The organism is Microbacterium sp. 69-7, assembly GCF_001897985.1.
Classification (GTDB): Bacteria; Actinomycetota; Actinomycetes; order Actinomycetales; family Microbacteriaceae; genus Microbacterium; species Microbacterium laevaniformans.
This window is the reverse complement of sequence record NZ_MKRU01000101.1, coordinates 1-41,185: the sequence shown is the minus strand read 5'-3', so window position 1 is coordinate 41,185 and position 41,185 is coordinate 1. Positions and strand designations below refer to the sequence as shown.

Here is a 41,185-nt window from a genome sequence, read left to right as displayed (position 1 = left end):
GCCCGGGAGACACGCAGGCATCGCCGCGGCACCGGGCGCTGAGTCTGTGTCGGGGCAGGCGTCCGGCGACCGAAATCACCAAAACCTGCGGAGTTCATCGCGCCGCACTACCCTGGAGGGATGCGTTTCGCCCACGTCGTGCTGCCCGAGACGGACGATCCGCAGCTGGTCGTCGTCGTCGCCCCCGGACACGTCGCCCCCGTGGCGTCGCTTTTCGATGCGGCCCCGCGCACGCTGCAGGCCCTGATCGAGGGGGGCGACGAACTCCTTTCTCGTGTGCGAGACGCCGCCCGAGATGTCGACGGCATCCCCCTGGACGGCCTGACCTTCGGCCCCGCGGTGAACGAGCCGCCCATCGTCCTCGCCGTCGGCTTGAACTACGCAGCGCACTCCAGCGAGCTGGGCCTGAAGGCCGACACCGCGCCGACGGTCTTCGTGCTCTGGCCGAACTCGCTGTCCGGACATGAAGCCACCACGTCGTGGCCTCGGACGCTCAGCGAATCGGTGGACTACGAGTCCGAGCTCGGCGTCGTCATCAGCACGCCCGCGAAGGATGTCACCGCCGACAACGCCCTCGAACATGTCTGGGGCTATACGGTCGTCAACGACATCACCGCGCGCGACATCCAGTTCTCGGAGGCGCAGTGGTCACGGTGCAAGTCCTTCGACGGCTTCACGCCCAACGGGCCCTTCGTCGTGACGGCGGATGAGATCGCCGACCCGCAGGACCTGCACATCTGGGCCGTCGTGGACGGGCAGACGGTGCAGGACGCCTCCACCGGGCAGATGATCCGGTCGGTGGCGACGCTGATCGCACACCTGTCGCAGTCGGCGACGCTGCTGCCCGGCACCCTGATCTCCACCGGCAGCCCGGGAGGAGCGGGATATTCTCGCGACCCGCAGATCTTCCTGCGTGACCGCTCCGTCGTGACCGTGGGCATCGACGGCATCGGGGAACTCACCACCCACTGCCGCATCCTGGACTGAACGCACGACGCCCCGGTGATCCGCGTCGGCGGACACCGGGGCGTCGTCTGAGGGCGACTCAGCCTCCGTTGCAGGTGATCATCTGGCCGTTGAGCTCGTAGACGCCGCTCGGGTTGTTGGCGCAGAACTGGATCAGGTCGCCGGCTGCGTTGGCGAACACGACCGCGACGACGCTGCCGATGATGATGCCGATCACGATCAGCACCGAGCTGACGATGATGGCGGCGACCGCCATGCCGTTCTTGACGCCCGCCTTCTTGGACTGCACCAGGGCGACGATGCCGAGGATGAGGCCGATCGGCTGCAGCCCCACCGGGACGATGGCCAGAACGAGCGCGACGATGCCGAGCGTGCGTCCGGGAACAGTGCCGGTGGCGGCAGGGCCGCCATTGTAGGCGGGAGCTGCGGGGTAGCCGGGCTGCTGATACGCCGGGGGTGCGACCGGCGGTGCGGCCGGCGGCGGAGTCTGCGGATTCACAGGGGGCTGGGTGGGGTCGGTCATGCGTCTCTCCTCGGTCGGCCGGTGCGGCGCGTTGCTGACAGCGACGCTATCGGCCCGCACGCTTCTCGCGCAAAGGGTTGCGCCCCTCAACTCTCGACGAGATTCTCGGCAGGCTGCACGACGGGAATGGCCTGCGTGATCGATTCGAGGCCCGACAGACGCGCCGGGGAGAGCTGCTTGTCGACCTCATCACGGGTCATGAGCCCCGCTTCGACGACGAGGTCGCCGACGTTGCGGTGGGTCAGCAGCGCGGTCTTGGCGAGAGCCGCCGACGCCGCATAGCCGATGAACGGAGTGAGGGCCGTGACGACTCCGACCGAGGAGCCGACCATGGCGCCGAGACGCTCGCGGTTCGCGGTGATGCCGTCGACGCAGTTGATGCGGAAGGTGCGCATGGCGCGTCGCATCCATGTGATCGACTGGAAGATCGAGTGGGCGATGATCGGCTCGAAGGCGTTCAGCTGCAGCTGCCCCCCTTCGACGGCCATCGTGACGGTGAGGTCGGCACCGGCGACGGAGAACGCGACCTGATTGACGACCTCGGGGATGACCGGATTCACCTTGCCGGGCATGATGCTGGATCCGGCTTGACGGGCCGGAAGGTTGATCTCGCCGAGGCCCGCCTGCGGTCCGCTCGAGAGGAGCCGCAGGTCGTTGGCGATCTTCGAGAGCTTGATCGCGTTGTGCTTGAGGGTCGAGGAGAACGACATGAACGAGCCGGTGTCGCTCGTCGCTTCGACCAGGTCGTCTGCGGTGGCAAGGTCCAAGCCCGTGATCTCGCGGAGGTGTCGCAGGACGGCGGGCGCATAACCGGGGTGGGTCGTGATGCCGGTGCCGATCGCCGTGGCGCCCATGTTGATCTCGAACAGCAGGTACGCGTTCTCGGTGAGGCGCTGGTGGTCGTAGCCGAGGGTCGTCGCGAAACCGTGGAACTCCTGGCCGAGGGTCATCGGCACGGCATCCTGCAGCTGGGTGCGACCGATCTTGAGGATGTCGTGGAACTCGACCGCCTTCGAAAGGAACGATTGGCGCAGGAGGTCCAGCTCCTCCAGAAGGGTCTTCAGATCGAGACTGAGCCCCACCTTCACCGCGGTCGGGTAGACGTCGTTGGTCGACTGCGAGCGGTTGGTGTGATCGATCGGCGAGAGGTACGCGTAGTCACCCTTGGGACGACCCGCGAGCTCGAGCGCGATGTTGGTGATCACCTCGTTCGCGTTCATGTTGGTGGAGGTGCCGGCGCCGCCCTGCACGACGCCGACGACGAACTGGTCGTGGAAATCCCCGTCGATGACGCGCTGGGCAGCGCGGTCGATGAGGTCGGTGCGTTCGGCGTCGAGCACCCCGATCTCGAGGTTCGCGCGGGCGGATGCCTGCTTGACCATCGCGAGCGCGGTCACGAGGTCCTTGTAGACGGAGATGGGCCGCATGGAGATCGGGAAGTTCTCCAGGGCCCGGGCGGTGTGGATGCCCCAGTATGCATCGGCGGGGATCTCCATCGATCCCAGGGAGTCGGTCTCGGTGCGCGTCGTTGCGGCAGGTGCCATGAGTGCAGTCCTTTTGGGTCGTCGCCTCGGGTGGTCGGGGTCGAGCCTACCCGCGGCGTCGATACGTTCCGGGTGTACACGGCGTACACCCGGACAGACGGGTGCCCTCCGCCGCGGCCGAGGCCGCGACGAAGGGCACCTCGACGGTCAGCGGTTGACGGTCGACATGTCGGCGTAGCGGTCGCCGACCGGAGAGCCGACGGCGGCCAGCGCGGCCAGCTGGTCCTGCGTCAGCACCAGGTCGACCGCTGCGATGTTCTCCTCGACGCGGGTGAGCTTTCGCGTGCCAGGGATCGGCGCGATGTGCTCCCCCTGGGCCAGCAGCCACGCCAGCGCCACCTGAGCGGGGGTGGCGCCGGCATCCGCGGCGACCTTCTCGACGGCGTCGACGATCGCGAGGTTGGCCTGGAACGCGCCGTCGGCGAAACGCGGGTTGCTCTTGCGGAAGTCATCCTCGTCGAGCGCGTCCAGCGAGCGGATCGCGCCGGTGAGGAACCCCCGCCCGAGGGGAGAGTACGGAACGAACCCGATGCCGAGCTCGGCGAGCGCCGGCAGCAGCTCCGCCTCGGGGTCGCGCGTCCACAGTGAGTACTCGGTCTGAATCGCGGTCACGGGATGGACCGCGTGCGCGCGACGGATCGTCGCGACCGAGGCCTCCGAGAGGCCGTAGCCGCGGATCTTGCCTTCGGCGACGAGCTCGGCCAGCGCGCCGACCGTGTCCTCGATGGGCGTCGCAGGGTCCATCCGGTGCTGGTAGTAGATGTCGATGCGATCGGTGCGCAGCCGACGCAGCGACCCCTCGACGGCCAGCCGCGCGTTGGCCGGTGTGCCGTCCAGCCCGCGCTCGCCGGTCGTCGTGTGGCGGATCGTGCCGAACTTCGTCGCGATGACGGCGTCGTCCCGGCGGCCCGCCTCGGCCAGCGTCTTGCCGAGGAGTTCCTCGTTCGTGTACGGCCCGTACATCTCCGCAGTGTCGAGGAAGGTGACGCCGCGGTCGAGGGCGCCGAGGATCGTGCGCGCCCCGTCGGCGTCGTCCTGGCCCGCGCCGGTGTAGAAGGCGCTGATGCCCATCAGTCCGAGGCCGATGCGGCTGACCTCGATGGGCGTGGAGGTTCCCAGAGTGGTGGTCTTCATGAGAGTGAGATCTCCTTGTCGTAGATGTCGATCTTGTGGTCGATGGCCCGCAGGCTCGCGGTGATCTCGTCGAGCTGTGCGCGCACACGTTCGCGATGGGCGACGAGCAGCTCCCGGCGCTCGGGCACGGTGGACTCCCCCACGCGCACCAGCTCGGTGTAGCGGCGGATGCCGGCGATCGGCATGCCCGTGAGGCGCAGCCGCGTCAGGAACCGCACCCAGGAGATGTCGGCATCCGAGTAGCGGCGGTGCGAGGAGGAGTCGCGGTCGATCGGCGTCAGCATGAGCCCCTCGCGCTCGTAGTAGCGCAGGGTGTGCGTCGAGACGTCGGTGGCGGCGGCGGCCTCGGCGATCGAGACGCCCTCGCGCGCGGGGACGGGGAGCAGGGTCATGTGCCCACGGTAGAACTTCGAGCGCACTCGAAGTCAAGCCGCATGAGCGCATCTGCCGCGCCCGGGACACCTCGCGATCTCAGCGCTTTCGGGAGAAGGCCTCGAGCCGCTCCTCCGGGTCGAGTGCGGCCATCGCCCGTGTCCATTCCTCGCTGAAGACCTCGGCCGTCTCGGCCTCACCGACCGGGACGACGCTGTGCGTGATGGTGTCGTCGTAGACGTGCACGAGATGGAAGGACTGTCCGCCGTCCATGCCGTTGACCTCCTGGGGCGGACGCTGGAGGTTCATCGTGTAACAGGTCGCCGATGCGACGCTGACCGGGATGCCGGCGAAGGTGCCCGCCGTGGCGTAGTGGAGGTGTCCGGCGAGGATGGCGCGGACGTCGCTGCCGGCGAGCGCCGCCGCGAACTCGCTCTGATGACGGAGTTCGAGGATATCGAAGAACGGGATGTGGCTCGGCAGCGGCGGATGATGCAGAGCCAGCACGGTGCCCAGCGGCGCCGGTTCGGCGAGGATGCCGCGGAGCCAGTCCAGCTGTGCGGCATCCAGGTCACCGTGATGCCACCCCGGCACGGAGGAATCGAGAGCGATCAGGCGCAACCCGCCGAGATCCCACACACCGGTGACGGGTTCGAGGCTCGGCGGCTCATCGAGCAACCCCTCCCGGAGCGCCGGACGCTCATCGTGATTGCCCGCGACCCACACGATCGGTGCACCCAGACGCGCGGCGACCGGCTCGACCTGCGCACGCAGGGCGGCATAGGCCTCCGGCTCACCCAGGTCGGTCAGGTCTCCCGTGAAGACGATGGCGTCCGGTCGGACACCCGTACGCTCGAGGGCCGCCAGCGTCGCGGTGAGGTTCGCGGCGGTGTCGTAGCGGCCGCCGAGGGGCCGGTTTCCGGCCAACAGATGCGTGTCGCTGAGATGGACGATCACGCGCTGGGCGGGCGGATGGATGCCGAACGAGAACGAGGCGGGGGCCATGAAGTCAGCCTAGGCGCCGCCGCCGACGCGGCACAGGCAGCGCACACGGGCGTTGCGGGTGCAGCGCGGGACGATCAGCGCAGGACGATCAGCGAGAGCCCAGCGAGCACCGCGAGACCACACAGCGCGAACGACAGGTACGCGCCGATCCGCGCGAGACGCTTCTGCCCGTCGGCCAGGGGGCTCTTCTTCGCCGCCTTCGCCGCGGCTTTGGCCGCGCGGCGCGCCTCCTTCTCGCTGATCACGGTGATCGCGTCGGTGAACTCGACGGGAGCGACGATGGGCGCCCGCCCTCCGCGCACCAGCAGCCGAAGACCGACCGCGTAGAAGCCGACGACGAGCAGCGCACCGATCAACGCGGCGGCGAAGACTTGGACGAAGGCGAACCAGTCGATGCTGATACCCATCAGCGCTCCCCCGTCTTCTCAGCACCGGACTTCTCGGCAGTGGATCTGTCCGTCGGCTTCTCGGGCGAAGGCTTCGCGGTGGCCGAGTTCTTTCCACGGGGTGCCGTGTTCTTCGCCCGCTCCTTCGCCCGGTCCGCCTTCTGCTGCGCGCGCTCGGCGCGCAGGAGCGCCCGCTGACGACGCGTGGGCGGCGGGTTGCGCTTGACCTTGACCGCGAGCCCCGAGTCCGCGACCTCGCTCATCGCATTCGACGAGTCGACGTGCGTGCGGCGCGAGCGCAGGAACAGAGCCACGATGATCGCGACGGCGAGCACCGCGTCGATGACGATGCCGGCGCCTCCGAACCAGACGACCAGCAGTGCGGCGAAGGCACCGACGGCGGCCGAGGCGGGCAGCGTCAGCACCCATCCCACGGCGATGCGGCCGACGGTGCGCCAGCGCACTTTCGAGCCGCGACGGCCGAGTCCGGAGCCGATGACCGACCCCGAGGCGACCTGCGTCGTCGACAGCGCGAAGCCGAGCGCGCTGGAGGCGAGAATGGTCGCCGCCGTGGAGGTCTCTGCGGAGAAACCCTGCGCGGGCTTCACGTCGGTCAGGCCCTTGCCGAGCGTACGGATGATGCGCCAGCCGCCCATGTAGGTGCCGAGTGCGATCGTGAGCGCACAGGCGAGGATCACCCACAGCTGCGGATCGGCGTGGGCACCGCTCTGCCAGCCGGCCATGATCAGCGCGAGGGTGATGACGCCCATCGTCTTCTGCGCGTCGTTCGTGCCGTGAGCGAGGGCGACGAGGGAGGACGTGAAGATCTGACCCCAGCGGAATCCGTCGCGGCCATCGGGCTTGTTGTCGTAGCGACGTGTCATCGCGTAGGCGAGCCGCGTCGCCAGGAAGGCGATGACGCCGGCCGTGAAGGGCGCGATCAGAGCCGGCAGGACGACCTTGCTCAGCACCATGCCGAAATCGATGGCGGACGCGGTGGCACCGACGAGGGTCGCTCCGATGAGGCCGCCGAAGAGGGCATGCGAGGAGCTCGAGGGCAGGCCCAGCAGCCACGTCAGCATGTTCCAGGTGATCGCCCCGATCAGGCCGGCGAAGATGATCGGCAGGAACGCGAGCGGTTCGATCTGGTCCTCGCGGATGATGCCGTGCGAGATCGTCTTCGACACCTCGGTCGACAGGAACGCGCCGACGAGATTGAGACTCGCGGCGAGGAGGACGGCGACCTTGGGCTTGAGCGCCCCGGTCGCGATCGGGGTGGCCATCGCGTTCGCGGTGTCGTGGAAGCCGTTCGTGAAGTCGAAGAACAGCGCCAGCGCGATCACCAGCACGACGATGAGGGCAGCGGTTTCCACAGTTCGCTTTCGTCGGGATTCACAGGAAGGGAGCCGACGGAATCGGCGATGCGAACGAAGAGTTCACCGTGGGTTCATACTCCGGCAACCGGACCACAGAAATACTCCCACATCCGCGCCCCCTCACAGAACGGGGAGCCCACCCCGACACGCCGAGCGTGGATTAGCGTGGAACGGTGACCCGAGAGCCGTCCTCCACGCCGCTGTCCGCCCCCGTCGCCCCCGCGCGTCCGACGCTGCGTCGTCATCATGGCGACGAGGTGCGCGACGACTACGAGTGGCTCCGGGCGAAGGAGGATGCCGAGGTCATCGCGCACCTCGAGGCCGAGAACGCCTTCACCGAGCAGCGGACGGCACACCTGGCGGGCCTGCGTCAGCGGATCTTCGACGAGATCAAGGCCCGCACCCTCGAGACCGATCTGTCCGTGCCGACGCGCCAGGGCGCGTGGTGGTACTACGGGCGCACCGTCGAGGGCAAGCAGTACGGCATCCAGTGCCGTGCGCCGCTTGCCGGCCCGGACGATTGGACGCCGCCCGTCCTGACCCCGGGTGTCGACGTGGAGGGCGAGAGCGTGCTGCTCGACGGCAACGTCGAAGCCGACGGTCACGAGTTCTTCTCCCTGGGCAGCTTCGACGTCTCCACGGACGGCTCTCGACTGCTCTACGGCGTCGACGTGGAGGGCGACGAGCGCTACACGCTGCGTGTGCGCGACCTCACCACCGGGGAGGATCTCTCCGACGTCATCGAGAACACCTCCGCGGGGGCGTCGTTCTCTCCCGACGGCCGGTACGTGATCTATACGACGGTCGACGACGCGTGGCGACCCGACACCGTGTGGCTGCACGAGGTCGGCACCGACGCCGCTGCCGACGCGCGCCTGTTCCACGAGCCGGACGAGCGGTACTGGGTGGGCGCCGGCTTCACCCGCAGCGAGAAGTACCTGGTGATCGAGGTGGGCTCCTCGATCACGACCGAGGAGTACCTCGTCGAGGCGACCGATCTTCGCTCAGAGCCGCGATCGATCTGGCCGCGTCGGGAGGGAGTCGAGTACTCCGCCACGCATGCCGTCGTCGGCGGCGAGGACGTGCTCTACATCGTGCACAACGACGGCGCGCTCGATTTCGAGCTGGTGCGCGTCGCGGCATCCGATCCGCAGGGTGAACGCGACGTCGTGCTGGCCCACACTCCCGGGCGCCGCGTGCTGGATATGTCCGCCTTCCGCGACTGGGGGGTCGTGTCGTACCGACGCGACGGGCTGTCGCGCATGGGGATCCTGGACTACGCCACCGGCAGCATCGACGAGCTCGCCTTCGAGGAGGAGCTCTACACCGCCGGAGCCGGCGGCAATCCCGAATGGGCCCCACCCGTGGTGCGGCTCGGTTACGGCTCGTTCCTCACCCCCGGGACCGTCTACGACTACGACGTGGCGGCGCGTGAGTTGCACCTGCGCAAGCGCCAGCCCGTGCTCGGCGGATACGATCCGTCGGCCTACGGGCAGCGGCGCGAGTGGGTCACGGCATCCGACGGCACCCACGTGCCCGTCTCGATCGTGTGGAAGCGGTCGTTCGGCGAGCCGGGGAACGCGCCGCGTCCGCTGCACCTCTACGGGTACGGGTCCTACGAGCACTCCATCGAACCCGGTTTCTCGGTGGCGCGTCTGTCGATGCTCGATCGCGGCGTCGTCTTCGCCGTCGCGCACGTTCGCGGCGGCGGCGAACTCGGACGGCAGTGGTACGAGGACGGCAAGCTGCAGCACAAGCGCAACACCTTCACCGACTTCGTCGCGGTCGCGCGTCATCTGATCGACACGGGCGTCACCGCACCCGACCGCCTCGTCGCCGAAGGCGGTTCTGCGGGCGGTCTGCTGATGGGCGCGGTCGCGAACCTCGCCCCCGAGCTGTTCGCCGGCATCCTCGCCGACGTCCCCTTCGTCGACGCCCTGACGACCATCCTCGATCCTTCGCTCCCGCTGACGGTGATCGAGTGGGACGAGTGGGGCGATCCGCTGCACGACGCGGAGGTCTACGCGTACATGAAGTCGTACACGCCGTACGAGAACGTGCGCGAGGGAGTGACGTATCCGCGGATCCTCGCGACCACCTCGCTCAACGACACCCGCGTCTACTACGTGGAACCCGCCAAGTGGGTGGCGCGATTGCGCGAGGTCGGTGCTGACGCACTGCTGAAGTGCGAGATGGTCGCGGGCCACGGCGGTGTCTCCGGGCGCTACAACTCCTGGCAGCAGCGCGCCTTCGAGCTCGCCTGGTTACTGGACGTGCTGGGCCTCGCCGAGGACTGATTCCCCCCTCCCCGTACCTGCCCCCGGACCTGTCCCCCGCACGCCGCGGCATGTCCCACTTATGCCGAGGCGTGTCCCACTTATGCCGAGGCGTGTCCCACTTATGCCGAGGCGTGTCCCACTATCTGTGCTTGACAGCGCTCCCAGGCAGCAGGATGTGGGACACACAGCTCCGGCGCCGCGCCTCTGTGCCCCGGCGTCAGCGCCCGGGCGTCCACCCCGCACGCTGCGGGGCGTCTCGTACCATCGCGACCGCGAGCCGGCCATCGCCGACGAGGTGATGAGCCAGCACGCGCTCGTGCTGCCAACCCAGGCCGCGAATGGCCGCCCACCGGTCGGCGTCGCGCGCGAACTGACGCGCATCGTCAGCGTGGACGCGGCCGTCGTACTCGACCGCGAGACGGTAGCGGGGAAAGGCCAGATCGAGCTCCGCGACGAACGTCCCCCGATCGTCGAACAGGTTCCAGGCCACCTCGGCCTCCGGCAGGCCCGCGCGACTCAGCAGCAGTCGCAAGCGCGTTTCGCGAGGAGAGCGCACGCCACCGCGAGCGAGCGCCAGCGCCCTGCGGAGAATTCCGCCGCGCACGTCGCCCATCACCTCGATCTCACCGCGAAGCTCGGCCGCACTCGCCAGCGGGCTCCGGCCTGAGATCAGGTGATCTGCCGCGGCAACGAGGTCGTCGAGCCGCCAGAGCGTGCCCGTTTGACGCCAGGCACGCGCCGGGTGCTCGACCGGCATCCCGCCCACCGTCGTCTGGGCCGGCGTTCGCAGCTGCAGCCGATGACCCACCACGGCGTGAGTACGGGGTTCGCGCGCAGGACGGTGGGTGGACACGTGGATGGTCGGCTCATACGGCCACTCCGGCTGAGGCACTCCGAGAAGATACAGGGCGGTCTCGTGGCTGAAGAACTGCCCGATGCGCAGCCTCGGCAGCAGCGCCCGACACGATGCCTCGAGCGAGCCAGGAGTGGGCTCCGCTCGCGCGCGGACGCCGTGGAAGGGACGCGACAGATCGCGTCCCCGCAGCCGCCCGGGGCTCACGCCCGCATCTCGCGCCTGCGCGACGGTGAACGCGTCCGGCAGACTCAGCGGCAGGTCGCTCGAGGTCGTCATCGCGCAAGCGTCACCCGTGCGCAGCGATGCTCTGGTGGCTGAGCACCGAACGGTGGAAACCTCGGAGCCCGACGCGGCCGGGGAGGAACCTGCGTAGGGCGTGGTCAGTGAGAGTGACCCTCGCAGGACGTGTCCCACTTCCTGCTGTCCGGTGGCCTCCTGCACAGCAGAAAGCGGGACACGGCACGGCGGAAGTGGGACAACGCCAGCGAAAAGTGGGACACGGAATCTGCGGTGTCCCGGTGGCGGGCTCAGCCGAAGAGCGCGGCGGCCTCTTCGTAGCGGTAGATCGGCACCGTGTTCAGCTCACCGAGAGCCTCCGCAAACGGCACCCGCACGATGTCGGTGCCCTTCAGCGAGACCATCTGGCCCCAGGCCTGCTCGTAGACGGAGTCTGCGGCATGCAGACCCAGGCGCGTCGCCAGCACCCGGTCGAAACCGGAGGGCGAGCCGCCGCGCTGGATGTGACCGAGCACGGTCGCACGCGTCTCGATGCCGGTCAGACGCTCGATCTCGGGCGCCAGGACCTCGCTGATGCCGCCCAGGCGAGGGCGGTTGAAGGCGTCGAGCCCCTTGTCGCTGAAGGCTTCGTCCATGCCCGTGAGCGTGAAGCCCTCCGAGACGACGACGAGCGGCGCGCGACCGCGGTCATGCGCCTTCTGCACCTGCGCGGCGATCTCGGTGATCGACATGGGCACCTCGGGGATGCAGATCACGTGCGCACCGGCCGCGATGCCGGAGTGCAGGGCGATCCACCCCACGTGCCGGCCCATGACCTCGGCGACCATGCAGCGCTGGTGCGAGTCTCCGGTGGTGCGCAGGCGATCCATGGCGTCGGTGGCGATGTTGACGGCGGTGTCGAAGCCGAACGAGTAGTCGGTGGCGCGGAGGTCGTTGTCGATCGTCTTGGGCACGCCCATGACATTGATGCCGTCGTTCCACAGCCGGTTGGCCGCGGCGAGCGTGCCCTCGCCACCGATGGCGATGATCCCGTCGATGTGGTGGCCGTAGAGTGTCTTCGCGATGTTCTCCGCGCCGCCGCGGGGACCCTCGTAGGGGTTGGTGCGGCTCGTGCCGAGAATCGTGCCGCCGACCTTCGAGAGGCCCTTGACCTCGTGCCGGGTCAGCGGGAAGAAGTCGCCGTCGACGACGCCACGCCAGCCGTCACGGATGCCGACGAACTCGATGTTGTAGTTCGTGGTGCCCTTGAGGACCACACCGCGGATGACCGCGTTCAGTCCGGGGCAGTCTCCGCCGCTGGTGAGGATACCGATCTTCATGTGGAGATCCTTTGGTGATTCGGGATGTGATTCGGCGACGCTGCCTCCTCGACACTATCGCCGTATCGACGGCGGATGCCACCGCATCCGCCGTCGATAATCCCGGCCCGCCTCAGGCGGCGCCGAGCGCCTGGCGCAGCAGGTGCATGAGCGCCGACAGCTGCACGGAATCGCTCGAGGTGGGGTCCAGCTGGGCGCCGTCCAGGGCGCGCTGGGCGAGCCCCTGCTTCGAGTCGATCAGCTCCGCGATCTTCGTGTCGATCGTGTGCGCGGCGATGATCCGCCATGCCGTGACGGGCTCGTCCTGACCGATGCGGTGCACCCGATCGATCGCCTGGGTCTGCTCGGCGGCGGTCCAGGAGAGCTCGGCGAGAACGACGTTGGATGCCGCCTGCATGTTCAGTCCGACGCCGGCCGCCGTCAGCGAACAGACGGCGATCGCCACACCGGGGTCGGTGTTGAAGGCGTCGATGGCCTGCTGGCGGGCGGTCGTCGTCTGATCACCGCGGATCGAGATCGTCCGCAGGCCGGATGCCGCGAAGTGCGCCTCTGCGGCATCCATCACGTCGATGTGCTTCGCGAAGAACACCACCTTGCCGACCGAGCGCTGCAGCTGCACGGCATAGTCGGCGGCGAGGTGCGCCTTGGCCTGACCGATCTTGCGGACCATCGTGAAGACGTTGTCCGCGCCGGCGGCCGACGCCTTCGCCTCTTCGAGCTCGCCGTGCGCGACGAGGCGGACGATGTCCTCGTCGACCTCGCCGATGAGCACCTTGTCGCCGCGCGCTTCGATGATGCGGCGGTACTTGGCCGCCAGGCGCGACCCGAGCTCACGCTCGGCTTCGCGGATGGAGCGTCCGAACTCGTCGTCGAGCTCCACCGGCAGGTCGGCGACGAGCTTGTCGGGAAGGTCGGCTGCGACGTCCTTCTTCTTGCGACGGACGATGCCCATCGAGATCACGGCGTCGCGCGCCTCGGGGTAGAAAGCCTTGTCCGCCGGCGTGAATCCCGTCGCGTCGAGCTTCTCCATGAGCTCGGGGCCCGGCTTCTCGCCGTTGGTCCAGCCGAGGAAGCGCCAGATCGCGTCGAAGTCCTCGACGTCGTTGATCAGCGGCGTTCCCGTGAGGGCGAGCATCAGCGGGTTGCGCACCTGCTCGCGGATGCGCCCGCCCAGGGCGAGCACGTTCTGGGAACGCTGCGAGCTGAGGTTCTTGATGAAGTGGGCCTCGTCGACGACCATGCCCTTCAGGCCGAGCGAGCCGAGCCAGGACAGGTGCCGATCGAGCACCTCGTAATTGACGATGAAGACGTCGGCGAACGCGTCGACGGTGTCGCCGTCGCCGTGGATGACGGTCGCACGTCGCTGCGGCGTCCACCGCTCGACCTCACGCGCCCAGTTCATCTTGACGACATTGGGCACGACCGCCAGCAGCGGATACGCATCGGCGACGGAGGCGGCCAGCACCGACTGTGCGGTCTTGCCGAGGCCCGGCTCGTCGGCCAGCAGGAACGACCGGTGACCGGCGCGCACGGCCTCCAGGAAGCGCGACTGGTGCGGCATGATCTCGAGCCCCTTGGGCGAGATCCGATCGAACTCGGGAACGGGCGGAAGCTCCATGGAGGCGCTCGCGCCGCCGGCCCCGATCTCGAACGCCTTGTACAGCGGCCCCATCAGCTCCCAGCCGTCCAGCCGGCGGCGGGCGGTGGATGCCGGTGCGCGCAGTGCCACGTCGGGAGCCAGGAACGGGTTCGCCTCACGGCGCGCCTCGATCTGCGGCGGCACGACCTGGCGCTCGGCGAGCGCCGCGGGCACGACGGGAGTCTGTCCCCACCCCTGAGCGGCGGGCGCGGCGTCGGTGATGATGAGCTCGTCATCGGGCAGCTCCGCCCCCGACTCGAGCAGCCAGTCGCGGCGCATGCGCTTGGCGACCGGCGAGGTGGCCTGGTCGACCTCGAGCAGCTGGATCAGCGAGGTGTCGCGGGCCGCGGTCTTGGCGAGGATCGTCGCAACGCCGTCGAGGCGCTTGAGCAGCTCGGCACGCGCTGCGGTGGGCACGGTCTCGTCGGCCTTGACGCGCGCGCGCTCCTCGCGGACGAGGAAGGCGATGACCTGGAACTTGACACGGTTGGTCGGACCGAGTTTGCCCTTCTGGGCCTTCGCCTCGACCTCGCGCACTTTGCGGGCGAGGATCGGGATCAGCGGGGCGTCGTCGTCGCGACGGGCGGACGAGCCGCGATGGGACGAGCCGCGTCGGCGTGACGAGGTGGCAGTGGATGCCGTGGTCGGCATGCTCCTCCTGAGCGTGAAGCGCCGGAAGACCGGCGTGGGTCCGGTCGGATGACCGGTCAGTCATTCCGCAGCGGTCGCCGCGGGGTAGGGCGAGGCGCGGATCCTTCGGCTGCGGGTACTCGCTTCTGCGAGCTGCGGCGACGAACGGCGCGGACCTCCCCCTCAGTCTAGCGCGCCCTCCCCCATCGCCGCGAGCGGCGGCCGGGTCACCGGCGCAGCCGCAGGCTGTTGAGGACGACGAAGACGCTCGAGAAGGCCATGGCCGCTCCGGCGATCATCGGATTGAGCACGCCGAGCGCTGCCAACGGCAGGGCGGCGACGTTGTAGGCGAAGGCCCAGAAGAGGTTGCCGCGGATGATGCGCATGGTGCGCCGGCTGAGGCGGATCGCGGTGAGCACCGGTGACAAGCCGCTGCCGGTGACCGCGATGTCGCTCGCATGCATCGCGGCATCCGTCCCCGACCCCATCGCGATGCCGAGATCGGCGGTCGCCAGCGCGGCCGCGTCGTTGACACCGTCGCCCACCATGGCGACCCGGTGTCCGACGGCACGCAGCCGCTCGACCTCGGCGACCTTGCCCTCCGGGAGCACGCCGGCGATGACCTCGCGGATGCCGACGGCACCGGCGACCGCCCGCGCGGCGCCCGCATTGTCGCCGGTCAACAGCACGACCTCGAGGCCCATCTCCCGCAGCGCCGTGACCGTCTGAGCACTGTCGTGACGAACGGTGTCGGCGACGGCGATGACAGCGTTGATACGGCCGTCCCACCCGGCGACGATCGCGGTCGCACCGCCTCGCTGCGCGCGATCGACGGCGTCCTCCACCGCAGCGGCCCGCTCCGGGTCGGACGCGGCGGCCTGATCGAGGGCGAACGCCGGTCGACCCGCGAACACGCGGTGACCGTCGACGACACCGGTCACGCCGAGCCCGGCACGCCCGGCGAAGTCGCTGACCTCCCGAGGGTTCTCGGCGAGCGCTGCGACGGCGCGCGCGACGGGATGCTCGGACGCCCTCTCCAGCGAGCCGACAAGCAGTCGCACCATGGCGATGTCGGCTCCGCCGATCGGCGTGACGGCGGCGACCGTCATCGCCCCCTCGGTGACGGTACCGGTCTTGTCGAGGATCACCGTGTCGATCCTGTCGGCGGCCTCGAGCGCTTCGGGGCCTGTGATCAAGACGCCCAGTTGCGCGCCGCGTCCGGTGCCGACGAGGATCGCGATGGGCGTCGCCAGCCCGAGCGCGCAGGGGCAGGCGATGATGAGCACCGCGACGGCGGCGGTGAAGCCCGAGGCGAGCGCTTGGCCGGTGAATCCTCCCACCAGCAGCCACACGAGCAGCGTGAGGAGGGAGAGGCCGATGACCACGGGAACGAAGATCCCCGAGATGCGATCGGCCAGGCGCTGGACGCGACTCTTTCCGGCTTGCGCGTCTTCGATGAGCCGAGCCATCCGGGCGAGGCGGGTGTCGTCACCGATCGAGGTCGCCTCCACGACGAGGCGGCCGTCGGCGGCGATGGTGCCGCCGGTGACGGCGGAACCGGCCTCCACATCGATGGGAACGGACTCCCCCGTGATCATGCTCTCGTCGATCGACGCCTGTCCGCTGCGGACGACGCCATCGGTCGCGACCTTCTCCCCCGGGCGCACGACGAAGGCGTCGCCGACACGGAGCATCTCGATCGGCACGCGGCGGCCGTCCTCGAGCTCGACGTCGCGAGCGGACAGTTCCATGAGCGCGCGCACGGCTGCGCCGGCGGTGCGCTTCGAACGCTGCTCGATGACACGTCCGAGCAGGAGGAACACCGTCACCACCGCGGCGACCTCGAAGTACACCAACGAGGAGGGGTCGTGGACAGGAGCGAACGTGCCTCCCTCGTGGCGCATGTCGAGCCGTCCGGCGGTTCCGAACAACAGCGCCCAGATGCTCCACAGTGTCGCCGCTCCCGTGCCGAGTGTGATGAGCGTGTCCATCGTCATCGCGCCGTGACGCGCGTTCGCGATCGTCGCGCGGTGGAAAGGCCACCCGCCCCACACCACGACCGGCACCGCCAGGACGAATGAAACCCACTGCCAGCCCGGGAACTGCCACGCCGGGATCATGCCCAGCACGACGACCGGAACGGCCAGCGCGGCGCTCACCCACAGTCGGGTCATCAGCGGTGTCGCGCCCGGCCGGTCCTCCACATCATGGACATGGCCCCCCTGCGAGCCGTGCTCGTCGTGCGCTCCCGTCGCGGAGGCGTGCACCGCCTCGTGTGCGTGCCCGCCGCGCTGGCGCACGCGGGCGTCATACCCCGCCTCGCGCACCGCGGCGATGAGAGCCGCGACATCGACACCGCTCGGGTAATCCACCCGCGCGGACTCGGTCGCGAGATTCACGGATGCCGAGACGCCGTCGATCCGCTCCAGCCGTTTCTCGGCGCGCGACACAGCTCGCGCAGGTCATGCCCTCGATCTCCAGCACCGCCTCTGCCCGCGGCTCGGCGTGCGACGTGATCGCCTCCATGATCGTCCCCTCGCGTCAGCGTGCGACGACGGCGTAACCGGCCTCGTCGACGGCGGCGGCGATCTCGTCATCGGGCGCGGCGCCCTCGACGGTGACGGTGAGCGTGCCCTCGGTGACGTCGACGGCGACATCGGTCACGCCGTCGACCTTCCGGACCTCACGGGTGACCGCCCCGGCGCAGTGGGCGCAGGTCATCCCCTCGACGGCGTACGTGTGCGTGGACATGGGAACTCCTTTCGCCGACGGCGCGGATCGGCGTCGGCTGTCGATGACAACCATGATACCCCCCTGGGGTATTCCCGCACAGCGCTGGCGTAGGCTGGGAACATGTTCAGCATCACCGAACGCGACCTTGCCGCGACGATCGATCACGCCATCCTGAAGCCCGAAATGACGCGCGCCGATGTCGACGCCGAACTCGACATCGCCGCCGAATGGCGCGTGTTCAGCGTGTGCGTCCGCCCGAGCGACATCGCGCACGCCGTCGAGCGTCTGGCGGGCACCGGCGTCACCGTCGGCACCGTCATCGGCTTTCCGCACGGCACCACCTCCAGCGCCGCGAAGGTCGCCGAGGTCCGCCAGGCCCTCGCCGACGGTGCGGTCGAGTTCGACATGGTGATCAACATCGGCGCCCTGCGCTCGGGCTTCGACGACGCCGTCGTCGCCGACATCCAGGCGGTGGTCGCGGCCGCGGCCGGCAAGGTGACGAAGGTCATCCTCGAGACCTCACTCCTGGACGACGAGCAGATCGCCCGCGGCAGCCGACTGACCGAAGCCGGTGGCGCCGACTTCGTCAAGACCTCCACGGGCTTCGCCGGCGGCGGGGCGACCGTCCCCCATGTCGAGCTCATGCGCTCCAGCGTCGGCCCGGACGTGCAGGTGAAGGCCTCCGGCGGGGTGCGCAGCTACGCCGACGCCCTCGCGATGCTCGCCGCCGGGGCGACCCGGCTCGGCACCAGCGGCAGCGCCGTCATCCTCGGCGAGGCGCGCCGTGTGGATGCCGGCGAGCAGGCGTCGGGCACCGTCGACACCTCGTCGTACTGACCCCGCCCGGGTGCGCGCGGCTCAGCCGAGCGCGGCACGCACCCGGGTGACGTCGTCGTCCATCTGGGCGATGAGCGCCTCGATCCCCTCGAAGGCGACCATGCCGCGGATGCGGTTCGTGAACCGGATCTGCACGCGATGCCCGTAGAGGTCGAGCCCCGTCTCATCCAGCACGTACGCCTCGACCTGGCGCGTCGGAACATCATCGAACGTCGGGTTGGTCCCCACCGAGATCGCCGCCGGGTAGCGGGTCGTCACCGTCGCACCGTCGGTGCCGAGGTCGACGAGCCACCCGGCATACACGCCATCGGCCGGGATGAAACCCTGTGCATCGGGTGACAGGTTCGCGGTCGGGTAGCCGAGCTCGCGGCCGCGCTTGAGGCCGTGCACGACCTCGCCCTGCACCGCGTGGGGACGTCCCAGCAGGCGCGCGGCGCCCTCGACGTCGCCCGCTGCGAGCAGATCCCGCACCCACGTGGACGACACACGGCGGCCTCCGCCCTGCACGTCCCCGACGACATCGACGTGGAAGCCGTACTCCGCCCCCAGGCGCACCAGGGTGTCGGGATCGCCCGCTCCCCCGTTGCCGAAGCGGAAGTCGTCGCCGACCATCACGTTGACCACTCCCAGGCCGACGAGCACATGCTCGACGAAGGCACGGGGATCGAGAGAGGCCAGCGCCTCGTCGAAGCGGAGCACGAGGGTGGCGTCGACCCCGGCGGCGGCGAGCAGGTCGAGCTTCTGCGGGAGGCTGCACACGGGCTGCGGGCACCGTTCGGGGCGCAGCAGGCTCAAGGGGTTGCGATCGAATGTGACGGCCACCACCCGCGCCCCGGCATCCTCCGCGGCGACACGCGCACGGTCGATCACCGCACGATGTCCGGAGTGCACGCCGTCGAACTTGCCGATCGCGACGACGCTGGGGCCGAACCCGGCCGGCACCTCCGCGGGGTCGTGAAAGACGATCACCAGCTGGAGCTCCCCTCGGTGCGCGCGGCGCCAAGGCCCGCCTCGTCGGACGCGGCTGCCGCGGCATCCACCTCTTCGGCGCGCTCGCGGCCTCCGCTGCGCAGCCACCACAGACCGACGAACGGCAGCACGAGCGGCACCCAGAAGTAGCCGAAGCCATAGCCGGACCAGACGGTCGCGTCGTGGAGGAAGAGCTCGGGATGCGTGAGGCTGAGCGTTCCGACGATGAGCACGCCTGCCAGCTCGAAGCAGATCGCCACCCAGGCCACGAGGTACCACCGGCGGCTGTCCGACTTGACGAGGGCAACGGTAGCGAGCACGTAGACGACGGCCGCCGCCGCCGACAGGGTGTACGCCAGCGGCGCGGCGGCGAAGTCCTGCACGATCTGAACGAACGAGCGTCCGGTCGCCGCCAGCGCCATGACCGCGTAGACGACGACGAGCACGCGCCCGATTCCCGTCATCCGGGTCGGGGCGGCGGCGTCGGTGTGTGGCGCAGTCATGACCTGTCAATGATAGGCGCCCGCCTCCGCCGCAGCGGCGGCCTCACATGCCCGCGGTGGCCCAGATGACCTGCATGCGCCACACCATGACCGCGACCGACAACGCAGCGATGCCCATGATCACCGTGCTCCAGCGGCTGCGTTCGATGAGCGCCCAGATGACGGATGCCGGGGGGATGAGCACGGCCGAGACGAGGTAGACCCAGAACTCCAGCGCACTGCCGGCCGGCGGGTTGCCGACGAGGGGGGCGACGATCACGATGACCACCTGGGCGAGCAGGAGCAGCAGGATCAGCGCCATCGCGCCGACAGTGAGATCGCTCGGTCGACGGCCGGCGAGTCCGAGGATGATCGCGACGAGTCCCGCCACGACGGCGACGGCGACCTGCACGATGGCGAACCACTCGATCATGCGTCCTCCGCCATGTTCATCGTGCTCTTGATGTCGGCACCGCGTCGCTCGACGATCCCGACGAGCCGGCCGTCGGGATCGATCGCCGCCGGCGTCGGTGACATCGCCCCCTCCAGCCGCGGTGCCGCGCCGACCAGACGCTTGCCGTGGCGGAGGTCGCGCGCTTCGTCCGCAGTGACGGGGAGGGCACCGAGCACGGATGCCGCGACCTGCGCCGGCGACAGCAGCGGCGCGTCCGCAGCGATCTCGGAGACGGCGTCGCGCACCTCGAACGCGCCGATGCGCGTGCGCCGCAGCGCCGTCAGGTGGCCGCCGACTCCCAGAGCGGCGCCGAGATCGCGCGCCAGGGCGCGGATGTACGTGCCGCTGGAACAATCGACGACGACGTCGAGTTCGATGCGCCCCTCGGCGGTGTCGCGGCGGCGGACGATGTCGAAACGATCGACCGTCACCCGGCGGGCTGCCAGCTCGACGCTCTCTCCCGCTCGGGCGAGGTCGTAGGCGCGTCTGCCGGCGACCTTGATCGCCGACACGGTGCTCGGAACCTGATCGATCTCGCCCGTGAGCGCCGCGATGCCGGCGGCGATGCGCTCGTCGGTCACGGCCGCGAGGACCTCGGCATCCGCCCACGCGGTCTCGATGCCGTCCGCGTCGTCGGAGTCGGTCGCAACGCCCAGCAGCACGGTGGCCTCGTACGTCTTGCCGAGCCCGACGATGAAGGTGAGCAGCCGGGTCGCCGGTCCGACCCCCAGGATGAGCAGCCCGGTGGCCATCGGGTCGAGCGTGCCGGCGTGTCCGATCTTGCGGGTGTTCAGGGCGCGGCGCGCCCGTGCGACCACGTCGTGGCTCGTGATCGCCTGCGGCTTGTCCACGAGGAGGACGCCGTTGGGGGCAGCAAGCAGAGAAGCGGGCATTGCTCCAGCCTAGGCGCGGCGCCACATCTCGCCGTGTCTGCGCGCACCGCAACGGCCCACATCACAGGGTGGCCCCGCGTCACGCTGTGGCCCCGTCTGCCTCGCCTCTTCTCCCCTGCCGTCCGGCCTGTTCCGTGTTCAGTCCGCGCTGCCGCGGCAGAGTGCGGATCGTCGAGAAGTCGCGGGAGCGCGGATGCCGCGATCGTGCGGAGACTGAATACGCAACGCGTCGGCGACCGTAGGCTGGTGCGATGCCCGACCTCGCGACGCCGCTCATCGCCTGGTACCGCGACAACGCCCGCGATCTGCCCTGGCGCGCGGAGGGGTTCGGGGCCTGGGGTGTGCTGGTGAGCGAGTTCATGTTGCAGCAGACGCCGGTGGCACGCGTCATCCCGCTGCTGGAAGCCTGGCTGACGCGCTGGCCGACACCCACGGCTCTGGCCGCCGATCCGCCCGCCGCGGCCGTCGCACAGTGGGCGAACCTCGGCTACCCGCGGCGGGCGCTGTGGCTGCACCGCGCCGCGGTGGAGATCCGCGACCGTCACGACGGGGTCGTGCCGCGTGAGGTCGAGGCCCTTCTCGCCCTGACGGGCATCGGCGACTACACGGCGCGTGCCGTGGCCGTGTTCGCCTACGGCGAGCGTCACCCGGTGGTCGACACGAACACCCGGCGCGTCATCGCGCGGGCCGTCGACGGACGCTCTCAGCCGGGACCGCCGGCTCGCGGTGATCTGGCGGCGATGACGGCGCTGCTTCCGCGCGACGATCAGGATGCCGCGATCGTGAACGCCGCCATGATGGAGCTCGGCGCGCTCGTGTGCACCGCGCGTGCAGCGCGATGCGACGTGTGTCCGATCTCCGCGCTCTGCGCCTGGCGCGCCGCGGGCTACCCCGACACCGGCGATCTGCGCCGCAAGCAGGCTGCCTACGAGGGCAGCGACCGTCAGGCGCGCGGAGCGGTGCTGCACGCCCTGCGGGCGGCGCCGTCACATGCGCTGCCCGCCGACGACGTCGCCGCCGACTGGCCGACTCCCGCGCAGCGTGATCGTGCGATCGACTCGCTCATCGTCGACGGACTCGTCGAGGTCGTCGACGGCAACCTGCGCCTGCCGCAGTGAGCGATGAGGCTCAGTCCTCGTCGTCGTCCTCACGCGGCTTGACGTACGGGTCGGCGTCGCCCGCGTACGCGGCCCCGGCCGCAAGCCCTGCCACGGCCGCATCGCGCTCCTGCGCTTCGCGCAGCAGCTGCGCGATGTGTCCCGCGTTCTCGGGAAGCGCGTCGGGGATGAACTCCAGCGACGGGGTGAGACGGATGCCGAGACGCTTGCCCACCTCGCTGCGCAGCATGCCGGTCGCGGCCTTGAGCGCAGCGGCGGAGTCCTCGCGCGCCTGGTCGTCGCCGTACACCGTGTAGAACACCGAAGCGTGCTGCAGGTCACCGGTGACGCGCACGTCGGTGATCGTCACGAAGCCGAGGCGCGGGTCTCGCAGCCCCTTCTCGAGTCGTTCGGCGATGAGCACGCGGATGCGGTCGGCGAGTCTCGCCTGCCGTTCGTTCGACATCTCTTTACCTCTTTCTGCGCCCGGCGAAGCCGGGAGGTCGGCGGAGGCGGAGCCGGTCGCGCCGCGGAGACAATCGGGGTAGGGGCCCCGCTCTTGTCTCCGCGGCGCGACCGGCGCAGCCGCAGCCGAACAGGAAGGATCAGCCGCGCGGCTTCTCCACCATCTCGGTCGTCTCGATCTCGTCGCCGACCTGGATGTCGTTGTACTTGCCCAGTCCGATACCGGCCTCGAAGTCGGTACGGACCTCGGTGACGTCGTCCTTGAAGCGGCGCAGCGACTCGATGGCCAGGCCGTCGGCCAGCACGACGCCGTCGCGGATGACGCGAGCCTTGGCATTGCGCGTGATCGTTCCCGAGCGCACGATGACACCGGCGATGTTGCCGAACTTCGAGGAGCGGAACACCTCGCGGATCTCGGCGACACCCGACTGCACCTCTTCGAACTCCGGCTTGAGCAGGCCCTTGAGCGACTGCTCGACGTCGTCGATCGCGTTGTAGATGACCGAGTAGAAGCGCACGTCCACGCCCTCGCGGGCGGCACGCTCGCGGGCCTTGGTGTCGGGACGGACGTTGAAGCCGATCACGATCGCGTTGTCGATCGTGGCGAGGTTGATGTCCGACTCGGTGATCGCGCCGACGCCGCGGTGGATGATGCGCAGCTGGACGCTGTCGTCGACCTCGATCTTCAGCAGCGACTCTTCCAGCGCCTCGACGGCACCGGAGACGTCGCCCTTGATGATGAGGTTGAGCGACTCGACCTTGCCCTCTTCGAGAGCACGGGTGAAGTCCTCGAGCGAGATGCGCTTGCGGGCCTTGGCCAGCTGGGCGTTGCGCTCGGCGGCCTCGCGCTTCTCGGCGATCTGGCGAGCCAGGCGGTCTTCCTCGGTGACGATGAAGACGTCGCCGGCGCGGGGCACCGAGTTCAGACCCTGCACCTGGACGGGACGCGAGGGGTAGGCCTCGTCGACCGCGTCGCCGTTCTCGTCGATCATGGCGCGGACGCGGCCGTAGGCCGTTCCCGCCACGATCGCATCGCCGACGCGGAGCGTTCCGGACTGGATGAGCACCGTCGCCACCGAACCGCGGCCCTTGTCGAGCTTCGCTTCGATCGCGACACCGCGGGCGGCCTTGTTCGGGTTCGCCGTGAGGTCGAGCCCGGCGTCGGCCGTCAGCAGGACGGCATCCAGAAGCGCCTGGATGTTCGTGCCCTGACGCGCCGACACGTCGACGAACATGACGTCCCCGCCGTACTCCTCGGCGACCAGCCCGTACTCGGTGAGCTGCTGGCGCACCTTCGCGGGGTTCGCGTCGGGCTTGTCGACCTTGTTCACCGCGACCACGATCGGCACGCCTGCGGCCTGCGCGTGGTTGAGGGCTTCCACCGTCTGCGGCATGATGCCGTCGTCGGCGGCGACCACGAGGATCGCGATGTCGGTGACCTGCGCACCACGGGCACGCATGGCGGTGAACGCCTCGTGTCCGGGGGTGTCGATGAAGGTGATGGCGCGCTCGATGCCTTCGTGCTCGGTCCACACCTGGTAGGCACCGATGTGCTGGGTGATGCCACCGGCTTCGCCCGCGACCACGTTGGTCTGGCGGATCGCGTCGAGCAGTCGCGTCTTACCGTGGTCGACGTGGCCCATGACGGTCACCACCGGAGGACGGATCTCGAGGTCGTCCTCGCTCTCCGCCGCCAGTTCGGCCTCCAGGTCGAGACCGAAGCCCTCCAGGAGCTCCTTGTCCTCGTCCTCGGGCGAGACCATCTGGATCTTGTAACCGAGCTCGGCACCGAGCACCTCGAAGGTGGCCTCATCGAGCGACTCCGTCGCCGTGGCCATCTCGCCCAGGTTGAAGAGGATCGTCACGAGCGTGCCGGGCTGCACGGTGTAACCGCGCAGGGCCTCGAGCTTGTCCGCGAAGTCGGCGATGGATGCACCGCGGCGCAGGCGAATGATCTCGCCGTTGCCCTTCTGGACGTTGACGCCGCCGACGACGGGCGCCGACCGCATCTCGAATTCCTGCCGCTTCGCACGACGCGACTTACGCTGCTTGCTCTTGCCGCCACCCTTACCGAAGGCACCAGCGGTGCCGCCGCCGGGACCACGGCCACGACCGCCGCCACCGGCCGGACGACCCGCGAAACCGCCGGGAGCTCCCGGTCCGCCCGTGCCGCCGGGGCGCTGGAATCCACCGGCACCACCGGGACGACCCGGACCACCGGGACGCTGCTGGAACGGTGCACCCGGACGGCCACCGCCGCCGGGCCGACCGGCGCCACCGGGACGCGGGGCACCCGGACGCGGCGCGCCGGGGCGAGGGGCCTGAGGACGCGGGATGTTGCCCGGCGTCGGGCGCTGGCCCATGCCCTGCGCGGACGCGAAGGGGTTGTTGCCGGGACGCGGGCCGGCGGGGCGCTGCCCCATGCCCTGCGCGGACGAGAAGGGGTTGTTGCCCGGTCGCGGTGCACCGCCCGGACGCGGTGCCTGCGGGGTGCTGGCACCAGGGGTCGCCGGTGCGGCGGGTGCCGCCTCAGCGGCGGCGGGAGCAGCCGGAGCGGCGGGAGCCGCCGGCGTCGCGGGAGCCGGCGTGGCGGCCGCGGCGGGCGTGGCCGGTGCGGCGGGCTTCGCCGGTCCGGGACGCGCCGCCGGGCGAGCGCCCGGCGTGGGGGCCTTGGGAGCCGCGCCCGCCGCCGGGGCGGCAGCGGAGTCCGCCGGCTTCTTCGCTGCACCCTCGGCCTCGAGGGCCGCGCGGAGCTTGCGCGCCACCGGGGGCGCAATGGTCGATGAGGGGCTCTTGACGTATTCGCCGAGCTCCTTCAGCTTCGCGAGGGCGACTTTACTGTCGACGCCGATCTCCGAAGCGATCTCGTGCACGCGTGGGTTTGCCACAATTCTCCTGTCTGAGGTCTCCCCCGGACAGGGCAGACCGTTACTTGCGGACGGGTCTCATTTCGAGCCGTTCACTTTGTGTCCATAGCCGTTCAGCCGTTTCGCTGGTGGGTGTGTTGAAAGGTCTGCGTGTCGAGTGGTCCCGACACACGCAGTGCTCGTCCGAAGGCGCGGCGCCGGATCGCGGCATCCACACACGCATCCGTGTCATGCACCCACGCACCTCGCCCGGGGAGGACGGCTTTCTCGTCGGCGACGAGGACACCGCCCCTGTCCACCACCCTCAGGAGGCTGGACCGGGAGACGCGCGCGCGGCATCCCACGCACGTTCGAACAGGATCCATCTTACCCCCACTCGCCACGCGGAGATTGCGATGCGGGGCGAGAGCGAGCAGCCGGGCCGGATCTCTCGGTCACGACTCGAGGATCGAGTCGGGCTGGATGTCGATCTTGGCGCCGGTGAGCTTCGCGGCCAGGCGGGCGTTCTGACCCTCCTTGCCGATGGCGAGCGACAGCTGATAATCGGGAACGAGCGCGCGCACCGCCTTGGTGCCGGCGTCCAGCACGAAGCTGGACGTGACCTTGGCGGGCGACAGGGCGTTGGCGACGAACTTCGCGAGCTCCGGGTCGTAGTCGACGATGTCGATCTTCTCGCCGCCCAGCTCTTCGGTGACGGCGCGCACGCGTCGTCCGAGCTCGCCGATGCAGGCGCCCTTGGCGTTGATCGCCGGATCCTTGGCCGTGACCGCGATCTTGGTGCGATGGCCGGCCTCACGTGCGAGAGAGGTGATCTCCACGAGCCCCGACGCGATCTCCGGCACCTCGAGGGCGAAGAGCTTGCGGACAAGGCCGGGGTGGGTGCGCGAGACGGTGATCTGCGGACCCTTGGTGCCCTTCGACACCGACGTCACGTAGACGCGCAGACGTGAGCCATGGGCGTACTGCTCACCGGCGACCTGCTCCTCGGGCGGAAGGATGGCCTCGACGGTGCCGAGGTCGACGTGGACCATGCGGGGGTTGGGCCCCTGCTGGATCACACCGGCGACGATGTCGCCCTCCTTGCCCCGGAACTCGCCCAGGATGGCGTCATCGGCGATGTCACGCAGACGCTGGCCGATCACCTGCTTGGCGGCGTAGGCGGCGATGCGGCCGAAGTCCTCGGGCGTCGACTCCTCCTCGCCGATGATCGCGCCGTCCTCGTCGCGCAGGGGAATGTAGACGGCGACGTGACCGGTCTTGCGGTCCAGGAGCGCACGTGCGCCCTCGGGAAGCTCCCCGTCGGGAGAGGTGTGCTTGGCGTAGGCGGTGAGAATCGCCTGCTCGATGATCCCGACCAGTTCGTCGAACGGGATCTCCTTCTCGCGCTCGACCGTCCGTAGCAGTCCCAGATCGATGTCCACAGGTGCCTCCCTATTCAGCTCTCGACGCGAGGTCACCCTCGGTCACCCGGCCGATTTTACCCGATGGCCTCCGCTGGCGGACTCCGCGGCCGTGCATACTGACGGAATGGATGCCGCAGTCCCCCCACCCGCACACGTGATTGCAGAGCCGCGGCGCGCGGATCCCGGTTTGATCGGCCTGCTCGGGTTCGTGATCGCGACCCTCACCGCTCAGCTGGCGCATCTGGGTGTGCAGAACGAGAGCGCGGTGTTCTGGGTGGGCGCGGTGTTCGGGGGCCTCGTCCAGGTGATCGCGGGGATGCTCTCCTACTTCGTCGGCGACGACTTCCACTTCGTCGTCTACAACGCCTTCGGGTGGTACTGGATCTGCATGCCCGGATTCCTCCTCGGCGGAGAGCTCGGCTTCTTCGAGGTGTCGGGCCCGGCGCGCCCGTTGTTCTCGATGATGTTCGCGGTGCTCGCGCTCGGATTCATGTTCGCCGGCGCCACCCACAACTCGGCGCTACCGCTGACCCTGCTGCTCGTGGCGGCGGGGCTGGCCCTCGAAGCCGTCGCCGCCTTCGCCGGTGCGGCGACGCTGGGTACCGTCGGCGCATGGCTGCTGATCGGCGCGTCGGCGCTGGCGTTCTACATGCTCGTGGACAAGTTCGCGTGGCGCACGACGGGTCGCCACGTGGTGCCCCTCGGGCCCCCGTGGATCCGCCGCGGCGACGCGCCCGCCGGACGCCCGTGACAGAGGCTCACCCCGCGGCCGCCGCGACGCGGCGCCACCCGCTGGTGCAGGCACTCGCGCGGGCCGGCTTCGCCGCCAACGGCCTCGTCCATGCGTTGATCGGCACCCTGGTCGTCGCCATCGCGGCCGGCGGTCGGGGCGAGGCCGATCAGGTCGGCGCGCTCCGGACGGTCGCCGCGGTACCGTGGGGCGCCGTTCTGGTGTGGGCGATCGCGATCGGCCTCTGGGGCCTGGCGCTGTGGCATCTGGCCGCGGGCATCACGGCTCGCGGCGACGGGCGCTGGGGGCGGCGGGCCTCGGAGTGGAGCCAGGGCATCGTCTTCGCCGCCGTCGGCACGCTCGCCGCCTCGATCGCCCTGGGCGCGGCGCTCGATGCCGATGGGAGCGCGCGGGCGGCCAGTCGCGGCATCCTCGCGATGACGGGTGGGCCATTCGTCCTGGCCGCCGTCGGAGTGGGCATCGCGGTGGCCGGTGTGGTCTTCGTCGTGATGGGCGTGCGTCGCTCGTTCGAAAAGCGCATGTCCATCCCGCGATCCGCGCTCGGCACGCTGGTCCGCTCGCTGGGGGTCGCGGGCTTCATCGCCAAGGGGGCCGCGCTCGGCATCCTCGGCGTCCTGCTGCTCGTGGCCGCCGCCCATGCGGATGCCGCACGTGCGGGCGGCCTGGACAGCGCCGTCGACGGACTGCTCACACTGCCGGCCGGGCGCGCCATCGCCGTGACCCTCGGGATCGGGCTGGTGGCCTACGGCGTCTTCTGCGGCTTTCGGGCGCGCTACGCGCGGCTCTGAGGCCTGCGGGACCGGCTGTCAAGGCCCTGGGGCGGCCGTGGGCGGGCGGGCAGGCTCGGGGCATGAGCGAAATCACTGGAACCGAGGCCCGCGACCGCGTGAAGGCACTCGTCGAGGACATCGACATCACCATGCTCACCACCGTGGATGCCGCGGGACGCCTCGCCAGCCGGCCGATGAGCACGCGACTCGACACGCCCGACATCGCACTGCTGAAAGTCACACCGGTCGAGACGGAGTTCTGGGAACCCGCCCACGGCAGGCTCGTCATGGCGGCCGGCATGCTCAAGGCTCTGGTCACTCGCGACGCCCCCGACGACACGATGAACCACGGCAAGCTGATGTGCTGAGGACCGCATCGGGCCGGCTCCCGTCGGCCTGATCAGGCGGGACGCGCTTCGGCAGGCGCGCTCGGCAGGGCGTTGACGGCGCGGATCAGGTGATGCAGATCACCGACGCGGCGCTGTGCGAACGTCATGACGAGGCGCGGTGCCGCGAGGTCGTCCTCGTCCTCGCGCTCTGCTTTCAGCGGGCCGCGGCGCTCGATCGCACCGTCGGCGAGCAGATCCGCGAACCTGTCGTTGAGTGCCGACACCTCGGCATCCGTCGGTTCGGAGCGCAGCCGCAGCACGAGGCGTCGCCCGACCCATCGCAACGAGACGTAATTGCGATAGAAGCCCGTGATCTCCTCGACGGCGGCATCGACCGAGTCCGTCATCACGACGCGATCGAGATCGTCGGCGGAGATCACGCCGTCGGGAATGAGCTGTTCATCGGCGAAGCGGCGCAGCCCCGCCCAGAAGGCGCCTCCCGGGCGATCGAGCAGCACGATCGGCGTGGGAACGGCTTTTCCCGTCTGCTGCAGCGTCAGCAGCTCGAACATCTCGTCGAGCGTGCCGAAGCCTCCCGGCAAGCAGACGAAGCCACTGGATTCCTTCACGAGCATGAGCTTGCGGGTGAAGAAGTACTTCATCGCGACGTTGCGCTCGTGCGCGGCGATGATCGCGTTCGGTTTCTCCTCGAACGGCAGGCGGATCGAGACGCCGAGAGAGTGTGTGGGCCCGGCGCCCTCGGCGGCGGCTTGCATGATTCCCGGGCCTGCTCCGGTCACGGTCATCCAGCCGCGAGCGGCGAGGGCTGCAGTCAGTTCCACCGTGAGCCGGTACAACGGCGAGTCCGGGGCCGTGCGCGCCGAGCCGAACACCGTCACCTTCGGGACACCTCGAAACGGCGCGAACAGTTGAAACGCGGCGCGCATCTCTGTGAGAGCAGCCGATGTGATCTTGAGGTCGAGGCGATCGGCGCGGTCGAGACCCATGCCGACGCCCGTCGCGAGGATGCGTGCGATGAGATCTGCATCCTCGACGACGCCGGCCTCGTCCAGCAGGCGTCGGATGCCGTCGGTCACCGCGGGAGGGAGCGTGGAGCGTTCTGCCATGTCCCCACCCTCGCATCCTCGACGGTCATCGGGTGAACGATCACCGAACGCGGGTCTCTTTCCCCGCCACCGTCAGGCGCGGACTCACCGGCGCGGAAGCCGCGGCGACCTGCAGGCCGACGCGCACGCTCTGACCGGCGGCGAGCGCGCCGGCCCAGTCCTTTCCGGTACAGGCGATGGAGCCGGAGGCGACCGTACACGACATGCCCCAGGCGTTGACCACCTGCGTCGCTCCCGGGCTGGACCAGGAGATCGTCCAGCCGGCGACCGCGCGAGAAGCGCTGACGGAGAACTCCGCCACATAGCCGTCCTGCCACGCGCTCTGCAGCATCCAGGTGGCGGAAACCGGTGCGGAGCCCGGGGACGGGAGGGACGTGGGCGTGGGCGACGACGTGGGCGTGGGCGACGGCGTAGGCGTGGGCGTGGGCGACGTCCTGGGCGTGGGCGACGGCGTAGGCGTGGGCGACGGTGTCCGGGTGGCGGACGCGGTCGGCGATGGCATCGGGGTGGCGGACCCGCCGGCGAGCACCGGCGCGAGCGCGGCGAGCTTTGCTGTCTGCGGCGTCTTCCAGTCGTCCGCGACGAGCCCGCCGGTATCGCCGCTGTTCGGGTTGAACGACCAGTAGCCGAAGCTCAGGCCGTTCGTCCCCAGGTAGGACACCAGAGCCCTCAACCATTGGGCGTCACTCGTCGTCTCGAGCTTCGTGCCGAACTCCCCGACGAAGATCGGCGCGGAGCCGGTGCGGGCCAGATATCCCCAGTTCGCGTCCCAGACCGACGGCAGGTTGGCGGGGTAGTTCGGCGCCGAGAACCACGACTGCCCGTACACCGAGGCGGGATACTCGTGCGGCGAATAGACGACCCGGTTCGATGTCGCGAACACCACGGGCTTGGCGCCGGCATCCTTCAGGCCGCCTCCCCACCAGGTCGTGCTGGCATCGTTCTGGCGCTCCACGCCTTCGACGATGATCAGCAGTCGGGGGTTGGCGGCGAGCACGGCATTGCCGGCGCGCGTCGCCGCCGCCCACCAGTCGCGGGAGGTATCGCCGCACCCCCAGCAGGCGGAACCGTGCGGCTCGTTGTGGAGGTCGGCGCCGACCACCGTCGGGTCATCGCGGTAGCGGTTCGCGAGCATGACCCAGTCGTCGATCCAGCGCTTCTCGCTGTAGGTCGAGGTGTACCAGAGCTCGGACTGGCCCGACGACTCGATGCGGTGACGGTCGAGGATGACGCGCAGCCCGTGGGCGCGCGCCTTGGCGATGACCGCATCCATCAGCTGCAACGGCGTCAGCGCGACCAGGTCGGGATTACGCGAGGCGTCGATGGACGATGTCGTGGATGCCGCGAGGCACTGGTTCGAGTACGGCAGTCGCACCGTGTTGAACCCCATGGCCGCGATCTGCGCGAGGCCCTCGTCGAGGGTGATCGACCACAGCCCGTGCGGCGCGCAGTTGGGAGTCTCCAGCCCGAACCAGTTCGCCGCTTTGATGGTGACGGTGCTTCCGTCCGCGGCGACGATGCGCGAGCCCGAGGTGTGCCACCACCCGTCCGCAGCGGCGTGCGCCGACAGCGGGGCCACGGCGCCGACGGCCAGCACCGCGCTGACGGCGAGCGCCGCGATGCTCATGAGGCGGCGGATGCCGAGGGGACGACGACGATCGCGCATGCGCATTCCTTTCGATGCCAACTGCGGGGGTGGTCGGCGTCTCGCGACAGGTGGCATCGTCGACGATCTCGCCGCCCCCAGAGTAGCGACCCGGCGCTCGCCGCGTCGCCGCTGGTCCCCAAACGCTTGCTCGACCATGGCCCAACACGCTTCCCATATTAGAACATATGTTCTATACTCGGATCATGAACATCGACACCGACCTCGAGCCGGACCCCGGCTTCTGGGCGGACATCGTGGCGATCGAGTCGTCACTGCCGCCGCGCGATCCCGTCGCGCAGGTCACCGATATCGCCGCGGTGGTCGCCGTCCACACGGCGGAGCAGTACGCCTGCGTCGCCGCCGCGCGAAGCGATGCGATGGCCGCCGCGGCACCGCACGCGTGCACCGACGACATGATCGACCGGTCGCTGCGACTCGAGCTGGCGGCGGCGCTTCGGATCACCGAGTACGCGGCCGGCGATCTGATGGCCCGCGCGACGGCGTTGGTCGAGCGCTACCCGGCGGCATGGGATGCACTTCACGGGGCACGCATCACCGACCAGCACGCACGTTTCCTCGTGGACGTGCTCGACAGCGTCGATCCCGCGATCGGGTCGCGGCTGATCGATGACGCGGTGTCGCTGGCCGAACGCCTCCCCGCGGGAACCTTCCGCCGCCGGCTGCGCGATCTGGCCACCGCGGCGACCGCAGAGGCCCTTGCCGACAAGCATGCGCGCGCCGTCGACGAGCGGCGGGTGTCCGTCGCCCCCGCGGGCGACGGCATGTCCCTCCTGACCGCGTATCTGCCGAGCGTCGAGGCCCACGCCATCTTCGACCGCCTCACCCGCATGGGAAAGGCCATCGCGGGCCATCGAACCGGTCGTGGCGGGGCGGATGCCGCGCTGGCGACCCCCGGCGCCGCGCCCGCAGACGAGGTTCCGCCCGACGAGCGAACGCTCGACCAGGTACGCGCGGACATTCTGGGCGATCTGCTCATCGACGGTCGCTGCGACGGCCACGCTCCGGCTGTGGCGGGCATCCGTCCGACAGTCGTCGTGACAGTGCCGGTGCTGTCGCTGCTCGACGATTCCCGCGCGGCGTCCGAGCCGGCCACCGTCGAAGGTGTGGGTCCCGTTCCGATCGACCAGGCACGACGACTCAGCGGCGGCGCCACGAGCTGGCTGCGCGTTCTGACCCACCCCGAGACGGGCGCGGTGCTGTCGGTCGGGCGCCACCGCTACGACCCGCCGCCTGAGTTGCGTCGGCTCGTCAGGTGGCGGGCGGAACGGTGCATGGCTCCGGGCTGCGTCATGCCCGCCTCGCGATGCGACATCGACCACACCGTGGCCTGGTTCGACGGCGGGAACACCTCCGCCGACAATCTCGCACCCCTGTGCGCCGGGCACCACACGGTGAAGCATCACGGCGGCTGGACGGTGGTGCAGCTCCCCGACAGCGGCGGTGTCGTGGAGTGGACGTCGCCGTACGGCCGGCGCTATCTCGTGGAGCCCGAACGACGCATGCCGGTGTTCCGAGCGGCGGAACCCTCAGAGCGCGCAGCGCCGTCGGACGACCGCGCGGCACCGTTCTGACCCGCACACGCCACACGCACGTGTGCGCACGTGCGCCACGCGGGCGGCTCGCGCGGGCCCCTCGAAGAGCGGTGCGAGCGGTGCGAGCGACGGTCAGCGCGCGGCGAGGCGGGTGACGGCCTCGGCGGCCGAGACGAGCGTGCGTTCGCCGGAGCGACGATCCCAGAGCTCCACCTCACCCTCGGCGGCGCCCCGGCCGGCGATCACGATCTGCGGCACTCCCACGAGCTCGGCGTCGCCGAACTTGACGCCGGGCGAGACCTTCGGTCGATCGTCGTAGAGCACGTCGAGACCGACCGCATCGAGATCCGCCGACAGCTTCTCGGCGAGTTCGAAGGCCGCGGCATCCCGCCCCGTCGCCACGACCTGCACGTCGAACGGCGCGACGGCTGCGGGCCAGATGAGGCCCTTGTCGTCGTTGTTCAGCTCGGCGATGATCGCGAGGATCCGCGTGACGCCGATGCCGTAGGAGCCCATCGTGACGGTGACGAGCTTGCCGTTCTCGTCGAGCACCTTCAGCCCCAGCGCCTCGGCGTACTTGCGCCCCAGCTGGAAGACGTGACCGATCTCCATGCCGCGCGCAAGCTCGACAGGTCCCGAACCATCGGGCGCCGGATCGCCCGGCCGCACCGTTGCGACCTCGACGTAGCCGTCGGCGGCGAAGTCGCGTCCGGCGACGAGCGAGTGCACGTGCTTCTGATCGATGTTCGCACCGGTGATCCAGCGCGTGCCGTCCACGACGCGGGGGTCGAGGACGTAGCGGATGCCGGTGGCTGACTCCTCGCCCAGGATCGCGCCCTGGGGAGACCACGGCCCGATGTACCCCTTGACCAGCAGCGGGTGCTTCTCGAAGTCCTCGGGCGTGGCGGGCTCGACCTCGGCGGGCGCGAACGCCACCTCGACGCGCTTCTCGTCGACGTCGCGATCGCCGGGGAGACCGACGACGACGAGCTCGCGGCTGCCGTCGAGGTGTGTGAGCGCGAGGACGACGTTCTTGAGGGTGTCGGCGGCGGTGTACTCGCCGTCGAGCACGGCGTTGGTGTGCGCCACGAGCGTCTCGATCGTGGGCGTGTTCGGGGAGTCGAAGATCACCGGCTCGCCGAACCCGTCGAACGCGATGGGCTCGGGCGCCAGGGTCTCGAACGCCTCCACGTTGGCCGCGTAGCCGCCGGCCGAACGCACGAACGTGTCCTCGCCGATCGCCGTCGGGTGCAGGAACTCCTCGCTGCGCGAGCCGCCCATCGCCCCGGCATCCGCCTGGACGATGACGTACTCCAGCCCCAGCCGCTGGAAGATGCGCTCGTAGGCGTCGCGCTGCGCCATGTAGCTGGTGTCGAGCCCGGCGTCGGTGTAGTCGAAGGAGTACGCGTCCTTCATCGTGAACTCGCGGCCGCGCAGGAGTCCCGCGCGCGGACGTGCCTCGTCGCGGTACTTGTCCTGAATCTGGTAGATCGTTAGGGGCAGATCCTTGTACGAGCCGTACAGGTCCTTGACCAGCAGCGTGAACGCCTCTTCGTGCGTCGGGGCGAGCAGGTAATCGGCGCCCTTGCGGTCCTTCAGACGGAAGATGCCGTCGCCGTACTCCTCCCAGCGTCCGGTCGCCTCATAGGGGTCGCGCGGCATCAGTGCCGGGAAGTGCACTTCCTGTGCGCCGGCGGCCGCCATCTCCTCGCGGATGATGTTCTCGATCCGCGACTTGACCCGCAGCCCCAGCGGCAGCCACGCGAAGATTCCCGGTGCCTGGCGGCGGATGTAGCCGGCGCGCACGAGCAGGCGATGGCTCGTGACCTCGGCATCCGAAGGGTCTTCGCGAAGCGTGCGGAGGAAGAAGTTCGACAGACGGGTGACCACGAGCGTCAAGCCTAGTCCGCAGCCACCTCACCCGACCGCCCTACACTGGCCGGGTGCCGCACCGCCGCTCCCGCTTCGTCGCTCGATCTCTGCGCGGTGAACTGGCCGCGTCGCTGTCTGCGCTGCGACATCAGCTCGCTCTGCCGGACGGATACCCCCGTGACGCACTTGCCGAGGCGATGGCCGCCGCGGCACGCGTCTCGACGGATCCGACCGCGACCGGCCTCGCCGATCTCCGCGATGTCGCCTTCCTCACGGTCGACCCGGCCGGATCGACCGACCTCGACCAGGCGCTGCACCTGGAGCGCACCTCGACGGGCGCCGTCCTGCACTACGCGATCGCGGACGTTCCGGCATTCGTGGCACCCGACGGCGCGCTGGATGCCGAGACCCGCCGTCGCGGGCAGACGCTGTACGCGCCGGACGGACGGATCCCCCTGCACCCGGCGGTGATCAGCGAGGACCACGCGTCCCTGCTGCCGGGCGTGGACCGACGCGCGTACGTGTGGCGGTTCGTGCTGGACGAGGGCGCCCGCCCGACGGAGACGACCATCACCCGCGCGATCGTGCGGTCGCGGCGCCAATGGTCCTACTCCGAGGCGCAGGCGGCGATCGACGCCGGCACTGCCCCCGCCACCCTCGCCGCGCTGCCATGGTTCGGCGCCGCCCGGGCCGAACGGGAGCGCGAGCGCGGGGGCGCGAGCCTGAACCTGCCGGAGACGCGTATCGTCACGGCGGCGGAGGACGACGCCTACGGTCTCGAGCGCGCCGACGGTGTGGCGTTGGAGGATTGGAACGCCGATGTCTCGTTGCTCACCGGCATGGCGGCGGCGCAGATCATGATCGACGGTCGCGTCGGCATCCTGCGGACCATGCCTCCGGCCGCGTCGACCGACGTGGAGGAGTTCCGGTCACAGACGGTGGCTTTGGGACTGCCGTGGACCACCGACGTCGCCTACGGCGACTATCTGCGCAGCCTCGACCGTTCGCCCGCCGCTCTCGCTGTTCGCGAATACGCGGCGGGCCTGTTCCGCGGAGCGGGCTACGCGACCTTCGACGGCGAGCTGCCTGAACAGCGATCGCAGGCTGCGATCGGCGCCCCGTACGCTCACACGACTGCTCCCCTGCGACGCGTGGTCGACAGATGGTCGCTGGTGATCTGCCATGCTCTCGTGAACGGTGAAGAGGTTCCCGGGTGGGCGCGCGCATCACTTCCCATCCTCCCCGCGATCATGGCGCGCAGTTCGTCGATCGCCGCCCAGCTCAGCTCCGGGGCGATCGATCGCGTCGAGGCGGCGCTGCTGGCCGGACACGTCGGGGACGAGTTCGACGCACTCGTGCTCAGCAGACGCGGGGACGAGGCACGCATCCAGCTCATGCAACCGGCCGTCGAGGCGCGCGTGGCGCGCGTGGCGGCTGCGCCCGGCACCCTCGTACGTCTGCGGCTGGATGCGGCGTCCGTTGACGAGGGAACCGTCCGGTTCAGCGTCGTCTGACGGCCTCCGCCCGAGACGGATGTGCGACGGGCGTCGCGTCCAACCTGAGATATATTGCATACCGTGCCACTCGCTGCCGTCCCCGTGCCCCGCGCACTTCTTCGCGACGACGTGCACGCGCGCCTGCAGGAGGCGATCGTCGACGGCAGCCTCGCCCCCGGTGAGCAACTGCGCGACGCAGAACTGGCCGAGCGACTCGGCGTCAGTCGCACGCCCGTGCGAGAGGCGCTGCTCGAACTCGCTCAGGCCGGGCTCGTGCAGGCGACACCCGGGCGCTCCACCGTCGTCGCCCCGATCGACCCCGGCGCCCTCCGCGACGCGCAGGCCGTCGTTGGCGCCCTGCATGCCCTTGCCGTCCGCACGGCGACACCGCGCATGACGACGCGCGACCTCGATGCGATGCGCGCGGCGAACGCGGCGTTTCGTGCCGCACTGAGCGCCGGCGACATCGACGGCGCCCTCGAGGCGGATGCGCGCTTTCACCGCGTCGCCCTCGAGGTGTGCGCGAATGCGGCAGCCGCGGCCGTCATCGCCCGCTATGAGCCGGTCCTGCGCCGCGTGGAGCGACTGAGGTTCGCCTCCGACGAAGCGGCCGCCTCCGCTGAGCGGCATGACCGCCTGGTGGCGCTGTGCGCGGCCGGCGCCGCCGACGACGCCGCACGCCTCGCCGAGAGCGCCTGGCAGTCCCTCACCATCTCCCCCGCCCCCACTGAACAGGATCCCTCATGAAGCTGCACGAGTTCGCTCGCCACCCGCTCACCTTCGGGCCGAGCCCGTTGCAGCACCTGGCGCGGCTCAGCGACCACCTCGGGGGCGCGCAGATCTGGGCGAAACGCGAGGATGTGAACAGCGGCCTCGCGTTCGGCGGCAACAAGGTGCGCAAGCTCGAGTACATCGTCCCCGACATCCTCGCGTCCGGTGCCGACACGATCGTGTCGATCGGCGGCTACCAGTCCAACCACACGCGCCAGGTCGCGGCCGTCGCGGCGCACCTCGGGCTGAAAGCGCGACTCGTCCAGGAGAAGTGGGTTCCGTGGGACGACCCCACCAACGACAAGGTCGGCAACATCCTGCTCTCGCGCATGATGGGCGCGGATTCGCGCCTCGACGATGCCGGCTTCGACATCGGCATCCGCGACTCCTGGAAGCAGGCGCTGGCCGAGGTCGAAGCCGGCGGCGGTACGCCCTACCCCATCCCCGCCGGAGCGAGCGAGCACCCGCTCGGAGGTCTGGGCTTCGCCAACTGGGCGTTCGAAGTCGCCGAGCAGGAGAAGCAGCTCGGCGTCTTCTTCGACACGATCATCGTCTGCACCGTCACCGGATCGACCCATGCCGGAATGATCGCGGGATTCGCCGCGCTCGAAGAGGCGACCGGCGTCCGACGTCGCGTGCTGGGAATCGACGCTTCCGCGACCCTCCGGAAGACTCGCGATCAGGTCGCGCGCATCGCTCGGCATACGGCGCAGCTCATCGAGCTCGGCCGCGATCTGCGCGATGACGAGATCCAGGTTCTGGAGGGGTGGGCGGGTGAGCTGTACGGCATCCCCGTCGACTCCACGATGGAGGCCATCGAACTCGGCGCACGGCTGGAAGCGATGATCACGGACCCCGTCTACGAGGGGAAGTCCCTGGCCGGGCTGATCGACCTCGTCGGCTCCCGCGACATTCCGGCATCGTCCACCGTGTTGTACGCGCACCTCGGTGGGCAGCCGGCGATCAACGCGTATCACTCGCTCTGGGACCCGAGCGCCTCCCGGTGACGCGGGCGAGCGGCCCCACTCCCTCGCGCCGCTCGAAGACGAGGTGGGTTTCGGTGGTGAGTACCGCCTCGTGCACCGTGATGTGCTGGAGGACGATGTCGCGCAGCGCCGCGGCATCCTCCACGGCCACATGCACGAGGAAGTCGTCCTCGCCTGCCACGTGAAAGGCCTCGATCACGCCGGGCGTCGCCACGATCGCGTCGAACAGCTGCCCGACCCCCTCGCGAGTGTGTCGACCGAGACGCACGCGGATGACAGCTTGCAGCGGAAGACCGAGGGATGCCGGGTCGACGAGGACGCGGACGCCGGCCAGCACCCCGCGAACGCGGAGGGAGCGAATGCGGTATGCGCAGGTCGACTCCGCGACGCCGAGTTCTTCGGCGAGCGCTTTGTTGGACCGGCCGGGCGCGCGGACCACGGCCGCGAGAATCCGCAGGTCGAGCTCATCGAGGGCGGATGCCGTGCTTTGCTGTTCAGCCAAGTGCGCCTCCTGAACGGTCGTCTCGGATTGCTCAGTTCGGCACAATTCGATCAGGTGATTGCGGATTTCACAATCGCACCGAACCCCTGCCGCACTTTCCTCCATACTCGCGGCATGGACCATCTCGACACGCTCGCCGTGCACGCCGGGCGCGCGGACTTCGCCTCCCTCGGCGTGCACACCCCGCCGCTCGATCTGTCGTCGACCTACCCGTTGCCCGACGTGGAGCGCGGCGGGGACTCGTACGAGGCGCTCGCGACCGGCGGAACGCCGATCCCCGGGGGCAGCCACGTGTACGCCCGCCTGTGGAACCCGACGGTGTCCCGCTTCGAGGAGGCCCTGGCCACGCTCGAAGCGGCAGAGGCCTCCGTGGCGTTCGCCTCCGGAATGGCGGCGCTGACGGCGGCGATCGTCTCGCACACGGTCTCGATCGGGCATCCGCACGTCGTGGCGGTCCGACCGCTCTACGGCGGCAGCGATCACATGCTGGCTAGCGGCCTGCTGGGTACGCAGGCGACCTTCTGCGGTCCGGACGAGGTCGGCGCAGCACTGCGCCCGGAGACCGGACTGGTCATCGTGGAGACGCCGGCGAACCCGACACTCGAACTCGTCGACATCGCCGCCGTCGTCGCGCAGGCGAACGACGTTCCGGTCCTCGTCGACAACACGTTCGCCACGCCGGTCCTCCAGCAACCGCTCGCCCACGGCGCGACGATGTCGCTGCACAGCGCGACGAAATACCTCGGCGGCCACGGCGACGTCGTCGGCGGCGTCATCGCTTGTGGCGCGGAATCCGCCGCTGCTCTTCGCCGCGTCCGGGCGATCACCGGCGGCATCCTTCACCCTCTCGGCGCGTATCTGCTGCATCGTGGCCTCCCGACCCTGCCCCTGCGGATGCGCGCGCAGCAGGAGACGGCCGCGAAGATCGCCCGGCGCCTGCTCGAGCACGATGCGATCGCGGAGGTGTTCTACCCGGGACTGCACGGCGACCCGACGGGGCTGCTCGCCCGCCAGCAGCACGGCACCGGCGCGATGGTGTCGCTCCGCCTGCGCGGAGGCTACGATGCCGCGGCGCGCGTCGCGGCATCCACGCGCCTGTTCACCCATGCCGTCTCGCTGGGCGGCGTGGACTCGCTGATCCAGCATCCGGCCGCCCTCACGCACCGCCCGGTCGCGCCCGAGGCCCGGCCCGACGCCGACATCCTGCGCCTGTCGATCGGTCTCGAACACGTCGACGATCTGTTCGACGACCTCAGGCAGGCTCTGGCGCTCACCCGCGACGGGAAGTCGACGGCGACCACGGTGCACTGACGCGCCGGAGGCGATCGGCGATACTCACTCCTGGGCGAGAGCAGCGATCGCTCGCTCTGCGACGTCCGGTGCGATCTGACCCGCGTTGACGTGCACGCGGATCAGGTTCGTCCCGTCGCTGGCGAGAACGTCATCGCCCATCGGGGATGCCGTGGCGAGGAACCAGAGGTCGCCGGCGGTCACGTGTCAGCGCGCGGCGGGACGGCGCACGCTGCGGGACAACGATCTGATCACGCCCATGCCGCCGACGGCATACGAGGCCGTCCACGAAGAACGTGGCTCAGGCGGTGACGACCTGCGCCGTGCCGATCGGGGCGTCGGGGCCCATCTCGTCGGCGATGCGGTTGGCTTCTTCGATCAGAGTGGCGACGATCTCGGCCTCGGGAACGGTCTTGATCACCTCGCCCTTGACGAAGATCTGGCCCTTGCCGTTGCCCGAGGCGACGCCCAGATCGGCTTCCCGCGCCTCACCCGGTCCGTTGACGACGCATCCCATCACAGCGACGCGCAGGGGCACCGTCATGTCCTTGAGACCCTCGGTGACGTCGTTGGCGAGCGTGTACACGTCCACCTGCGCACGGCCGCACGACGGGCACGACACGATCTCGAGCTTGCGCTCGCGGAGGTTCAGCGACTGCACGATCTGGTGGCCGACCTTGACCTCTTCCGCCGGCGGCGCCGACAGCGAGACGCGGATCGTGTCACCGATGCCCTCGCCCAGAAGGATGCCGAAGGCGGTGGCGCTCTTGATCGTGCCCTGGAACGCAGGACCTGCCTCGGTCACACCGAGGTGCAGGGGCCAGTCGCCCCGCTCGGCGAGCATGCGGTACGCCTTCACCATCACGACCGGGTCGTTGTGCTTCACCGAGATCTTGAAGTCGTGGAAGTCATGCTCTTCGAACAGCGACGCCTCCCAGACCGCACTCTCCACGAGCGCCTCCGGGGTCGCCTTGCCGTACTTCTCGAGCAGCCGCTTGTCGAGCGAGCCGGCGTTCACCCCGATGCGCAGCGACACACCGGCATCCTTCGCCGCCTTCGCGATGGCGCCGACCTGGTCGTCGAACTTGCGGATGTTGCCCGGGTTCACCCGCACCGCGCCGCACCCGGCGTCGATCGCCTGGAAGACGTACTTGGGCTGGAAGTGGATGTCCGCGATGACGGGGATCTGACTCTTCTTCGCGATGATGTGCAGCACATCGGCGTCGTCCTGGCTGGGCACGGCCACGCGCACGATCTCGCAGCCGGATGCCGTCAGCTCGGCGATCTGCTGGAGGGTCGCGTTGATGTTCGTCGTCGGCGTCGTGGTCATCGACTGCACGCTCACGGGGGCGTCGCCACCGACGAGCACCTTCCCGACCTTGATCTGACGGCTCTTGCGGCGGGGGGCGAGGACGTCCGGCACGCGCGGCATCCCGATGTTCACTGCTGGCACTGCACCAGACTACGCCGCGCACACTGCGCGGGGGCTGCGCGGTGATCGTCATCGCTCGTTCTGATATCGTGACCGCATGTTCGCGAACACCTCCTGGTGGCCCACCCGCTGAGGCGGTGTGCTCGCGACCCACGACACAGACCGCCCTCGAGGCGGTCTTTTCGTTCCCGG

Annotated in this window: 37 protein-coding genes and 1 pseudogene; 12 read left to right on the top strand and 26 right to left on the bottom strand. The window is 69.8% G+C overall.

Features of this window, described 5'->3' with window-relative positions; genetic code table 11:
• Positions 1 to 120: 120 nt before the first annotated feature.
• Complete coding sequence (locus BGN98_RS13025) at positions 121 to 987, top strand: fumarylacetoacetate hydrolase family protein (RefSeq protein ID WP_005048765.1); 867 nt, start codon at positions 121 to 123, stop codon at positions 985 to 987.
• 58 nt (positions 988 to 1,045) lie between these two features.
• Here the strand turns inward: BGN98_RS13025 and BGN98_RS13020 are convergent, their stop codons facing one another.
• The 7 genes from BGN98_RS13020 to BGN98_RS12990 all read right to left on the bottom strand — a co-directional run bounded on the left by BGN98_RS13020 (position 1,046) and on the right by BGN98_RS12990 (position 7,303).
• Positions 1,046 to 1,489, bottom strand: a complete 444-nt coding sequence (locus BGN98_RS13020) for a DUF4190 domain-containing protein (protein ID WP_288121631.1) — start codon at positions 1,487 to 1,489, stop codon at positions 1,046 to 1,048.
• 86 nt (positions 1,490 to 1,575) lie between these two features.
• Positions 1,576 to 3,033: an aspartate ammonia-lyase gene (locus BGN98_RS13015; protein ID WP_288121630.1), complete on the bottom strand. Its 1,458-nt coding sequence runs from the start codon at positions 3,031 to 3,033 to the stop codon at positions 1,576 to 1,578.
• A gap of 147 nt (positions 3,034 to 3,180) precedes the next feature.
• Positions 3,181 to 4,167 (bottom strand): aldo/keto reductase, encoded by a 987-nt coding sequence (locus BGN98_RS13010; protein ID WP_288121629.1) that lies wholly within the window; start codon positions 4,165 to 4,167, stop codon positions 3,181 to 3,183.
• Complete coding sequence (locus tag BGN98_RS13005; protein WP_288121628.1) at positions 4,164 to 4,559, bottom strand: MerR family transcriptional regulator; 396 nt, start codon at positions 4,557 to 4,559, stop codon at positions 4,164 to 4,166. The genes BGN98_RS13010 and BGN98_RS13005 overlap by 4 nt, the downstream gene beginning before the upstream one ends.
• A 79-nt stretch (positions 4,560 to 4,638) precedes the next feature.
• On the bottom strand, positions 4,639 to 5,544 hold the full coding sequence (locus tag BGN98_RS13000) for a phosphodiesterase (protein ID WP_288121627.1): 906 nt from the start codon (positions 5,542 to 5,544) through the stop codon (positions 4,639 to 4,641).
• Positions 5,545 to 5,618: 74 nt separating this feature from the next.
• Positions 5,619 to 5,951 carry a peptidase gene (locus BGN98_RS12995; protein WP_288121626.1) on the bottom strand — a complete coding sequence of 111 codons (333 nt, stop codon included), beginning with the start codon at positions 5,949 to 5,951 and terminating at the stop codon, positions 5,619 to 5,621.
• Complete coding sequence (locus BGN98_RS12990; RefSeq protein ID WP_005048751.1) at positions 5,951 to 7,303, bottom strand: inorganic phosphate transporter; 1,353 nt, start codon at positions 7,301 to 7,303, stop codon at positions 5,951 to 5,953. Before BGN98_RS12990 ends, BGN98_RS12995 begins: the two co-directional genes overlap by 1 nt.
• Before the next feature lie 176 nt (positions 7,304 to 7,479).
• On the opposite strand from BGN98_RS12990, the gene BGN98_RS12985 reads away from it, so the two are divergent.
• On the top strand, positions 7,480 to 9,603 hold the full coding sequence (locus tag BGN98_RS12985) for a S9 family peptidase (RefSeq protein ID WP_288121625.1): 2,124 nt from the start codon (positions 7,480 to 7,482) through the stop codon (positions 9,601 to 9,603).
• 199 nt (positions 9,604 to 9,802) lie between these two features.
• On the opposite strand, the gene BGN98_RS12980 is transcribed toward BGN98_RS12985, so the two are convergent.
• From BGN98_RS12980 to BGN98_RS12960, 5 genes and pseudogenes are all read right to left on the bottom strand, one after another.
• Positions 9,803 to 10,717 (bottom strand): putative endonuclease domain-containing protein, encoded by a 915-nt coding sequence (locus tag BGN98_RS12980; protein ID WP_288121624.1) that lies wholly within the window; start codon positions 10,715 to 10,717, stop codon positions 9,803 to 9,805.
• A gap of 251 nt (positions 10,718 to 10,968) precedes the next feature.
• The gene (locus tag BGN98_RS12975) at positions 10,969 to 11,997 is read right to left on the bottom strand and encodes a 6-phosphofructokinase (protein ID WP_005048745.1); all 1,029 of its coding nucleotides are present in this window, start codon (positions 11,995 to 11,997) and stop codon (positions 10,969 to 10,971) included.
• 112 nt (positions 11,998 to 12,109) lie between these two features.
• Positions 12,110 to 14,287, bottom strand: a complete 2,178-nt coding sequence (locus tag BGN98_RS12970; protein ID WP_061682193.1) for a DEAD/DEAH box helicase — start codon at positions 14,285 to 14,287, stop codon at positions 12,110 to 12,112.
• A gap of 206 nt (positions 14,288 to 14,493) precedes the next feature.
• Positions 14,494 to 16,792, bottom strand: a pseudogene (locus BGN98_RS12965) (heavy metal translocating P-type ATPase).
• Between the two features lie 15 nt (positions 16,793 to 16,807).
• Complete coding sequence (locus BGN98_RS12960; RefSeq protein WP_005048740.1) at positions 16,808 to 17,017, bottom strand: heavy-metal-associated domain-containing protein; 210 nt, start codon at positions 17,015 to 17,017, stop codon at positions 16,808 to 16,810.
• A 102-nt stretch (positions 17,018 to 17,119) separates the two neighbouring features.
• Between BGN98_RS12960 and deoC the strand changes: the two genes are divergently transcribed.
• Positions 17,120 to 17,836: a deoxyribose-phosphate aldolase gene (deoC, locus tag BGN98_RS12955; protein WP_288121623.1), complete on the top strand. Its 717-nt coding sequence runs from the start codon at positions 17,120 to 17,122 to the stop codon at positions 17,834 to 17,836.
• A gap of 21 nt (positions 17,837 to 17,857) precedes the next feature.
• On the opposite strand, the gene BGN98_RS12950 is transcribed toward deoC, so the two are convergent.
• From BGN98_RS12950 to truB, 4 genes are read right to left on the bottom strand one after another with little or no spacing between them, the layout of a single operon-like run.
• Positions 17,858 to 18,805 carry a bifunctional riboflavin kinase/FAD synthetase gene (locus tag BGN98_RS12950; RefSeq protein WP_288121622.1) on the bottom strand — a complete coding sequence of 316 codons (948 nt, stop codon included), beginning with the start codon at positions 18,803 to 18,805 and terminating at the stop codon, positions 17,858 to 17,860.
• Positions 18,802 to 19,308: a hypothetical protein gene (locus BGN98_RS12945; RefSeq protein WP_061682205.1), complete on the bottom strand. Its 507-nt coding sequence runs from the start codon at positions 19,306 to 19,308 to the stop codon at positions 18,802 to 18,804. Before BGN98_RS12945 ends, BGN98_RS12950 begins: the two co-directional genes overlap by 4 nt.
• Before the next feature lie 43 nt (positions 19,309 to 19,351).
• Positions 19,352 to 19,720 (bottom strand): hypothetical protein, encoded by a 369-nt coding sequence (locus BGN98_RS12940; RefSeq protein ID WP_288121621.1) that lies wholly within the window; start codon positions 19,718 to 19,720, stop codon positions 19,352 to 19,354.
• On the bottom strand, positions 19,717 to 20,634 hold the full coding sequence (truB, locus tag BGN98_RS12935; protein WP_288121620.1) for a tRNA pseudouridine(55) synthase TruB: 918 nt from the start codon (positions 20,632 to 20,634) through the stop codon (positions 19,717 to 19,719). The genes BGN98_RS12940 and truB overlap by 4 nt, the downstream gene beginning before the upstream one ends.
• Positions 20,635 to 20,885: 251 nt before the next feature.
• On the opposite strand from truB, the gene BGN98_RS12930 reads away from it, so the two are divergent.
• Entirely contained in the window at positions 20,886 to 21,752 is an 867-nt protein-coding gene (locus BGN98_RS12930) for an HhH-GPD family protein (RefSeq protein WP_036289722.1), read from the top strand.
• A 10-nt stretch (positions 21,753 to 21,762) separates the two neighbouring features.
• Here BGN98_RS12930 and rbfA read toward each other — a convergent pair whose 3' ends face one another.
• The 4 genes from rbfA to nusA all read right to left on the bottom strand — a co-directional run bounded on the left by rbfA (position 21,763) and on the right by nusA (position 26,484).
• Positions 21,763 to 22,197, bottom strand: a complete 435-nt coding sequence (gene rbfA / locus BGN98_RS12925; protein ID WP_016463288.1) for a 30S ribosome-binding factor RbfA — start codon at positions 22,195 to 22,197, stop codon at positions 21,763 to 21,765.
• A 139-nt stretch (positions 22,198 to 22,336) separates the two neighbouring features.
• Entirely contained in the window at positions 22,337 to 25,084 is a 2,748-nt protein-coding gene (gene infB, locus BGN98_RS12920; RefSeq protein ID WP_197017293.1) for a translation initiation factor IF-2, read from the bottom strand.
• A 92-nt stretch (positions 25,085 to 25,176) separates the two neighbouring features.
• The gene (locus tag BGN98_RS12915) at positions 25,177 to 25,428 is read right to left on the bottom strand and encodes a YlxR family protein (protein ID WP_288121619.1); all 252 of its coding nucleotides are present in this window, start codon (positions 25,426 to 25,428) and stop codon (positions 25,177 to 25,179) included.
• A gap of 69 nt (positions 25,429 to 25,497) precedes the next feature.
• Positions 25,498 to 26,484 carry a transcription termination factor NusA gene (nusA, locus tag BGN98_RS12910; RefSeq protein ID WP_005048719.1) on the bottom strand — a complete coding sequence of 329 codons (987 nt, stop codon included), beginning with the start codon at positions 26,482 to 26,484 and terminating at the stop codon, positions 25,498 to 25,500.
• A gap of 106 nt (positions 26,485 to 26,590) precedes the next feature.
• Here nusA and BGN98_RS12905 point away from each other — a divergent pair, with 106 nt between their 5' ends.
• The 3 genes from BGN98_RS12905 to BGN98_RS12895 all read left to right on the top strand — a co-directional run bounded on the left by BGN98_RS12905 (position 26,591) and on the right by BGN98_RS12895 (position 28,355).
• Positions 26,591 to 27,217 carry an acetate uptake transporter family protein gene (locus BGN98_RS12905; protein ID WP_288121618.1) on the top strand — a complete coding sequence of 209 codons (627 nt, stop codon included), beginning with the start codon at positions 26,591 to 26,593 and terminating at the stop codon, positions 27,215 to 27,217.
• Positions 27,214 to 28,005, top strand: coding sequence for a DUF1206 domain-containing protein (locus BGN98_RS12900; protein ID WP_288121617.1), 792 nt, complete (start codon positions 27,214 to 27,216; stop codon positions 28,003 to 28,005). The genes BGN98_RS12905 and BGN98_RS12900 overlap by 4 nt, the downstream gene beginning before the upstream one ends.
• A 62-nt stretch (positions 28,006 to 28,067) precedes the next feature.
• The gene (locus tag BGN98_RS12895) at positions 28,068 to 28,355 is read left to right on the top strand and encodes a pyridoxamine 5'-phosphate oxidase family protein (RefSeq protein WP_061682812.1); all 288 of its coding nucleotides are present in this window, start codon (positions 28,068 to 28,070) and stop codon (positions 28,353 to 28,355) included.
• A gap of 32 nt (positions 28,356 to 28,387) precedes the next feature.
• On the opposite strand, the gene BGN98_RS12890 is transcribed toward BGN98_RS12895, so the two are convergent.
• Together BGN98_RS12890 and BGN98_RS12885 are read right to left on the bottom strand one after the other, a co-directional pair.
• Positions 28,388 to 29,443: an LOG family protein gene (locus BGN98_RS12890; protein ID WP_036289420.1), complete on the bottom strand. Its 1,056-nt coding sequence runs from the start codon at positions 29,441 to 29,443 to the stop codon at positions 28,388 to 28,390.
• 40 nt (positions 29,444 to 29,483) lie between these two features.
• Positions 29,484 to 31,109 carry a cellulase family glycosylhydrolase gene (locus BGN98_RS12885; RefSeq protein WP_288121616.1) on the bottom strand — a complete coding sequence of 542 codons (1,626 nt, stop codon included), beginning with the start codon at positions 31,107 to 31,109 and terminating at the stop codon, positions 29,484 to 29,486.
• Between the two features lie 185 nt (positions 31,110 to 31,294).
• On the opposite strand from BGN98_RS12885, the gene BGN98_RS12880 reads away from it, so the two are divergent.
• Positions 31,295 to 32,683 (top strand): HNH endonuclease signature motif containing protein, encoded by a 1,389-nt coding sequence (locus BGN98_RS12880; RefSeq protein WP_233449470.1) that lies wholly within the window; start codon positions 31,295 to 31,297, stop codon positions 32,681 to 32,683.
• Positions 32,684 to 32,776: 93 nt separating this feature from the next.
• Here the strand turns inward: BGN98_RS12880 and BGN98_RS12875 are convergent, their stop codons facing one another.
• Positions 32,777 to 34,534: a proline--tRNA ligase gene (locus BGN98_RS12875; RefSeq protein ID WP_204946775.1), complete on the bottom strand. Its 1,758-nt coding sequence runs from the start codon at positions 34,532 to 34,534 to the stop codon at positions 32,777 to 32,779.
• 53 nt (positions 34,535 to 34,587) lie between these two features.
• On the opposite strand from BGN98_RS12875, the gene BGN98_RS12870 reads away from it, so the two are divergent.
• The 3 genes from BGN98_RS12870 (at position 34,588) to BGN98_RS12860 (ending at position 37,790) form a co-directional block, all read left to right on the top strand.
• Positions 34,588 to 36,030 carry an RNB domain-containing ribonuclease gene (locus BGN98_RS12870; RefSeq protein WP_061682816.1) on the top strand — a complete coding sequence of 481 codons (1,443 nt, stop codon included), beginning with the start codon at positions 34,588 to 34,590 and terminating at the stop codon, positions 36,028 to 36,030.
• A gap of 63 nt (positions 36,031 to 36,093) precedes the next feature.
• Positions 36,094 to 36,759 carry a GntR family transcriptional regulator gene (locus BGN98_RS12865; RefSeq protein ID WP_061682817.1) on the top strand — a complete coding sequence of 222 codons (666 nt, stop codon included), beginning with the start codon at positions 36,094 to 36,096 and terminating at the stop codon, positions 36,757 to 36,759.
• Complete coding sequence (locus BGN98_RS12860) at positions 36,756 to 37,790, top strand: 1-aminocyclopropane-1-carboxylate deaminase (RefSeq protein WP_036289411.1); 1,035 nt, start codon at positions 36,756 to 36,758, stop codon at positions 37,788 to 37,790. Before BGN98_RS12865 ends, BGN98_RS12860 begins: the two co-directional genes overlap by 4 nt.
• Here BGN98_RS12860 and BGN98_RS12855 read toward each other — a convergent pair.
• Positions 37,747 to 38,271 (bottom strand): Lrp/AsnC family transcriptional regulator, encoded by a 525-nt coding sequence (locus BGN98_RS12855; protein WP_036289409.1) that lies wholly within the window; start codon positions 38,269 to 38,271, stop codon positions 37,747 to 37,749. The two genes, BGN98_RS12860 and BGN98_RS12855, sit on opposite strands and share 44 nt — an antisense overlap.
• Before the next feature lie 114 nt (positions 38,272 to 38,385).
• On the opposite strand from BGN98_RS12855, the gene BGN98_RS12850 reads away from it, so the two are divergent.
• A complete protein-coding gene (locus tag BGN98_RS12850; protein ID WP_061682818.1) occupies positions 38,386 to 39,582 on the top strand; it encodes a trans-sulfuration enzyme family protein in 1,197 nt (398 codons plus the stop codon).
• 24 nt (positions 39,583 to 39,606) lie between these two features.
• Here BGN98_RS12850 and BGN98_RS12845 read toward each other — a convergent pair whose 3' ends face one another.
• On the bottom strand, positions 39,607 to 39,765 hold the full coding sequence (locus BGN98_RS12845) for a hypothetical protein (RefSeq protein WP_197017292.1): 159 nt from the start codon (positions 39,763 to 39,765) through the stop codon (positions 39,607 to 39,609).
• 97 nt (positions 39,766 to 39,862) lie between these two features.
• Positions 39,863 to 40,993 carry a flavodoxin-dependent (E)-4-hydroxy-3-methylbut-2-enyl-diphosphate synthase gene (ispG, locus tag BGN98_RS12840; protein WP_288121632.1) on the bottom strand — a complete coding sequence of 377 codons (1,131 nt, stop codon included), beginning with the start codon at positions 40,991 to 40,993 and terminating at the stop codon, positions 39,863 to 39,865.
• Between the last annotated feature and the right edge of the window lie 192 nt (positions 40,994 to 41,185).

Bases quoted from the DNA above. Each gene is read 5' to 3' on its own strand.
- BGN98_RS13025 (WP_005048765.1), top strand. From the start codon at position 121: ATGCGTTTCGCCCACGTCGTGCTGCCCGAGACGGACGATCCGCAGCTG.
- BGN98_RS13020 (WP_288121631.1), bottom strand. From the start codon at position 1,489: ATGACCGACCCCACCCAGCCCCCTGTGAATCCGCAGACTCCGCCGCCG.
- BGN98_RS13015 (WP_288121630.1), bottom strand. From the start codon at position 3,033: ATGGCACCTGCCGCAACGACGCGCACCGAGACCGACTCCCTGGGATCG.
- BGN98_RS13010 (WP_288121629.1), bottom strand. From the start codon at position 4,167: ATGAAGACCACCACTCTGGGAACCTCCACGCCCATCGAGGTCAGCCGC.
- BGN98_RS13005 (WP_288121628.1), bottom strand. From the start codon at position 4,559: ATGACCCTGCTCCCCGTCCCCGCGCGCGAGGGCGTCTCGATCGCCGAG.
- BGN98_RS13000 (WP_288121627.1), bottom strand. From the start codon at position 5,544: ATGGCCCCCGCCTCGTTCTCGTTCGGCATCCATCCGCCCGCCCAGCGC.
- BGN98_RS12995 (WP_288121626.1), bottom strand. From the start codon at position 5,951: ATGGGTATCAGCATCGACTGGTTCGCCTTCGTCCAAGTCTTCGCCGCC.
- BGN98_RS12980 (WP_288121624.1), bottom strand. From the start codon at position 10,717: ATGACGACCTCGAGCGACCTGCCGCTGAGTCTGCCGGACGCGTTCACC.
- BGN98_RS12975 (WP_005048745.1), bottom strand. From the start codon at position 11,997: ATGAAGATCGGTATCCTCACCAGCGGCGGAGACTGCCCCGGACTGAAC.
- BGN98_RS12970 (WP_061682193.1), bottom strand. From the start codon at position 14,287: ATGCCGACCACGGCATCCACTGCCACCTCGTCACGCCGACGCGGCTCG.
- BGN98_RS12960 (WP_005048740.1), bottom strand. From the start codon at position 17,017: ATGTCCACGCACACGTACGCCGTCGAGGGGATGACCTGCGCCCACTGC.
- deoC (WP_288121623.1), top strand. From the start codon at position 17,120: ATGTTCAGCATCACCGAACGCGACCTTGCCGCGACGATCGATCACGCC.
- BGN98_RS12945 (WP_061682205.1), bottom strand. From the start codon at position 19,308: ATGACTGCGCCACACACCGACGCCGCCGCCCCGACCCGGATGACGGGA.
- BGN98_RS12940 (WP_288121621.1), bottom strand. From the start codon at position 19,720: ATGATCGAGTGGTTCGCCATCGTGCAGGTCGCCGTCGCCGTCGTGGCG.
- truB (WP_288121620.1), bottom strand. From the start codon at position 20,634: ATGCCCGCTTCTCTGCTTGCTGCCCCCAACGGCGTCCTCCTCGTGGAC.
- BGN98_RS12930 (WP_036289722.1), top strand. From the start codon at position 20,886: ATGCCCGACCTCGCGACGCCGCTCATCGCCTGGTACCGCGACAACGCC.
- rbfA (WP_016463288.1), bottom strand. From the start codon at position 22,197: ATGTCGAACGAACGGCAGGCGAGACTCGCCGACCGCATCCGCGTGCTC.
- BGN98_RS12915 (WP_288121619.1), bottom strand. From the start codon at position 25,428: ATGGATCCTGTTCGAACGTGCGTGGGATGCCGCGCGCGCGTCTCCCGG.
- BGN98_RS12905 (WP_288121618.1), top strand. From the start codon at position 26,591: ATGGATGCCGCAGTCCCCCCACCCGCACACGTGATTGCAGAGCCGCGG.
- BGN98_RS12895 (WP_061682812.1), top strand. From the start codon at position 28,068: ATGAGCGAAATCACTGGAACCGAGGCCCGCGACCGCGTGAAGGCACTC.
- BGN98_RS12890 (WP_036289420.1), bottom strand. From the start codon at position 29,443: ATGGCAGAACGCTCCACGCTCCCTCCCGCGGTGACCGACGGCATCCGA.
- BGN98_RS12885 (WP_288121616.1), bottom strand. From the start codon at position 31,109: ATGCGCGATCGTCGTCGTCCCCTCGGCATCCGCCGCCTCATGAGCATC.
- BGN98_RS12880 (WP_233449470.1), top strand. From the start codon at position 31,295: ATGAACATCGACACCGACCTCGAGCCGGACCCCGGCTTCTGGGCGGAC.
- BGN98_RS12860 (WP_036289411.1), top strand. From the start codon at position 36,756: ATGAAGCTGCACGAGTTCGCTCGCCACCCGCTCACCTTCGGGCCGAGC.
- BGN98_RS12850 (WP_061682818.1), top strand. From the start codon at position 38,386: ATGGACCATCTCGACACGCTCGCCGTGCACGCCGGGCGCGCGGACTTC.
- ispG (WP_288121632.1), bottom strand. From the start codon at position 40,993: ATGCCGCGCGTGCCGGACGTCCTCGCCCCCCGCCGCAAGAGCCGTCAG.